Source organism: Campylobacter sp. CNRCH_2014_0184h (assembly GCF_025772985.1).
Lineage (GTDB): Bacteria > Campylobacterota > Campylobacteria > Campylobacterales > Campylobacteraceae > Campylobacter_D.
Genome location: NZ_JAKMTB010000004.1, coordinates 115,344 through 160,562, shown reverse-complemented (window position 1 = coordinate 160,562; position 45,219 = coordinate 115,344). Strand labels below are relative to the sequence as shown.

At 30.9% G+C, this 45,219-nt stretch carries 48 protein-coding genes and 2 tRNA genes (1 of these 50 cut by a window edge); 19 read left to right on the top strand and 31 right to left on the bottom strand.

What is annotated here, in order from left to right; all coding sequences use genetic code 11:
• Nucleotides 1-383: 383 nt before the first annotated feature.
• The 6 genes from L8X36_RS05645 to L8X36_RS05620 all read left to right on the top strand — a co-directional run bounded on the left by L8X36_RS05645 (nucleotide 384) and on the right by L8X36_RS05620 (nucleotide 9,963).
• Nucleotides 384-1,796 (top strand): aspartate ammonia-lyase, encoded by a 1,413-nt coding sequence (locus tag L8X36_RS05645; protein ID WP_263664325.1) that lies wholly within the window; start codon nucleotides 384-386, stop codon nucleotides 1,794-1,796.
• 18 nt (nucleotides 1,797-1,814) lie between these two features.
• Nucleotides 1,815-3,149 carry an anaerobic C4-dicarboxylate transporter gene (locus tag L8X36_RS05640; protein ID WP_263664326.1) on the top strand — a complete coding sequence of 445 codons (1,335 nt, stop codon included), beginning with the start codon at nucleotides 1,815-1,817 and terminating at the stop codon, nucleotides 3,147-3,149.
• A gap of 93 nt (nucleotides 3,150-3,242) precedes the next feature.
• Nucleotides 3,243-4,586 carry a TrkH family potassium uptake protein gene (locus L8X36_RS05635; RefSeq protein ID WP_263682957.1) on the top strand — a complete coding sequence of 448 codons (1,344 nt, stop codon included), beginning with the start codon at nucleotides 3,243-3,245 and terminating at the stop codon, nucleotides 4,584-4,586.
• Nucleotides 4,583-5,224, top strand: coding sequence for a potassium channel family protein (locus L8X36_RS05630; RefSeq protein ID WP_263664328.1), 642 nt, complete (start codon nucleotides 4,583-4,585; stop codon nucleotides 5,222-5,224). Before L8X36_RS05635 ends, L8X36_RS05630 begins: the two co-directional genes overlap by 4 nt.
• 635 nt (nucleotides 5,225-5,859) lie before the next feature.
• Complete coding sequence (locus L8X36_RS05625; protein ID WP_263682956.1) at nucleotides 5,860-9,687, top strand: inverse autotransporter beta domain-containing protein; 3,828 nt, start codon at nucleotides 5,860-5,862, stop codon at nucleotides 9,685-9,687.
• A gap of 3 nt (nucleotides 9,688-9,690) precedes the next feature.
• A complete protein-coding gene (locus tag L8X36_RS05620; RefSeq protein WP_263682955.1) occupies nucleotides 9,691-9,963 on the top strand; it encodes a hypothetical protein in 273 nt (90 codons plus the stop codon).
• An 8-nt stretch (nucleotides 9,964-9,971) separates the two neighbouring features.
• On the opposite strand, the gene L8X36_RS05615 is transcribed toward L8X36_RS05620, so the two are convergent.
• Nucleotides 9,972-10,048 (bottom strand) — tRNA-Met (locus L8X36_RS05615).
• A 116-nt stretch (nucleotides 10,049-10,164) separates the two neighbouring features.
• On the opposite strand from L8X36_RS05615, the gene L8X36_RS05610 reads away from it, so the two are divergent.
• Nucleotides 10,165-10,815 carry a putative metalloprotease CJM1_0395 family protein gene (locus tag L8X36_RS05610; RefSeq protein WP_263682953.1) on the top strand — a complete coding sequence of 217 codons (651 nt, stop codon included), beginning with the start codon at nucleotides 10,165-10,167 and terminating at the stop codon, nucleotides 10,813-10,815.
• Here L8X36_RS05610 and L8X36_RS05605 read toward each other — a convergent pair.
• Nucleotides 10,816-10,903: transfer RNA gene (locus tag L8X36_RS05605), tRNA-Ser, on the bottom strand.
• A 171-nt stretch (nucleotides 10,904-11,074) separates the two neighbouring features.
• On the opposite strand from L8X36_RS05605, the gene L8X36_RS05600 reads away from it, so the two are divergent.
• Nucleotides 11,075-11,944 (top strand): hypothetical protein, encoded by an 870-nt coding sequence (locus L8X36_RS05600; RefSeq protein WP_263682952.1) that lies wholly within the window; start codon nucleotides 11,075-11,077, stop codon nucleotides 11,942-11,944.
• Here the strand turns inward: L8X36_RS05600 and L8X36_RS05595 are convergent.
• A complete protein-coding gene (locus tag L8X36_RS05595; RefSeq protein WP_263682951.1) occupies nucleotides 11,928-12,785 on the bottom strand; it encodes a radical SAM/SPASM domain-containing protein in 858 nt (285 codons plus the stop codon). The two genes, L8X36_RS05600 and L8X36_RS05595, sit on opposite strands and share 17 nt — an antisense overlap.
• A complete protein-coding gene (gene mutY / locus L8X36_RS05590) occupies nucleotides 12,775-13,818 on the bottom strand; it encodes an A/G-specific adenine glycosylase (protein ID WP_263682961.1) in 1,044 nt (347 codons plus the stop codon). The genes L8X36_RS05595 and mutY overlap by 11 nt, the downstream gene beginning before the upstream one ends.
• Before the next feature lie 75 nt (nucleotides 13,819-13,893).
• Between mutY and L8X36_RS05585 the strand changes: the two genes are divergently transcribed.
• The 7 genes from L8X36_RS05585 (at nucleotide 13,894) to L8X36_RS05555 (ending at nucleotide 18,780) form a co-directional block, all read left to right on the top strand.
• Nucleotides 13,894-14,646, top strand: a complete 753-nt coding sequence (locus L8X36_RS05585; RefSeq protein ID WP_263682950.1) for an SIMPL domain-containing protein — start codon at nucleotides 13,894-13,896, stop codon at nucleotides 14,644-14,646.
• A gap of 62 nt (nucleotides 14,647-14,708) precedes the next feature.
• Nucleotides 14,709-15,125: a DUF1104 domain-containing protein gene (locus L8X36_RS05580; RefSeq protein WP_263682948.1), complete on the top strand. Its 417-nt coding sequence runs from the start codon at nucleotides 14,709-14,711 to the stop codon at nucleotides 15,123-15,125.
• 1 nt (nucleotide 15,126) lies between these two features.
• Nucleotides 15,127-15,801: a response regulator transcription factor gene (locus tag L8X36_RS05575; RefSeq protein ID WP_263682946.1), complete on the top strand. Its 675-nt coding sequence runs from the start codon at nucleotides 15,127-15,129 to the stop codon at nucleotides 15,799-15,801.
• 1 nt (nucleotide 15,802) lies between these two features.
• Nucleotides 15,803-17,110, top strand: coding sequence for a sensor histidine kinase (locus L8X36_RS05570; protein WP_263682944.1), 1,308 nt, complete (start codon nucleotides 15,803-15,805; stop codon nucleotides 17,108-17,110).
• An 8-nt stretch (nucleotides 17,111-17,118) separates the two neighbouring features.
• Nucleotides 17,119-17,808 carry a uracil-DNA glycosylase gene (ung, locus tag L8X36_RS05565; RefSeq protein ID WP_263682943.1) on the top strand — a complete coding sequence of 230 codons (690 nt, stop codon included), beginning with the start codon at nucleotides 17,119-17,121 and terminating at the stop codon, nucleotides 17,806-17,808.
• Nucleotides 17,809-17,856: 48 nt separating this feature from the next.
• Complete coding sequence (locus L8X36_RS05560) at nucleotides 17,857-18,114, top strand: zf-TFIIB domain-containing protein (RefSeq protein WP_263682942.1); 258 nt, start codon at nucleotides 17,857-17,859, stop codon at nucleotides 18,112-18,114.
• Between the two features lie 126 nt (nucleotides 18,115-18,240).
• On the top strand, nucleotides 18,241-18,780 hold the full coding sequence (locus L8X36_RS05555) for a superoxide dismutase family protein (protein WP_263682940.1): 540 nt from the start codon (nucleotides 18,241-18,243) through the stop codon (nucleotides 18,778-18,780).
• A gap of 31 nt (nucleotides 18,781-18,811) precedes the next feature.
• Here the strand turns inward: L8X36_RS05555 and L8X36_RS05550 are convergent, their stop codons facing one another.
• From L8X36_RS05550 to L8X36_RS05495, 12 genes are read right to left on the bottom strand one after another with little or no spacing between them, the layout of a single operon-like run.
• Entirely contained in the window at nucleotides 18,812-19,333 is a 522-nt protein-coding gene (locus tag L8X36_RS05550) for a flagellar FLiS export co-chaperone (RefSeq protein WP_263682939.1), read from the bottom strand.
• Nucleotides 19,334-19,376: 43 nt separating this feature from the next.
• Nucleotides 19,377-19,970: a hypothetical protein gene (locus L8X36_RS05545; protein WP_263682937.1), complete on the bottom strand. Its 594-nt coding sequence runs from the start codon at nucleotides 19,968-19,970 to the stop codon at nucleotides 19,377-19,379.
• Nucleotide 19,971: 1 nt separating this feature from the next.
• Nucleotides 19,972-20,799, bottom strand: coding sequence for an MlaD family protein (locus tag L8X36_RS05540; RefSeq protein ID WP_263682935.1), 828 nt, complete (start codon nucleotides 20,797-20,799; stop codon nucleotides 19,972-19,974).
• Nucleotides 20,799-21,521: an ABC transporter ATP-binding protein gene (locus L8X36_RS05535; RefSeq protein WP_263682934.1), complete on the bottom strand. Its 723-nt coding sequence runs from the start codon at nucleotides 21,519-21,521 to the stop codon at nucleotides 20,799-20,801. Before L8X36_RS05535 ends, L8X36_RS05540 begins: the two co-directional genes overlap by 1 nt.
• Nucleotides 21,518-22,618: an MlaE family lipid ABC transporter permease subunit gene (locus L8X36_RS05530; protein WP_412175674.1), complete on the bottom strand. Its 1,101-nt coding sequence runs from the start codon at nucleotides 22,616-22,618 to the stop codon at nucleotides 21,518-21,520. The genes L8X36_RS05535 and L8X36_RS05530 overlap by 4 nt, the downstream gene beginning before the upstream one ends.
• 1 nt (nucleotide 22,619) lies before the next feature.
• The gene (tkt, locus tag L8X36_RS05525) at nucleotides 22,620-24,524 is read right to left on the bottom strand and encodes a transketolase (protein ID WP_263682930.1); all 1,905 of its coding nucleotides are present in this window, start codon (nucleotides 24,522-24,524) and stop codon (nucleotides 22,620-22,622) included.
• A 3-nt stretch (nucleotides 24,525-24,527) separates the two neighbouring features.
• Complete coding sequence (locus L8X36_RS05520) at nucleotides 24,528-25,373, bottom strand: polyprenyl synthetase family protein (protein WP_263682959.1); 846 nt, start codon at nucleotides 25,371-25,373, stop codon at nucleotides 24,528-24,530.
• Entirely contained in the window at nucleotides 25,373-26,452 is a 1,080-nt protein-coding gene (locus tag L8X36_RS05515; protein WP_263682928.1) for a PDZ domain-containing protein, read from the bottom strand. Before L8X36_RS05515 ends, L8X36_RS05520 begins: the two co-directional genes overlap by 1 nt.
• Nucleotides 26,449-26,754, bottom strand: a complete 306-nt coding sequence (locus tag L8X36_RS05510; RefSeq protein WP_039667857.1) for a YbaB/EbfC family nucleoid-associated protein — start codon at nucleotides 26,752-26,754, stop codon at nucleotides 26,449-26,451. The genes L8X36_RS05515 and L8X36_RS05510 overlap by 4 nt, the downstream gene beginning before the upstream one ends.
• Complete coding sequence (locus tag L8X36_RS05505; RefSeq protein ID WP_263682926.1) at nucleotides 26,755-28,038, bottom strand: UDP-N-acetylmuramoyl-L-alanyl-D-glutamate--2,6-diaminopimelate ligase; 1,284 nt, start codon at nucleotides 28,036-28,038, stop codon at nucleotides 26,755-26,757.
• Nucleotides 28,022-28,561, bottom strand: a complete 540-nt coding sequence (locus L8X36_RS05500) for a histidine kinase (protein ID WP_263663742.1) — start codon at nucleotides 28,559-28,561, stop codon at nucleotides 28,022-28,024. Before L8X36_RS05500 ends, L8X36_RS05505 begins: the two co-directional genes overlap by 17 nt.
• Nucleotides 28,548-28,817 carry a NifU family protein gene (locus L8X36_RS05495; RefSeq protein ID WP_041570315.1) on the bottom strand — a complete coding sequence of 90 codons (270 nt, stop codon included), beginning with the start codon at nucleotides 28,815-28,817 and terminating at the stop codon, nucleotides 28,548-28,550. Before L8X36_RS05495 ends, L8X36_RS05500 begins: the two co-directional genes overlap by 14 nt.
• Before the next feature lie 123 nt (nucleotides 28,818-28,940).
• Between L8X36_RS05495 and L8X36_RS05490 the strand changes: the two genes are divergently transcribed.
• Complete coding sequence (locus L8X36_RS05490) at nucleotides 28,941-30,182, top strand: multidrug effflux MFS transporter (RefSeq protein ID WP_263682924.1); 1,242 nt, start codon at nucleotides 28,941-28,943, stop codon at nucleotides 30,180-30,182.
• Between the two features lie 128 nt (nucleotides 30,183-30,310).
• Nucleotides 30,311-30,892 carry a zeta toxin family protein gene (locus L8X36_RS05485; RefSeq protein WP_263682922.1) on the top strand — a complete coding sequence of 194 codons (582 nt, stop codon included), beginning with the start codon at nucleotides 30,311-30,313 and terminating at the stop codon, nucleotides 30,890-30,892.
• A gap of 166 nt (nucleotides 30,893-31,058) precedes the next feature.
• On the opposite strand, the gene flgE is transcribed toward L8X36_RS05485, so the two are convergent.
• From flgE to infA, 15 genes are all read right to left on the bottom strand, one after another.
• Nucleotides 31,059-33,443, bottom strand: coding sequence for a flagellar hook protein FlgE (flgE, locus tag L8X36_RS05480; protein ID WP_263682920.1), 2,385 nt, complete (start codon nucleotides 33,441-33,443; stop codon nucleotides 31,059-31,061).
• Between the two features lie 224 nt (nucleotides 33,444-33,667).
• Entirely contained in the window at nucleotides 33,668-34,294 is a 627-nt protein-coding gene (gene hisIE / locus L8X36_RS05475; RefSeq protein ID WP_263682918.1) for a bifunctional phosphoribosyl-AMP cyclohydrolase/phosphoribosyl-ATP diphosphatase HisIE, read from the bottom strand.
• A 10-nt stretch (nucleotides 34,295-34,304) separates the two neighbouring features.
• A complete protein-coding gene (gene hisF / locus L8X36_RS05470) occupies nucleotides 34,305-35,072 on the bottom strand; it encodes an imidazole glycerol phosphate synthase subunit HisF (RefSeq protein WP_263682916.1) in 768 nt (255 codons plus the stop codon).
• Nucleotides 35,054-35,788, bottom strand: coding sequence for a 1-(5-phosphoribosyl)-5-[(5-phosphoribosylamino)methylideneamino]imidazole-4-carboxamide isomerase (gene hisA / locus L8X36_RS05465; protein WP_263682915.1), 735 nt, complete (start codon nucleotides 35,786-35,788; stop codon nucleotides 35,054-35,056). The genes hisF and hisA overlap by 19 nt, the downstream gene beginning before the upstream one ends.
• A gap of 6 nt (nucleotides 35,789-35,794) precedes the next feature.
• A complete protein-coding gene (gene hisH / locus L8X36_RS05460; RefSeq protein ID WP_263682913.1) occupies nucleotides 35,795-36,376 on the bottom strand; it encodes an imidazole glycerol phosphate synthase subunit HisH in 582 nt (193 codons plus the stop codon).
• Nucleotides 36,373-37,440: a bifunctional histidinol-phosphatase/imidazoleglycerol-phosphate dehydratase HisB gene (gene hisB / locus L8X36_RS05455; protein ID WP_263682911.1), complete on the bottom strand. Its 1,068-nt coding sequence runs from the start codon at nucleotides 37,438-37,440 to the stop codon at nucleotides 36,373-36,375. The genes hisH and hisB overlap by 4 nt, the downstream gene beginning before the upstream one ends.
• Complete coding sequence (gene hisD, locus L8X36_RS05450; RefSeq protein ID WP_263682909.1) at nucleotides 37,437-38,717, bottom strand: histidinol dehydrogenase; 1,281 nt, start codon at nucleotides 38,715-38,717, stop codon at nucleotides 37,437-37,439. The genes hisB and hisD overlap by 4 nt, the downstream gene beginning before the upstream one ends.
• A 9-nt stretch (nucleotides 38,718-38,726) precedes the next feature.
• Nucleotides 38,727-39,626: an ATP phosphoribosyltransferase gene (hisG, locus tag L8X36_RS05445; protein WP_039667846.1), complete on the bottom strand. Its 900-nt coding sequence runs from the start codon at nucleotides 39,624-39,626 to the stop codon at nucleotides 38,727-38,729.
• A gap of 118 nt (nucleotides 39,627-39,744) precedes the next feature.
• The gene (gene rplQ / locus L8X36_RS05440) at nucleotides 39,745-40,098 is read right to left on the bottom strand and encodes a 50S ribosomal protein L17 (protein WP_012660847.1); all 354 of its coding nucleotides are present in this window, start codon (nucleotides 40,096-40,098) and stop codon (nucleotides 39,745-39,747) included.
• A gap of 3 nt (nucleotides 40,099-40,101) precedes the next feature.
• Entirely contained in the window at nucleotides 40,102-41,115 is a 1,014-nt protein-coding gene (locus tag L8X36_RS05435) for a DNA-directed RNA polymerase subunit alpha (RefSeq protein ID WP_263663730.1), read from the bottom strand.
• A 14-nt stretch (nucleotides 41,116-41,129) separates the two neighbouring features.
• Nucleotides 41,130-41,756, bottom strand: coding sequence for a 30S ribosomal protein S4 (gene rpsD / locus L8X36_RS05430; RefSeq protein WP_039617184.1), 627 nt, complete (start codon nucleotides 41,754-41,756; stop codon nucleotides 41,130-41,132).
• A 30-nt stretch (nucleotides 41,757-41,786) separates the two neighbouring features.
• Complete coding sequence (rpsK, locus tag L8X36_RS05425; protein WP_012660844.1) at nucleotides 41,787-42,179, bottom strand: 30S ribosomal protein S11; 393 nt, start codon at nucleotides 42,177-42,179, stop codon at nucleotides 41,787-41,789.
• Nucleotides 42,180-42,188: 9 nt separating this feature from the next.
• On the bottom strand, nucleotides 42,189-42,554 hold the full coding sequence (rpsM, locus tag L8X36_RS05420) for a 30S ribosomal protein S13 (protein ID WP_012660843.1): 366 nt from the start codon (nucleotides 42,552-42,554) through the stop codon (nucleotides 42,189-42,191).
• Between the two features lie 3 nt (nucleotides 42,555-42,557).
• Nucleotides 42,558-42,671 carry a 50S ribosomal protein L36 gene (gene rpmJ / locus L8X36_RS05415; protein ID WP_002781429.1) on the bottom strand — a complete coding sequence of 38 codons (114 nt, stop codon included), beginning with the start codon at nucleotides 42,669-42,671 and terminating at the stop codon, nucleotides 42,558-42,560.
• A gap of 174 nt (nucleotides 42,672-42,845) precedes the next feature.
• Complete coding sequence (gene infA, locus L8X36_RS05410; protein ID WP_012660842.1) at nucleotides 42,846-43,064, bottom strand: translation initiation factor IF-1; 219 nt, start codon at nucleotides 43,062-43,064, stop codon at nucleotides 42,846-42,848.
• A 132-nt stretch (nucleotides 43,065-43,196) separates the two neighbouring features.
• Between infA and L8X36_RS05405 the strand changes: the two genes are divergently transcribed.
• The gene (locus tag L8X36_RS05405; RefSeq protein WP_263682907.1) at nucleotides 43,197-44,486 is read left to right on the top strand and encodes an MFS transporter; all 1,290 of its coding nucleotides are present in this window, start codon (nucleotides 43,197-43,199) and stop codon (nucleotides 44,484-44,486) included.
• 54 nt (nucleotides 44,487-44,540) lie between these two features.
• Nucleotides 44,541-45,219, top strand: the 5' portion of a protein-coding gene (locus L8X36_RS05400; RefSeq protein WP_412175673.1) for a cytochrome-c peroxidase. 245 nt of this gene lie beyond the right edge of the window; only the first 679 of its 924 coding nucleotides appear in the window; the start codon lies at nucleotides 44,541-44,543; its stop codon lies off the right edge, out of view.

Sequence of the window (45,219 nt, the reverse complement as noted above, 5' to 3'; positions counted from 1 at the left end):
CTTAATGGGTTTAGTTTGATATAAAGGTGGGTTGATTACTAAGCTAATTAGCTTAGTAAGACTTTCAAATTTAATTTCTTCAAATTTAATCTATCAATTTCATAATCTTTTTGTCTTTTGTGGAATTTTAAAATTATACAAAAAGTAAATATAAATTTTTAAAAAATAAACAATAAAAGCAATAATAAACACTACAAACATCAAATACCTACCAAAAAAGCATTATATTTATAAAATGAATATCAATATTCTAATTTATTTTATATATTTTTATTGATTTTTGATAAATTCAGAAAAATTTATGAAACTTTTATAAAAAATTGTTATATAATACTCATTAAGTTTATAAACAAAACTTAAATAAAACCCACAAGGAGTACATCATGGGAACAAGAAAAGAACACGACTTTATTGGCGAGTTGGAAATTTCTGACGAGGTTTATTATGGAGTGCAAACTTTTAGAGCACTAGAAAACTTCCATATGAGTGGCAGAAGATTACAAGATTATCCTTATTTTGTAAAAGCTTTCGCTCAAGTTAAAAAAGCAGCTGCTCTTGCTAACAAAGAAGTTGGGGTTCTTGATGCTGACAAAGCTGATGCTATTGCTAAAGCTTGCGATAGATTGATTGCTGGTGAATTTTTAGATCAATTCGTAGTAGATATGATCCAAGGTGGTGCTGGTACTAGTACAAACATGAACACCAACGAAGTTATCACTAATATCGCTCTTGAAAGTATGGGACACAAAAAAGGTGAGTACCAATATCTTCATCCAAATGATCATACAAACTTAGGTCAATCTACAAATGATACTTATCCAAGTTCAATCAAAGTAGCTACCTATGCAAAACTTACTGATCTTTTAAAAGCTATGGAACTTTTAAAAACTGAATTAGAAGCTAAAGCTAAAGAATACAAAGATATCATTAAAATGGGCAGAACAGAGCTTGAAGATGCAGTTCCTACTACTTTAGGAAATACTTTCAACGCTTTTGCTAGCTATATTAAAAGTGATATTGAAAAAATCACAGCAGCTCGTGAGTCAATGAGTTATTTAAATCTTGGTGCAACAGCTATTGGTACAGGAATTAACTGCCACCCTGATTACAAATTTGTGGTTGAGAAAAAATTAAAAGAAATTACTGGTGTTGAATTTAAACCAGCTGAAGATTTTATCGCTGCTACTCAAGATACAGCTGACTTTGTACACGTAAGTGGCGCGTTAAAAACTGCAGCAGTGAGATTATCTAAAATTGCAAACGACTTAAGATTAATGAATTCAGGCCCAAGATGTGGTTTAGGTGAAATTAATCTACCAAAAATGCAACCAGGTAGCTCTATCATGCCAGGTAAAGTAAATCCAGTAATTTGTGAAGCAGTAGGTGAAGCTTGCTATGAAGTTATAGGAAATGATGTTACTATTATGCTTTGCTCTGAAAGAGGAGAATTTGAACTTAATGCATTTGAACCAGGTATTGCTTATGGATTATTTAACTCTATAGTATTACTTGAAAATGCAATGAAATCTCTAGCTGAAAAAGCTGTAAGAGGCTTAACAGCAAATCCTGAAGCATGCAAACAATCTGTACTTAACTCAATCGGTATTGTTACAGCATTTAATCCTGTTTTAGGATATGAAAAATCTGCAAGTATTGCTAAAGAGGCTTTAGAAACTGGTAAAGCAGTTGGCGATATTTGTCTTGAAAGAGGATATCTTCCAAAAGAAGAAATTGAAAGAATTTTAACACCAGAAAATATGTTAAATCCTCACATGACAGAGAAAAGAAAAGCTTAATAACTTAGGAGTTTAATCATGGATATTATGATTATTTTACAACTTGTTGTCTTTCTTGGGGCAATATTCATAGGTATCCGCCTCGGTGGCATAGCAATAGGCTATGCCGGAGGTCTGGGTGTTGTTATTTTAGGTCTTGTTTTAGGTATGAAACCAGGTAATATTCCTTGGGATGTTATCTTAATCATTGCTGCGGCAATTGCTGCGATTTCTGCTATGCAACAAGCAGGTGGTTTGGATTATATGGTAAAAGTTACCGAAAGAATTTTACGTAAACATCCAAGATTTATCAATTACCTTGCACCAGCTTGCGGTTGGTTACTTACTATTTTGGCAGGTACTGGTAATGCGGTATTTTCATTAATGCCTGTTGTTATTGATGTTGCAAAATCACAAAACATCAAACCATCAGCTCCACTTTCATTAATGGTTGTTGCTTCACAAATTGGTATTACAGCTTCTCCAGTTAGTGCTGCTGTTGTTTATATGACTGGTGTATTAGAGCCACTTGGTTGGAATTACCCTGCATTAATTGGTATTTGGATTGTAACTACTTTTGCTGCTTGTATGATTACAGCTTTCATTGTAAGCTTAATCACTCCAATGGATCTTAGTAAAGACCCTGTATATCAAGAACGCTTAAAAGCTGGTCTTGTAAAAAGCGCTTCTGATGTTTTACAAAGCGAAGACAAACCAGGTGCAAAACTTTCAGTTGCTATTTTCTTATTCACAGTATTAGCGGTTGTTCTTTATGCTACAGCAATTTCAAATAATATCAAATGGATTGATCCAGTAGTTATCCCAAGAGATGCTGCAATTATGAGTTTCTTATTAACAGCTGCAACTTTAATCACAATCTTTTGTAAAGTTGAACCTGCAAAAATTTTAGATACAAGTGTATTTAAATCAGGTATGACAGCTTGTGTATGTGTATTTGGTGTTGCTTGGCTTGGAAATACTTTCGTTGCAGGTCATGAGGCAGGTATTAAAGAAGTAGCAGGTGAATGGGTTAAACAAACTCCAGCTATGCTTGCAGTTGCATTCTTCTTTGCTAGTATGCTTTTATACTCTCAAGCAGCTACTGCAAAAGCTATTGTTCCAGTTATCATTGCTGCATTAGGAATTTCAGCTACAAATCCTGCGGATTCTTATATGCTAGTTGCTTGTTTTGCTGCTGTTTCAGCACTTTTCGTTCTTCCAACTTACCCTACTTTATTAGGTGCAGTTCAAATGGATGACACAGGCACAACAAGAATAGGAAAATTCATATTTAACCACGCATTCTTTATCCCTGGTGTATTAGCTATAGTTATAGCTGTTGCTCTAGGTTTCTTAGCAGTAGGAATGCTTTAATACTTCAACTTTCCACTTAAAATGTGGAAAGTTCTCTTTTTACTTATTAACCAATTTTAAGTAGAATGTTTTTTTTAATTTTAAAGAATCAAAATGACAAAATTAACTTTAGATAGAAAAAATATAAGAATTTTATTTATAGGTTATATCCTAGTTGCACTTTTTGGCACCTTTATTCTAATGCTTCCTATTATGCACACTAAGCCCATATCTTTTCTAGATGCATTTTTTACTAGTGCTTCAGCTGTAAGCATGACAGGACTTATTGTATTAAATACCTCATTAGATTTTAGCTTTTATGGACAACTTGTTATTTTATTGCTTATTCAAATAGGTGGCTTAGGTTATATGAGTATAGCTATGGCTTTATATATTTTAGTGCGCAAAAAGATGAGTTTTGGAGAAAAAAATCTTTTAAGAGAATCCTTGATCTATCCTGAAGCTGATGGCCTTGTAGGATTTTTAAAAAAGGTTTTATTTTTTGTATTTGCTATTGAGCTTTTAGGTGCTTTATTGTTATTTTTAAGATTTAAGCTTGATATGAATTTAAGTGAAGCTCTATGGGCTAGTGTTTTTCACTCTATTTCTGCTTTTAATAATGCAGGATTTAGTATATTTGAAAGTGGCCTAATGCCTTATAGAGATGATTTTTGGATTAATTTTGTTATCACCTCTTTAATTATCATTGGAGGTTTGGGGTATTTTGTATTATTAGAATTATACTTTTTTTCTAAAAAACGTTTTGCAAGCTTAAGTTTACATACAAAACTTGTTTTAATTTCTACTGTTATATTGATTGTTTTTGCAAGCTTAGTAGTCTTTTTATTTGAATACCATAATCCAAAAAGCATAGGAGAATTTTCACTTTTTGATAAAATTATGAGTGCATATTTTACAGCGGTAAATTACCGAACGGCAGGGTTTAATACTCTTGATCTTAGCACCTTTAAAGATGCAAGCTTGTTTTTTGGATCTTTATTTATGATTGTAGGTGGTGCACCTGGTGGAACAGCTGGGGGTATTAAGGTAACTACAATTGCTGTATTGTTAATCTATGCTTATTGGAGCATTAAAGATAGTAATGCAAGAATTTTCAACTTTGAAATTCCTACAGAAACTATCAATAAGGCTTTTATTATAACAGTAAGTTCTATTGTATATATCATCACTTGTGTGTTAGTTTTATCCTTAATTGAAGATGATAAAAGCTTTTTGCCCTTGCTTTTTGAAACAAGCTCAGCGTTTGCCACAGTAGGAGTTTCAGTAGGAGATGGTGGGACTTTATCACTTAGTGCACTTTTTAACTCTGAAAGTAAATTACTTATCATATTGTTAATGCTTAGTGGTAGAGTGGGTGTGCTTGCATTTTTATTTAGTATATTTTTCAAAGAAAAAGAAAAATATTTGAATTATCCAAAAGGAAAGATAATATTATGAAAAAAGAAACTTATGGTATTATAGGACTTGGAAGGTTTGGCTCAGTTTTAGCAAAAGAGCTTATTGATCAAGGTAAAAGAGTTATTGTTTCTGATATTGATGAAGAAGCGGTTAAGGAATTACAAGATCATGCAGATTTTGCTTATATTTTAGATTCTACTCATACTATAGCCTTAAAAGAAGCAGGTTATGCAAATGCAGATGTTGTTATACTTAGCATAGGTGAAAATTTAGAATCAAGCATACTCACTTTCATGGCTTTAAAAGAAATAGGAGTAAAAAATATCATTGCCAAGGCAAACTCTTCAACACACGGGCAAATTCTTTCAAAACTTGGGGTTAATAAAGTCATCTATCCTGAAAAAGAATCGGCAAAGCGTTTGGCTAAAATTCTTATCACTAATCCAAATTTTGAGATCATAGATCTTTCAGCCAATACTATCAAAGTAGCAAAACTTTTAGTGGATGAAAACTTAGCAGGAAAAACTTTGCAATCTATTGGTCAAAACTTAAAAGTCATTGCACACAAACAGCATGATACTTGGAGTATTATGCCAAATTTAGAAACTACCGCTTATTTGAATGATATACTAATGCTACTTGGCACTCAAGAAGAATTAAATCAATATGAATATTAATAAAAATTTAAAGCTTATTTTTAAGCTTTAAATTTACACTTAAACCACCCTTCATTTTCCATTAAACATTCCATATATTATTTTACCTATTACCTAATTTATAAAAACACATAAACTATAATTAAATATATTTTTTTAATAAGTTATTTTAAGATTATAACAACTATTATCAAATTTATATAAAAACTCTATATTATAATTATTTAAAGAATATAATAAGATATTTATACTCTTTATTTATTACCATATATAAGCTTAGTATTTATACTTTATATACCAAATATAATAAGTGCAATTTATAATCTTTATATAAATACTATTTTTTCATATCTACAAACATATTAAACAATACAATAAAGTATAAATATAAAAACTATAAAAGTCTACTTATCCATTATCTTAAAAAAGTAAATAAAAGTAATTTTTTGTTTTATGTAAATAATAATAAATCTATATGTATTTTTTTAATAAAAAATAAAAGTAATTTTGATTATAGTTTATAAATAATTATTATATTTGATAGTTTTTTGGCTATTTTTTAATCTTTTTATAACTTTTTTATCACTTTTGTATTTTTTGTGTTATCATATTCTCATCACAGATAAAAATTAAATGTAGGTTATGGGGGGGGGGATATGAAAAAAACACTTTTACTTGTTTTACTCATTCACACTTTTCTTTTTTCTCAAATAATGATTTTAAAAAATCAAGATAAAATCATTGTAGACAACAATCAAACTCTTGCGGTTAATAGCTTAAGTCAAGCTAAAGATCATAACAATATTGATCTAAAAGTTAAAAAGCTATTAGAAGAAAAACCAAAGAAAGATTCTAATCTTAGTAAAGAAGATGAAGAATTATCTAATAAGGTTATTAATGTTATTCAAACTATTGGTGATGCTTATAATGCAGAAGATAGTAAAGAAAGAGAAGAAATCGTTAGAGATTTAGCAAGCAATTATTTAAGCTTACAAGCTAATACTTTAATCCAAGAATATTTACATGCTCTTAATCACTCCATTAATAGTGAGTTTAATCTAAACTATAATGATAGAGGTGGTTTAAGTGGTAATGCTAAAGTTCTTTTACCTATTATGAGTGAAGATAATCCAAAAATATCTTATTTTTTACAAAGCGGTATAGGTGGATATGATAATAATAGAATCATAGGTCATTTTGGTGGTGGTATAAGATATTATCCTAATGCGTTAGCATTAAATAATTCAGGCAATATCATGCTAGGATTAAATTTAGTTTATGATCATGATTTTAGTAGAGAGCATAAAAGAATGTCTTTGGGCTTTGAAAGTATGCTAGATACATTAGCTTTCCATGCTAATATTTATCAAAGACTCAGTGATTGGATTAATAGTTATGATTTTGATAAAGATTATATATTAGAGCGCCCTGCTAATGGTTGGGATATGGGTGTTAAATATGCTTTTCCTTCTATGAGCAATGTAGCTGTTTTTGCTAATATGAGTAAGTGGTATGGAGAAAAAGTAGCTCCATTTGGCAATGTAAGCTGCTTTGAAGATTTAGAAAAAAATCCTTTAGTGTATGAAGGAGGTATTATTTATTCACCTTATCCAGCATTAACTTTTTCGCTAAGCCATAAAAGAAGTAATGAAAGTGATAAACAAGGTACAAATATAGCTATGAATTTTAATATACCTTTAGACAAAGATGCCCTCAAACATGCTTTTGATCCTAAATTTGCAGGTATAAATAATACCATTGAAGGCTCTAGAACCAATTTTATAGATAGAGATTATTCTATGGTGCTTGAGTATAAAGCTATTAACAATGCTTATCATATTTCTTATTGTGGAAATTTAGGGGATAATACTCATTGTATTATGCTAAAAAATGGTTTTAACCAAGCAGTTAAAAATGTTGCTATGAGTGTAACTCCTGAACAAAAAAGTGTAATCTTAAAGAATGGAAATCATTATATTACTGATGGTAATGGAAAGGTTTTTGTAAAAATAATCCATGCTTATGGAGTCCATCAAACCAATTTAATTGCTAAAGCAGGGAATGCTCAAGAAAGTTTTCCTATTACTATTATAGCTCCAAAAGGAGACTTTAGAATATTTGCCAAACCTTCTAATATACAAAGACATGAAAAATCTCTAATCACATTTGCAGGAAGTGATTTAGCAAGTGATTTAGACATAAATTGGAAATTAATTGGCAAAGGAAGTTTGGAAAAAACTCCAAATTCAGATAAAACTGATAAAGATGGAAATTCAAATATCATCTATAAACCTGATGCAAATATGAAAGATAAAGAAAAAGCAACAATCATTGCTAATGTATTAGGAGTTACTTTAAAAACCTTTGTTCAAATAGCAATTTATGGAGATAATGATATTATCTTAGATAAAACCACTATAGGCAATAAAGAAAAAGCTCATGCAAGTTATAAAAACTTAAAAGCTAATTCTACAAAAGTTAAATGGAGCATACAAGGAGATAATGCTTTATTTATTGATAAAGATAAAACCACTAAAGAGCTTAATTTAATAGTTGATGAAAAGGGTGAGAGCAATGTAGAAATCATAGGACTTAGCGGAAATGAAAAAGTAAAAATCATTGCTAAGAATATGAGCGATGAGTTAGTAAAAGAAAAAAGTAAAGATTTAGAGATTAAAAATTATACAGCTACTATGGAACTTCCTACTGGAAAAGATCCTGTGACTCATCAAGACTTTGAAAAAGGAATGATTGATTATAAAAGCAACTTTGAAGTAAAACTTAAAGGTTTAATGCCAAAAACAAAAGTTTTATGGAAAGCTAAAGATATACAAAGCAATAAGACTTTAAGAATTAGTAGCGATAAAGAAAGCACAGCCGATGATAAAGGTGAGAGTAAGATAGTATTTGAAGGAATAAAAGATTTTAATATTAAAAGATTACAAATCATTGCTACTTATAATCAAAGCACAGCTAGTACTCAAGAAGTAAGTGGAGAGATTAAACTCCACCAATACACCCCAAGCATTAGTTTTAGTAAAGATAAAATCCATGCTTATGAAAGTGAAAACATCAAAGCTTTAAAAGATCCTAAACTTGATCATGTAGAAGTAACTTTAAAAGGTGGCAAGCCTAATGAAAAAATAGAATGGAGTTTAAGTGGAGATGCTACTTTAGGTAGTCAAGAAGCAACATTTAATGCTAGTGGTGAGGCTAAAGCAACTATTACTTCTAAAGCTCCATTTAAAGCTAATCCTATCATTAGTGTAAATACTATGGGTAAAGATTTAAGTAAAGAATTGCCTTATGAATCTAAAACCTATACTCCTAAAATAGAATATCCGAGCTTTAAAGCTCAAGCAAAAACTATAGATTATATAGATGATTTTAGCATTAAAGTAAGTGGCTTATTACCAAATTCCACTATTGATAAAATTACTGGAAGCAATGGAGTAAAAGCTAAAAAAGACAGCTTTAATGTTAATGAAAATGGTGAAGCTGTTTTAGAATTTAATGGTATTGGTGATTTTAGTGTTAAAGAACTTACTATTAAGTTTAGTTATACTAAACAAGGTAGCGTTAAAGAGGAACTTAATTTAGATAAAATCAAACTTTATCAATATAATCTACAAATACAGTCAAATCGAAATTGGTTTTACAATAAACTCAATGAACAATCTGAAATAAAAATTACTGGAGGACGATTAAATTCTGAAATCACATGGAACATCCAAGGAGATGGGACAATAATCAATAAAGATAGCAAATTCAATTCTCAGGGTGAAGCTAAAGCAACTATTACTTCTAAAGATCCATTTGAAAATGAAATAACAATAAATGCTTCGACATTAGGAAAAAAAATGGATCAAAAAATTTCCTATAAATGGGAAAAATTTTTCTTGCCAAAAATTATATTTCCTTATGGTTTGTTATATCCATATGAAGTTTATTATGTGAAACATTTTCCGGTAACAATAACTCATTTAAAGCCGGGATTTATTAAAGTTATACTGCCAGATGGAGTTAAAAGCGAAAAAGATCTTAGCAGATTATATACCAATGGAGAAACAACTATAAATCTATATGTTGATGACCCACATCTTAGATATTTTAGAATAGAACTTGAATGTGAATATAGAGAAAGTACAAGCGAATTAAAAAAATTTAAATCTGATGACGTTAAAGTACTGTTCCCAGAAGTTTATTTAGATAGAAAAAATTGGAGAGTAGGATACAATCCTATGACTCTTTTTTCACAATTTTCTTTAAAATTTAAAGATGAAGACATAAAAAATTCTCCAGATTGCAGGATAACTTCGTATGAATTAAAAAAATATATGACTAGGGTATCAAGTGGAGGTATAGGATTTAGTTCCATTACCTTTGTTAATAATGACGATGCGGGAAGCTATGATGAAGGTAAAATTAACTTCTCTTGTTTTGATGGGGAACGAAATTTTGGATTTACTGTAGAAGGAATATAAAATTTGCCATTTTACAATTTTATGCAATTTCTATCTCTGTTAGCTCAACTTTCAGAGGTAGAAATTAAAACTCTTATGGAATATAAAGATTTATTATTAAAAGCATTATCATCTTTAAATGAATCAAAAACATTTGATATAAAAGAATGCACACGACTTATTAACACTCTTGAAGAAACTTTTTTAGATAAGCTTCAAATAGAAGAAAGCAAAAAGAAAGAAATTTGCAAAAATATCATCAAAATACTAAAAAATCATTGGAAAATGTTTTTTTGAAAGCTAGATGGTGTCAAGGGGGAGACTTGAACTCCCGACCTCCGGCTTATGAGACCAGCGCTCTAGCCAGCTGAGCTACCCTGACATAAAAAGAAGTTAAAATTATACTTTATTTTGCTTAACATTTTATAAAACATTTATTTTATAAATTTTTCAACTTTTTTGTGATAAAAATATGAAATTATATTAGAAAGGATTTTTATGCAAATAAGCTCAAGTTATAACAATGCTTTTTATACACAAAATCCTTATCAAAAAAAAGACAAAGAAGAAATCAAAGAAAACATTTCTGAAAAAGAAAATCCACAGCAAACAAAAGAAAATAAAAACAATCAAGAAAAAGAAGAAAAAACTCAAAAAGTCAACGGTAAAGACTTAAGCGCTGAAGAGGTAAAACAAGTACAAGAACTTGAAAAAATCGACAGAGAAGTAAGAGCTCATGAAGCAGCCCACCAAGCAGCTGGTGGAGCTTTAGCCGGTGCTGCGAGCTTTGGCTATACAAGAGGTCCTGATAATAAAATGTATGCAGTCGAAGGGGAAGTACCTATAAGAATGCAAAAAGGTAATACTCCTGAAGAAACTATAGCAAATGCAATGCAAGTAATTGCTGCAGCTATGGCACCAGCTGATCCTAGCCCACAAGATTACAAAGTAGCAGCTAATGCTATGCAAATGCAAAATGACGCACGCGCTGAACAAGCTAAAATAAAGGCAGAAGAGTTAAAAGCACAAAATGAAAAAAGCGAAAATGAGAATGAGGAAAAAACAAATTCAAATTCCAAAGCTATAAAATCATACACACAAAATGTATCACAAGATTACATAGGAAGTCAGTATAACAAAAGCGCATAGTGGCAGAGAGGAAGGGATTCGAACCCTCGGTGAGTTGCCCCACACACGCGTTCCAGGCGTGCTCCTTCGACCGCTCGGACACCTCTCTAAAATTAAAAATTATAACTTATTTTTTTAAATTTATAATAAAAATTTTATAGACTTTCTGGGTATTTAATCTTGAGTATAAAATTTGCAGTCAAGATATGATTAAACTTTATAATGTTAAAATAAAAATAAAATATTTATTTTATTATTTAAAAACAAAAAGAGAATAGTTATGATAAAAAAACTACTTATACTTTTTTTAAGTCTTGTTTGTACTTATCAAGCACAGGCTGTTTTAAACAAAGAAAGTCTTGGAGAAGGCTTTGGAAGTACAAGAAGCGAAGCGATTAAAAATGCTATTAATGATGCCTTGGGAAAAACAGAAGGTTTAAAACAAGTCAAATTGAAAAAATTTGAGTTTAATTTTAATGGAAATTTTAATATAGGTTATGATGAAGAACTTGACTTTGTTAGTAATGGTGTTTTTAATAGTTATGATATAAAGTCTCTAACTCAAACAAATCAAAGTGAATTTCACGCAAAAGTTTTAATCTATAAAAAACTTTATAGCGACAAAAGTCTTGAAAATAAAAGCTCTCTAATCATCATTAATAGAATCAAAACTGGACTTTCAGCCAAATTTGAACAAGAGCTTTTAAGTGTTTTGCTTCAGAATAAAAAATTTAAAATCTTAGATAAAACAAATCTTGATCTTTATAATCAGGAAAAATTTTTACTTTCCAAAAATTCAAGCGATGAAGAACTTGTAAAGCTTTATAAGACTTTAGAAGCTGATTTTTTACTCATTTTAAACCCAAAAATAAAACAAATACAAAATGAAAACAACACTCAATCTTATGATGTTATCATTGATTATCGTTTAATTGAATTTGCTACAAATGAAAACAAATCTTCTAATACTTTAGAGTTTAAAATGAGCTCTACAAGTAGTTCAAGCAGACAAAAAGCTCTTAGAGGTATTGCTACAAAAATTACTGAAGATATTTTTAAACATTCTAAAGACAATCAAGAAGAAACAAAACAAGACTTGGATACAAATCATCAAATCAATGATGAAGATGAAATTAATTTAGGTTTTTAGCCTCTAAAAACTCACACCTTTTGCAAAGATCAGCTTTTAAAATTCCTTGCTTAAAACCTTCTTTTAGTTCTATATATAAAGAGGAATTTAAAAGCTCATTAAGATCTTTTTCAAAGCAATTTCCAAGTTTTATATCCCCTTTAGTATCCAAACAACAAGGCACTAAAGTCCCATCACTTAAAATAGCAATTTGCCCATTTAAAGCATGACAATATCCATTCTCTCTAATAATCTCATCTTTCAAAGAAGGCCATTTAAAAAGTCTAGCTTGGTGCAAGATAACATACCTTTCTAAGCGATTTTTAGCTTTTTGCTTTTGAATTTTTATTTTAAAAATTTGCTCTAAAAAATCATAAATTTTCTCATTTTCTAAAGGCGGGTTGAAATTTTTATCTAAATTCCAAAGTCTTAGGTTGATAAAAGAATTATTTTTATTTTCCAAGTGTAAAAAAATAAGTTTTAAAATAGGTTCAAAATATTCTCTTAAACTCATTTTACTTTGAGATAAAAAAGCACCTAGGGAAATATTGATTTGTCGCACGTTTTTAGAGCCTAAAATGAGTTTTATCTTCTCATCATCAAAATAAAACCCACTTGTAGTAAGCTCTATTTGCATATTAAATTTCAAAGCTATTTTTAGATACTCTGTTAAATTTAAAATCCTTAAAGGATCTCCAAGCACGTGAAAAGTAAAAAGCTTGGCATGATTATGCACGCTTTTGCAAATTTTTTCAAAATTTTCAAGGCTCATTTGTTTTCTTTGGGCTTTTTGGCTAGGACAAAAATCACATTTTAACCCACAAATATCACTTAATTCTATATAAATTTTCTCAAAATACATAATCACTCTTTTTAAAAAGTTCAAGTGTTTTTAGAGCAAGTTTTGAAAGAGCAAGATGCTCTAAGTCTTTATAAGAAAATGCTTTTGCTTTTAAATCTTCAAAATCATCATCTTTTAAAAAATACACCTTAGCATTGATTTTGTATTTGGTATAAGAATGTTTAAATTCTCCTATAAATTTTGCTTTTTTTTGATTTTTATATTCTAAAAAATTATACATATTAAAATACAATTTTTCCTCACTTTTAACAAGTAAGAATTGCTCATTTTTTTGCACTATAAGTATTTTTAAAACAATGTTTTCATATTGAATTTTTTTAGATGAGTTAAATTTTTCATGTTCATTTTTTCCAGCACAAAAACACTTTAAAGGACAAATTTCACATTTTGCATTTTTAGGCAAGCAAACCAAAGCCCCTATATCTAGCAAAGCTTGATTATGATCAAATGCATTATCATGGTTTAAAAACTTTTTTGCTTTTTGCGCTAAAATCTTAGAGTTTGGATTTTGTAAGCCATAAAATCTACTCAAAACTCTTTTAATATTTGCATCCACAAAAGACTTAGCTTGTAAAAAGCCAAAACAAGCTATAGCTCCGGCTGTATATTCTCCAATACCAGGAAGTTTTTGAAGCTCTTTAATCTCAAATGGTAATTTTGCATCAAATTCTTGCACGCAAATTTTCGCGCATTTGTACATATTTCTAGCTCTAGTATAATACCCAAGTCCTTGCCAAGCTTTTAAAACCTCATCTTCACTTGCCATAGAAAGTACTTTTAAAGAAGGAAATTTAGCTAAAAACTGAAAATAATAATTTTGCAAAACACTTTTTACCTGAGTTTGCTGAAGCATAATCTCACTAACATAAACAGCATAAGCAATATCAATATTTTTTAGTTTTTTTAAATCATCCTCGCTACCATATTTTCTATACTCTTCGTGTAAAATACGCCAAGGAAGGTTTTTCCTGCCATTTTGTTCATACCATTTTAAAATACTTTTATGAATTTTTTGCATTAAGACTTTCTTTATTTTTAAAAAAATTATACAATCTATTCTTAAAGGCTTTATGTTAAAATAAAAAATATTTTTTAAAAAGGAGCAAAAATGAAAAGTTTTTTAAAAGGCTTAGGCTTAGGACTACTTTGTTTGGTATTATTCGTACTAGGAGTAGTTTTTAACACTGAATTTTTAGGCTTAAAAAATCACGATAAACAAAATATAGAATTTTCAAGAAGCATAGAAGTATCTAATGAAATCATGCCAAATATCTTTAATGCTACTTTAAATTTTAGTGCTAGCGAAGAACTTAGTAAAAAAACCATTGTTTCTAGTGAAGAAAAAAATCATATTGCTAAAACATTTAAAGAAATCTCAGATCGTATTGCTAAAGAAAATTATTGCAAAGGTGGAAGTTATACTTTAGAACCAAGTTATAATTACTATCAAGGAGTAAAAACGCTAAATGGATATAGATTGCACTCTAATTTTGCTTGTCAAATCCCGCAAAACAAAAATAAAGACTATGAAAATCTTATAAAAGATATAGAAAGTATTAGCACTACTAATACTTTAATTTCTTTTAACACCAAAGCTTTGCAAGCTGGTTTTGATGAGGCTATTTTAGAAGCAAATAAAGAAGATTTATATGATCTTGCATTTAAAAAAGCTTTTGAAAAGGCTCAATATTATTCTAAAACTTTGGCAAAAACTTGCGTGATAAAAAACATTCATTTTGATAGTTGCAACATCAAACACAATGCTCCAAGTTTAGCAGCTAGTGCAGATAGTGTTGTATTGCCTATTATTAAAAGTGAAAAACAAAATTTAAGAGCTAATGTGCTTTTTATTTGTCAATAAATTTCATTTTGGCTTTATTTTGAGCTTTTATAATTTCTCATCATTAATTTAAAGGAGAAACAATGAAAAAAATTGTAAGTTTATTTATCGTGGGTTCTTTGGCTGCTTCATTTGCCCTAGGAGCTGATTTTTCTAAAAAAAGTAATGATGAGATTTTAAATCTTGCAAAAAGTGTAAAAGCGCAAGATCAAGCTGATTTGGTTATTGAGATGAAAAAAAGAATGAATGAAATGAAATACAAAGATGCAAAAGATTTTCATCAACAATTTAGAGCTAATTTACACGAAAACATCTCTAAACTTTCTACTCAAGAAAGAAACCAAAGAAGAGTTATCGTTCAAGAAGATATGCAAAAACTAACCGATGAAATGAGTGGTAAAGAAATAAGAGAGTTAAATTTGCATCATTACAACAATGCCCATTCCCATAAAAATCATCATGGTTTAAGATCACACCATGCAAATTGTCCGATGAGATAAAATGGCAGCAAAAATTCTGCTCTTAGAAGATGATTTAAGTTTAAATGAAATTATAAACGAAGCCTTAAGTGATGAGGGCTTTAAAGTCTCTTGTGTGTATGATGCACAAGAGGCACTAGAAAAAGCCTATGAAGAAAATTTTGATCTTTGGATTTTTGATGTTAAAGTTCCAAAAGGCAACGGCTTTGAAGTTTTAAAAGAATTAAGAGAAAGTGGTAAAAATACTCCTGCTATATTTTTAACTTCTTTATCTATGCTTGATGATGTAAAACAAGGATTTTTATCAGGTTGTGATGATTATGTTAAAAAACCTTTTGACATAGATGAATTAATTATCCGTGTAAAAAATATCATTAAAAGAAATTTTAGCCACCAAAAAGAAGATCTAATTTTGCTTAGCTCTTCAAAAAACATTTCTTTTGATCCGCTTAATAAAACTCTTTATCAAGATAAAACAATCATCAATCTTACTAACAAAGAAAAAGAGCTCTTAGCCTTGCTTTTAAAAAAACGCCCACACTTTGTAAGTATAGAAACCATTTTTGATGAAATTTGGAGTTTGGATGAAGAGCCAGCAATTATGAGCCTTAGAGTTTATGTAAAAAATTTAAGAAAAATTCTTGGCAAAGACCTTATTATCAATCAAAGAAACATAGGCTATGCCATAAGGCTATAAAATGAAAAGTGAAAATTTTAATAATACTATTTTTAAAATTCTAGCCCTTTATATCATCACAAGTGGTGTATTTCTAACGATTTTTTTTATCACTTTTTATCAAAAAGAAGCAAACTACATACGATTAAATCAAATAACACATTCATACACTCACTATAATTATATTTTGCAAAATATCATCGAAGCAAGACACGATAGAACATATTTAAATCAAGAAGATTTTTCCTATATATCCAAAAGACTCAACACTCAATTTGCCATTATCGTAAACAACCAAGTTATTTTTAGCAATTTAACTTTCGATGCTTTAAAAATATTAACACAACTTAAAAAAAATGATTTTATTTACAATGAAAACAAAAGATTATTTATAGATTTTTCAAGGATTAGAAATCTCAACACCTATATAGACACAAGTAATCTAAAAAAACCAAAACACCATTCTCATTTCTTAAGACATAAAAATATTCATATCATTATAGAAACTGATGATCTTGGTTTTAAAAAAGAACAATACCGCAAAGATAATTATAATAATCTAGACATCAATGATTTTTCCCATGAGCTTTGGAAATTAAAATTAAAAACTATTTTTTATACTCTTATATGTATTTTGTTGCTTGCTGTGGTTGCTTATATACTCATTTTGCTTGTCTTTAAAAATATCAAAGAACAATTTAAAGCACTTAATGATTTTATCAAAGATACCACGCATGAAATTAACACACCTTTAAGTGTGATTTTAGCTAGTATTAAAAAATTTGATGATACAAATTTAAATCCAAATAACATAAAAAAACTAAATCATATCAAACTAGCAAGTAAAAATTTAAACCACATCTATCAAAATCTCATAGCCTTGAATTTTTTCTTGCAAAAAGAAAATACAAAAGAAGATATCAACTTAAAAGAGCTTTTGGAACAAAGGTTAGAATACTTTGAAACTTTAATCACGCAAAAAAATCTCATCATTGAAAAAAATCTTTTAGAGCAAAACTTTTATGCTAATAAAGAAGAAATGCAAATTTTAATCGATAATCTTTTAAGCAATGCCATAAAATACACCAATGCTCATAAAAAAATCTATATTTGCTTAAAAGAAAAAACACTTAGTATTAAAGATGAGGGTCAAGGAATGAGCGCTAAAGAAATAGCTCAAATTTTTACACGCTACAAACGCTTTAATCAAGATCAAGGTGGTTTTGGCATAGGTTTAAACTTAGTCAAGCAAATAGCTGATAAAAACAATATCAACATTAAAGTTTTAAGTAAAGAAAATGAGGGAAGTGAGTTTATACTTTCTTGGTAAGGATAAAAATGGATATTTGTTTAGAAAAAATAAAAATAGAACAAACTTGGAAAGAATTCTTAAAAGATGAGTTTTTAAAACCTTATTTTTTAGAGATAAAAACTCATTATATCAATGCCTTAAGCGAAGGAAAAACTATATATCCACCAGCAAATTTAATCTTTAATGCATTTAACCTAGCCCCTTTGCAGGATTTAAAAATCATACTTTTAGGACAAGATCCTTATCACAACCCAAATCAAGCTATGGGTTTAAGCTTTAGTGTGCCAATAGGAGTTAGAATTCCTCCATCTTTACTTAATATCTACAAAGAATTACAAGATGATTTAAACATTCCTATAGCAAGGCATGGAGATCTTAGCAAATGGGCTAAACAAGGAATTTTACTTTTAAACTCTATCTTAAGTGTAGAAGCAAACAAACCTGCTTCACACGCACATTTTGGCTGGCAAAAATTTACCGATGCAGTTATATCAAAACTTAGCGATGAAAAAGAGGGATTAGTGTTTTTGCTTTGGGGAAATTATGCTAAAAATAAAAAAGTTTTAATCAACCCTCAAAAACACTTTATCCTAGAAGCAGCACATCCTTCACCTTTAGCAAGGAATGCTTTTTTAGGGTGCAAACATTTTTCAAAAAGTAATGAAATTTTATTAAAACTTGGCAAAAGTCCTATTGATTGGGACTTAAACTCATAATTTACTTTAAACCTATATACTTTAGGAAAATTTTTATAAAGGATAAATATGAATTGCCCAGTTTGTGCAAATACAGCTTTATTAATGAGTGAAAGAAATGGAGTTGAGATTGATTATTGTCCAAAATGCCGTGGTGTTTGGCTTGATCGTGGTGAACTTGATAAAATCATAGAAAGAAGTACATCTCAAAGCGCGCCACAACAATCTCATCAACAAAACTATAACCAACAAGCAAACTATCATCATAACAATGGTTATAAATACAAGAAAAAAGAAAGTTGGCTTGGAGAATTATTTGACTTTTAAGCCAAAAGGCTTAAAAGTTTTACTTAAACCATCATTTTTACTTCTATATTATTTTTATTTATCAAAAAATACTTTTTATTAATAATATATGCTACAATAAAATAATTTTTAACAAAAGGAGAGAAAATGAGAAAAATAATTCTAGGATCTTTACTAGCATCAAGTTTTTTAATTGGGGCAAATTTGGAAAATTTTGATCCAAAAGCACAAAAAGATCATTTAGTTATCAAAATGGAAATTCTTGATAAAAATGCCAACAAAAACGCAGGTGAAGTAGTAGCAGTACAAACTCCTTATGGAGTAGCGTTTTACCCAAATCTTCAAGGTTTAGAAAGTGGAATTCATGGTTTTCATGTTCATGCAAACGCTGATTGTGGAGCAACTGATAAGGGTTTAGGTATGAAAGCTGGTGGTCACTGGGATCCTGAAAAAACTGACGCACACTCAAGCCCATGGGATGATAAAGGCCACAGAGGTGATTTACCACCACTTTATGTAGAAAAAGATGGCAAAGCAATTAATCCTGTATTAGCACCAAAAATCAAAACTCTTAATGAGCTTAAAAATCACTCTTTAATGATACATTTTGGAGGAGATAATCATAGCGATCATCCTGCAGCACTTGGCGGTGGTGGCGCTAGAATGGCTTGTGGAGTTATTAAATAAAACACATACTAAAGGCTTTTTGCCTTTAGTATTATTTAAAAAGCTTAGTAAAATCTAAATCATTCATAAAATCATAGCTTGATCCGCCAAAACTTTGACTAGGACTATAAGTAGCAATAGCCACTGCAAGCTCGCTAAGCATAGAAGCTATTTCTTCTCTTTTATCTATTATATAAGCTTTCATACCCTCATAATCACTAGTTTCTAAAATTTTTAAAGGGTTGTAAATTTCAAAAGCAAAAGTCTTTGAGCCTACATTTACATTATAATTATTATCAAATAAAGCATTTCCTAAAAACGAGCAATTATCTACTATTTTTAAACTTTCACTTGCGATTAATACTTTATCTTGCACATCTTCATAATTTTTATCTTCTAAAAGTTTTGAAATTTTTTTCAACGAAGAATCTAAAATTTGCAAAGCACCAACAAAATCATTTGCATCGGTAATATCTTCGCTAAATTTTTGTGTTTGATGCTTTAAATTTGCACCATCTATATTTAAACCTACTTGTCCTAAATGCTTTTGTAAGATTTCTAATTCATCTCTCATAATACACCTTCCTTGTTATTGCTATAACTAAGGAAAGCATTTTTTATTCCAAATTTTGATCTATCCAAACTCTAAAATCTTTAGCAAAAAGTAAAAAAACCTCATCGTAGTTTTGGATTAAATTTTGGGGATTATTATCATTTAATTCTTTTTCGTAGTAAAAATACTTACTTGCTATAAGTTTTTTAGTGTTTATTTGCACCAAATTTAAATTAATGCCTAATTTTATTTTAGAATGCACCTCATCACTAAAATCTTGCTCTAAAATATCTACTTTACTTTCTAAAACATAATCAGCACTAGCTAGACTATCTTGATTTAAAACCGCTTTAAATACTCCTAAATCTTGCAAATGAAATTCCAAAAAAGTTTTAATCATCAAAGCAGGATTTTCTTTCCAAAAATGATAAACATAAGCATTAACAATATGATTTTTTTTATAAAAAATTTCATTAGTATAAGATAAGCCCTTAGGTAAAGAAACCATGATGGTAGAATTTTTTACTTTATTTTGACTTTGCTCTAGCTTTTCTAAATTAATGCTAAAATATTTATTTGCAGGCAAAGTTTGATTTGGACTAATCAAAGAACAAGCACTGAAAAAAATAGCTATTAAACTAATATATAAAAATTTCATTTTATTCTCCTGGAGCATATTGAATAACTTTATCTTTATAAATCACATCTGAAGGATTTTGCTTTAAATTTTTTAATAATTGTGTAAAATCTAAAAACAAAACTCTTAAAATATCTAGATTTTCATTTAAAAGCATTCTACTTTTATTAAGCTCATTAAGTTGGCCATTAGCATTATTTAAAAAATTTGAAAAATCATCTGAACTTTTACCAAGTTTAGAGCTTGTTTTATTTAAATTTTCCAAAAATACTGGTGTTTTAGTATTTAAATACGCAGAAAACTCAGATGTATTTTGTAAAATACGCTCTATGTTTTTTAAATTTTTATCACTTAAGAGACTTTCTAGTTTTATTTTTGAACTGGTAATTAATTCTAATAAATTTGAAGTTTGTTTATCTATGCTTGCAAAAAAACTTTCTTTTGATTTTATAATAGGATATACATCACCATCTGCTTTTAAAACACTAGCTTCCTCGCTACCTCCTGCAAGCTGAATAAACTTAAATCCTGTTATACCTTGAATTTGTAAGCTTGCATAAGTATCTGTTTTAACCGCTAAATCAGAATCAAGCTTGACTAAGATTTTAACTCTTAGTTGATTACTTGAACTATCTATGCTAATATTTTCAACACTTCCAACATCCACTCCTAAAAATTTAACCGGAGCTTTGACACTAAGCCCTGCAACTGATTCTTCCATATAAATTTCATAATATTTAAAAGATTTTTCATCTTTTAAATTTCCATACCACACTATAAAAAACAAACTGATAAAAAATAACACACAAACAAAAATTCCGATCAAAATATAATTTGCTTTATTTTCCATTATTGCATAAACCTCTCATAAAGTCTTGGATTTTGCTCTTGCAAAGCCTCAACATTTCCCAAAAAACCAACTTTTTTATTCTCTATAATCAAAAAGCGATTTAATACATTTTTCATACTTTCTTTATCATGAGTAATTAAAATCACACATAATTTAAAGCTTTGTTTTAAACTCAAAAGCAACTCATCAAATTCTCTCGAACTATAAGGATCAAGCCCCGAAGTTGGCTCATCTAAAAAAAGCAATTTAGAATCAAGCGCCAAAGCTCTAGCTATGGCCACTCTTTTTTTCATACCCCCACTTAATTCACTTGGATAAAGCTTAGCTACACTCTCATCAAGCCCCACCATCTTAAGCTTCATCATGGCTATTTCTTTGATATCATTTTTATTAAGCTTTGTATATTCAACTAAAGGTATGCTAATGTTTTCAAGTATATTAAAAAAGCTAAATAATGCTCCATATTGAAAAACAACACCCCATTGTTTTTGCAAAAATAAAGCATCTTCATCGCTTATATTTTTTAATCTCTTGCCTAAAATTTCATATTCACCCTTATCAAAATGCTCAAGCATTAACATTTGTCTTAAAAGCACAGATTTACCACTACCACTACCACCTAAAATACCAAAAATTTCATTATCTTGCACTTCAAAACTAATATCTTCATGCACACATTTACTTCCAAAATAAGTGCTGATATTTTTTGCCTTTATAATCAAAATCCAGCCTTTGTTAAAAATACAGAAAAAATCGCATCAAAAGCTATCACCCAAAAAATAGCATTTACAACACTTTTTGTCGTATAAACACCTATACTTTCAGTGGTTTTTTGCACAAAAAATCCTCTAAAACAAGCAATAGAAGCAATCAAAAATCCAAAAATAGGTGCCTTTATAAGCCCTATGATGATATGTTTAAGCTCCACTGCTTCTTTAAAACGACTCATAAACTCACTTGCACTAATTTCTAAACTAAACCAAGCAACTACAATTCCACCTATAATGCTTAAAATATCCGCCACTATTACCACTAAAGGCATAGCAAGTGCTAAGGCTAAAACTCTAGGTAAAATGATAAATTCACTTTCTTTAAAACCCATAGTTTTCATCGCATCAATTTCATCAGTGAGCTTCATCACTCCAATTTGAGCTGTATAAGAACTTGCACTCCTACCAGCTATAACAATAGCACTAATTAACGGTGCAAGCTCTCTAGTAGCAGAAATTCCCATTAAATCGACAATGTAAATATTAGCTCCAAATTGTGCAAGTTGATACGCAGCTTGATAAGCAAGCACCACACCCACAAGTAATGAGGTTAGCATAATAATAGGCAAAGCATTAATAGCACTATTTTCTACATGATATAAAAATGCCTTAAAGCGAAGTTTTTTAGGGTTTAAAAGTGTTTTAAAACAAGTATAAATGATAAGCCCTATGAAATTTAAAAACTGCACCAAAAGTGTAAAAGATTCAATAACCTTTTTTCCTAAATTTTCAAAAAAATCTTTGATTGTTTTTTTATTTTCATGAGTATTATGAAAACTTTTATAGTGTTTTTGACAAAGTTCAAAAAGCTTAGCATGCTCACTTTTAAGATTTACTCTACTAAACTCAAAACCTTTTTGCTTAAGTTCATTTTCTAAAGCTAGAAAATACCTAATCCCAGCAGTATCTATAAAATCTAAATTTGTAAAATCAAAAATAATATTTTTTTGAGTAGGAAAATCTAATTTTTCTAATTTTCCTACGCTAGTTTTATCCCATATACCAAAGACGCTAAAAATGCATTCTTGATTTTTAACATCTTTGATGATTTTATTTTTCATTACATAAACTTAAAACATATGAGCTTAATTTTTCCTCACTAAATCCAAAATGCTCAAATACATCTTTATCTTTACCACTCTCACCAAAACTTTCTATACCATAAAGCTCATCACAAATTCTATAAAGTTCATTTGAATTTGCAGCTTCCACGCCTATAACCTTACCTTGTAAAATTCTTTCTTTATAAGATTTTTCTTGAGCGATGAATAACTCATAACAAGGCATAGAAACTACATTAGCAATCACACCTTTTTCTTTTAAAATCTTAGCTACTTTTAAACACAATGATACTTCACTACCACTTGCTAAAAGTGTAAATTGCGCATTTGCGTTTTCTTCTAATAAATAAGCCCCATTTTCCACATCTCCAAAAACAGGCTCACTTAAAGCGCTTAATTTTTGACGCGATAAAACAAAAACACTTGGCATATTAGTTTTAAGTGCAATCTGCCATGCTTTGACATTTTCAACCCCATCAGCTACTCTAAATGTCAATGAATTTGGCATAGCTCTAAAAGTGCTAAGTTGTTCTATAGGTTGGTGCGTTGGGCCATCTTCGCCAACCCCTATACTATCATGAGTAAAAATGAAAAAATGTTTAACTCTCATCAAAGCTGCTATTCTTGCAGCAGGTTTTAAATACTCGCTAAATATAAAAAAGGTAGCACAATAAGGCAAAAACAAACCATATCTAGCAAAAGCATTTGATATAGCAGCCATTGCATGCTCTCTTATACCATAGTGGATATTTTTTCCATTTGGAAAATCCCCCATATCTTTTAGTTCAGTTTTATTTGATGGACCTAAATCTGCACTACCACCTAAAAATCCCGGTAAAGCTTTAGCAATAGCATTTAAAATCATACCATTGCTATCTCTAGTAGCTAGATCTTTTCCTTTAAAATCAGGAAATTGTATTTTTGAAAAATCAGGCTCTAAAAGCTCTTTTAGCAATGCTTGTTTTTCTGCATTTAAATTTTGCACTTTTTGATTCCACTTAGCTTGTGCTAAATCTCCAAGCTCTATTGCGGCATTAAAGCGAATTTTAACTTCTTCTGGAATTTCAAAAGTTTTTTGTGGATCAAAACCTAAAGCCTCTTTTGCTTTTTTAATAAGCTCTTCACCCAAAGGCGCTCCGTGAGAATGATGACTTCCTTCAAGCTCCAAAGCTCCTTTAGCTATGGTAGTATGAGCGATAATTAAACAAGGTTTTTTACTTTCTTTAGCTGTTTTTAATGCTAAATCAATTTGCTCAAAATCATGCCCATCTATCTCAAGTACTTCAAAATTTTGCGCTCTAAAACGCTCTTTTACATTTTCATTAAAGGCAATAGCCACATCACCTTCGATTGAAATATTATTACTATCATAAATGATGATTAAATTATCAAGTTTATGAAGTCCTGCTAAAGAACAAGCCTCATAAGAAATTCCTTCTTGTAAATCCCCATCACCACACAAACAATATACTTTGTGATTGATAATATCCTCGCCCAAAAGCAAACTTGCTTTTTTAGCTGCCATAGCAAAACCAACCGCATTTGCAATGCCTTGTCCTAAAGGTCCTGTAGCAATTTCAACACCTGGGGTAAAAATTTCAGGATGGCCCGGGGTTTTAGAGTGTAATTGACGGAAGTTTTTTAAATCTTCTAAACTTACATCATAACCACTCAAATGTAAAAAGCTATAAAGTAAAGCACTAGCATGACCGCCTGAAAAAACTAATCTATCGCGGTTTAGCCATGTAGGATCTTTTGGATTATGTACTAAATGAGTACTTAAAACACTCATAATATCTGCTAAGCCCATAGGTGCACCTGGATGGCCTGAATTTGCCTTTTGTATCATATCTGCACATAAAAATCTTATAGTGTTGGCTTGTTTTTGTAACATTGTTTAACCTTTTAAATATTTATCAATCAAAATTTGAAGCTCATTAGCAAGCTTAGAATCTAAATTTTTCATTTTTTCTTCGCATAAAGCTATTTTATCATCTTTTGCCTTTTTAGCACCTTCTAAACCCAAAAGTTTTACAAAAGAATTTTTATGCAAATCATTATGGGTTGGCTTTCCTGCTTCTTGGGCATCTAAAGTCGCATCGATAATGTCATCTTTGATTTGAAAAACTAATCCTATCAAAAGCCCTATTTCATAAATTTGCTCACATTCTTTTTCATCTAACTCACAAATTTCACAGCCCATTTTTAAAGCTGCTGCAATCAATCTTGCAGTTTTATGAATATGCAAAAACTCAACTTGCTCTAAATTTAAAGGTATATCTTCAAAATAACAATCAATCGCCTGACCGATAATCATACCACCAAGCCCTGCATTAAAAGCTAAAGTTTCTATGAGTTTTAATCTAACATTTTCTTTTAAATCAAGTTTGGAAAGTAGCAAAAAAGCTTGAGTATTTAAAGCATCGCCCACTAAAATAGCTGTGGTTTCATCATATTTTTTATGTAAAGTTTGCTTTCCTCTGCGCAAAGAGGCATTATCCATAGCAGGCAAATCATCATGTATTAAAGAGTAAGTGTGGATAAATTCCAAAGCCAAAGCCGCATTTAAAGCCTTTTCAAACAAAGCAGGATTTTTAGCATTCACTATCCCTAAAAGCAGTTGGGCTCTAAAATGCTTCCCACCAGCTTCTAACATCCATTTTAAAGCCTCATTGAAAAATGGATGAAAGCTTTGAGTTTTTGGAAAATTTTGCTCTAAATGCTGTTTGAATTTTTCTAAAATCACTTATTTAGCCTTATAAAAAAGTCAAAGTATCCTTTATTAAAATGCTCAAAATCATTATTTTTCGCTGAAGGGATATTGCTTGCTTGTCTTGAAACTAAAACATCAAAAGTATTAGCTTGAGTTAATATGGTTTGAAGCTCATTGAAATTGTTGATTTTTTGATTATTAATTCTTAAAATTTTATCCCCTTTTAAAAATCCAGCCATTTGCGCTTTAGAATTTGGAGTTACCTCTGTAATATTCATTTTCATATCTACGCGCAATCCTAGATTGCTATAAAAAGAAGTTGGCTTAGCTTGAACTACTTTTTTAGGTTTAGCAAATATACCCAAATCTTTATCAAAAACTGTCGTAGAAATATTGACATCTTTATTATCCCTTAGCATATTAAAATACAAAGTTGCACCACGATCAGCAAATAAAATTTTCTCATTTAATTTTCTTATATCATCATAAACTTGTCCATCTACACTCACAAGCTCATCATTAAGTAAAAATTGTCCATTTTTACGTACATTTTTAACATAAATTTTGCCATCACGCATATCAAAATCCACACCTATATCACCCCAATAAACATCAGGATATTTTGCAAAGTGTTTTAGATAGCGATTACCTATAAGTTTGCCATCTTCTAAGCTTATACCAAGCATTTTACAACATGGTGAGTTAAGCTCTCCGATTTTAGAAGTAAAATCAAGTTGATCACGCTCTGTTAAACTTTGTCCAAAATACTTTAAATGTCCTATATAGCTTTGATTATTATCTAAAATTCCCACCCAGCTATTGCGTGTTAATTCTTCTTCATTTCCCATAGGCGCTGGGATTAAACTAAAATCAGTTTTTACTAAATATAAATTTAAATAAGGATCATATTTAGTATAGCTGTTTAATTTTGCATTTTTAGTTTTAACTACTGCTAGGGTGTTTTCATTTAAAGCAAAAGCAGGTAAGCCTTCATAAATTAACATACTAGCTTTATTTTTTTCATAACAACCCAAAAAATCATTAAAAGTCGGTCTTGGCACAGCAAAAAGTACACCAGTTATACCCAAAATACAAAGTAAAATTCTCATAGCATTCCCATTCCGCTAAATAAATTACTAGCCATTGATTTTTTATTTTGTTCTACCATTTTCATCACATCATTAATCGCTGCAATTAATAAAATTTGCATAGATTCTTTATCTTCAAGTAAAGAATCATCAATATTTATATCGATGATTTCACCTTTTCCATTAGCACTAACTTTTACTAAACCACCGCCACTTTTTGCGCTAAATTCTTTTTTTAAAGCTTCTTGCTCTAATTCATTTGCTTTTTCTTGAGCCTTAGTTAAAAGCTCACCCATTTTAGAAAAATCCATATTTTCAAACATTTATTTTCCTTCTTTTAATATCTCTAATACCACTTCTTTATCATTAAAAGGATATTTTACTCCTTTAATCTCTTGATAAGTTTCATCGCCCTTACCCAAAATCACTACAAAATCATTTTTCGTTTTAAGCTCTAATGCTTTTTTTATCGCTTCTTTTCTATCGCATTCTATAAAAACGCTCTCATCTTTTTCTATACCACTTAAAATATCATTAATGATATCCATAGGCTCTTCTGAGCGTGGATTATCACTTGTGATGATGAGTTTTTTGGCATAATGTTTGGCAATTTTAGCCATTAATGGACGCTTAGTTTTATCCCTATCTCCCCCTGCTCCAAAAACCACAATCAAATCACGATATTTTAAAGCATCTAAAACTTTTTCTATGCCATCAGGCGTATGAGCAAAATCTACAATCACATCTTTTGCAACTACTTGCATTCTACCCTCAATGCCACCAAAATTACTAATGGCCTTTTCAAGTTCTTTTAAATTTGGCTTGACAAGTTCATTCACACAAGCACTTGCAGCCAAAAGATTATAAAGATTAAAAAGCCCTACCAAAGAAGAATCAATCATAAAAGTTTCTTTGCCAAAATTTACCACAGCTTCAATGCCATTTTTTAAAGCATAAGCTTTGATATGATAATAACTTGGATTTTCTACTCCATAAGTAAAAGCACCTTTGACATTAAAATTTATAGCTTTTGCGTCTTTATTAATAAATTTCATACACTCATCGGTAAAAAAACTTTCTTTTGCCGCTTGATAGTTTTGAAAGCTTCCATGAAAATCTAAATGATCTTGAGTGATATTAGTAAAAATTTTAGCCTTAAACTCAAGCCCTTCAATGCGGTTTTGTACCAAAGCATGTGAGCTTACTTCCATAATTAAAAATTCACATTTTTCCTTACTTGCTAAAGATAAAAGCTCTAAAGTTTGCAAAATAGGAGCAGTGGTTAAGCCTTTTGGAGAGATATTTTTATCATTTATAAAACTACCCCTAGTTCCCATCAAGGCACATTTATAACCTAAATCAAGCAAGATAGAGTAAATAGCCCCTGCAGTAGTTGTCTTGCCATTTGTGCCTGTAATGCCTATGATTTTTATATTTTCATCTATATTTAAAAGTTTCTTACACTCAGCTATATTTATAATTTTTGCTTGTTTTTCTAAAGCTTGATGGATAAATTTTTCATTTTGAGCAGTTTTTAAGAAAAAACAATCTTTTTCGCATTCATTAGAATTATCACAAATGAAAGTATTTTCAATCTTTACTATCATAATTTAATTCCTTGATTTTCTCACTAAGCTTGATAAATCTATAATTAGAATAAAAATGCACCGAAACATCTTCCATATAAGCTACAAGCATATCTTTATAACCATGCTCTAAAAGTTTTTCTAAAAAATCCACAAAATCTTCTTTATCATTAATGATAAGTTTATTCGATATTATAACATTTTCCAAAGCTTGTTTAAACCCAACTTTTGCTTCGCTAAGTAAAAAATCTTGATAACTCAACCCCTCAAAGTCTTCACTTTCTTCTTCATACTGCACACTTTGACTAAGACTAATGAGTTTTTCAATATCTTTATCTACTTTAGTATTTTTATAATTTTGCATAAAAAACTCAAAAAACACAAAGGCTTCTTCAGGGCTTTTTAACGCCAAATCGCAAATATTAATAAAAGTTAAAAGTCTTTTATTTTTACGCTTTTCATAAGCAAGAGAAAAATACATCTTAGCGTTTTTAAAATCTTTTTTATAAAAGCATTCTATGGCTATTTTTTTATAATTTTGCAAATTCGCTTTCCCCGCCTGCTAAATTTACTATAGTTATATCTGGGTGTATGTCGATTTTAAGCTGTTTTTCTAAACCATATTTCAAAGTCGTTCCGCTTGAAGGACAACCATGACAAGCTCCGGTTAATTTCACATAAACCACGCCATTTTTAACCCCTAAAAAATCAAGTCCACCACCATCATTTTCTAAAATATGCATAGTTTTAGCCAAACTTGCTTTTACAGGTTCGATTAATTCCTCATCACTAAAAGGCATATTCATAACTTTTCCTTGATTGTTTTTTAATTTAATTTTATCTTATTTGCCTTTAAAAAATGTAAATTATTGTTTATTTTAGACTTTTTGCTATACAATGGCAAAAATATTTTAGGATTTTGTATGCAAAAACGCACTCAAATAAAAGGTTTTGAAAAACTCAAACTCATTTTCATACTAGGCTTTTTATCTGCCATAGCACCACTTTCAACTGATATGTATTTACCTGCTTTAAATGAGGTAGAAAAAAGTTTTCAAACCAATTCTTTTTATACTCAACTTTCTCTTGCAAGTTTTTTTATAGCCTTTTCTTTGGGTCAGCTTTTTTATGGGCCATTAAGTGATGTATATGGCAGAAAAAAACCTTTATATATAGGACTTTTTCTTTTTATTTCTTCAAGCATTGCTTGTGTTTTAGTTGATTCCATTCATGCTTTTATAGCTTTGCGTTTTTTTGAAGCTTTGGGAGGTTGTGTGGGTGTAGTTGTAGCAAGAGCTATAGTAAATGATGTTTTTGAGCTTAAAGAAGCAGCAGGAGTTTATGCTTTGATGATGGTTTTTACTTCTTTAGCACCTATGCTTTCCCCTACTTTTGGTGGGATTTTGCTTGAGTTTTTTTCTTGGCGTAGTATATTTTTGACATTATTTATCTTAGGTTTTATTTTATTTTTACTTGTTATTCTTGCTCTAAAAGAAAGCAACCTCAACACCCAAGGTAAAAAATTTAATCACAAAGAAGTTGCAAAAAGTTACAAAAAAATCTTAAAAGATCGTCGTTTTGTGGTGTATTTGCTTTGTGGGAATTTAATCTTTGCAGGATTTTTTGCTTATTTAACCGGCTCATCTTTTGTTTTTACGCGTGTTTTTGAACTCAGCCCTCAACAATACGCAGCCCTTTTTGGAGCTCATGCTTTAAGTTTTGTTGTATGTGCTAATATAAACGCAAGGATAGTTCTTAAACTCTCGCCTTATTATGTTTTGCCAAGAGCGCTTATGATGATTACTTTTTTAACCTTTTTACTCATTTTAGGGGCAACTTTTGATCTAGGTTTTTGGACTTTTGAAATTCCTTTGTGTTTTATCATAGCAAGTTTGGGTTTTATCCTGCCAAATACCACCACTTTAGCTATGGCAAGATCAAAACAAAATGCAGGTAGTGCTTCAGCACTCTTAGGGGCAGCGCAATTTGCTATGGCGGGAATAATGGCATTTTTAGTAAGTCTTTTAAATGCTAATACACCTATATTTTTATCGCTTATTTTAGGAACTTGTGCATTTTTATCTTTGATTTCTTATCTGAGTTTGATTAATAAAAGAAAGTTAAGTAAAATCAAAAAGAAGTTAAGCGTGATTTCTCACGCTTAATTAAGCAATATTTTTGAAAAGATTCACTGACTATATCGAACCTTTTTCAAAAAACTTTATATTTATTTTCAAAACACTTATAAACAATTTATGTTAAAATTTCTCATCAATCAATAAAGGCTTTATTAATGAAAAAAATAGCTACTATTTTTGCAGGTGTTAATGGATCTGGAAAAACTACCTTGTATTATAATGAACTTGAAAAAAACAAAGACTTTGGACTTAGAATCAACATCGATGAAATCGTAAGTAGCTTTGGGGATTGGAAAAATCAAGAAGATCAATTTAGAGCTTCAAGGATAGCCATTAAAATGCGTGAAAACTATATCAAAAAAGCTTATGACTTTAACCAAGAAACCACACTTTGTGGCACTAGCATTTTATCTTTATTCAAAAAACTACAGAAAAATTCCTATACTATAAATCTTTGCTACATCGGACTAGACTCTCCAAGCACAGCAAAACAAAGAGTTAAAATTCGCGTTGCTAAAGGTGGACATGATATAAAAGAAGAACTTATAGAAAAAAGATACTATGAATCTTTACAAAATTTTAACACCATTGCTAAATTTTGTAATCACATTACTATTTTTGATAATACCCAAAATTATAAAAAACTCTTAGAATTTAAAAACAATAAGCTAGAAGTATTTGAAACTACCAAATGGCTAGAACCATTAATGATAAATTTTAAAAATCAAAGTTTATAAATTTTTATTTTAACTTGTCGATATGCAAATCATGCTACTCACTCCTTAAGGCAAGAAAGAAGTGAGTTAGCAATAGATTGAAGGCTTCAAGGTCATCAAGTATTACAAGGCTACCTTGATAACCTTGTAAAGCTTGATCCCAAGGTTTTAAAACCTTGGGTTAAAATTATTGTTTTAATTGAAGCAAAGTATTTAAAAGCTGATCACTTGTGGTAATCGTTTTTGAGTTTGCTTGATAACCCCTTTGGATTACGATAAGCTCAGTTAATGCACGACTTAAATCCACATTTGACATTTCTATAGCTGAGCCTTTTAAGCCCCCTCTACCACCTTCACCAGCATGGCCTATAGTAGGTGTTCCTGAGTTTGCTGTTGCTTTGAAAAGGTTATTACCCATTTCTTCAAGACCCATGTTATTTGGGAAAGTAGCTAGAGCAACCTTAGCTAGAGCTAGAGTTTTACCATTTGTAAATTCTCCATAGATATAACCATTCTCATCAGTTCTTAATGCATCTGGCTTTAAGTTACCCCCTGTGTAACCATCTGTTTCTTGTTTAGTGGTAGCTGAGTCTTTATCATAGCTTGTTAAACCATCAAAACCACCTGTTGTACCAAAGTCAAGTTTTATAACTTGATCAGGTTTTGAGCCGTTATTTCCAGTGAAGTTTAATACATTTGGCGTATAGCTTTGAAGTGAACCATCATTGCCAAATCTTAAATTTCCTACTACTATGTTTCCTGGGGCTCCATCACCACTGAAATTAATCTCTGCAGGCTCAGGCACTGAGATGATTATAGACCATTCAGCTCCACCATCTGCTGTTTTAGCTTGTTTGGTAAATTGCACAGTTAGCTCATGTCTAGTTCCTAATGAATCAAAGATTTCTATACTCGCAGTATGTGCTGAAAGATACATATCTTGAGAATATTTTTCATTATTACCTGCATTGAAATTTCCATCTAAGGCGCTAAACATCGCTGTAAATTTATCATTAGTAGCGATTTTATTAGTTTCATTAGAATAACCTGTAACTTTAAAGGTCATATCTTTTGCACCATCTTGAGCTGGATTAGTAATTTTAAACCTACCATCACTTTCCACTACCACTTCTACACCAACATTTGCATCATCTGCTGTTCTATTACCACTACCATCATAATCTACCGCATATCTAGCATCTCTTTGCAAAAGCTCTCTTAAATCTTCAGTAGTATGAAAAACTCTCTGGCCATTCATTGACGGCCATGTTCCTTCTTGACCTGGAACTGGATTTGCTCCTATATCAACACTATTTGAACTATAAATATATTCATGAGCAGTTATTACACTAATAGGCCCTGCATTTCCGCCTAGCAAATCATTTCCAGCCTGTACTGGCCATTCTGTAGGTGTTCCAGTATTATTACCCCAAGTAATAGTTTCACCAGCTGTATTTGTTGGTCCCATTTGTATATTTAGATTTTTAGATTTTGCTGTTGTTCCTGTGCTATTATCATTTGTAAATGTCATTTTACCATCTACTATAGAAGCCACTACACCAGTTTCTGCCGTCTTAGCATTGATAGCATTAATAAAAGTATCTTTACCAACACCTGTAGCTTCTATACGAACACCATTTATAGTTATATCTAATTTGGCAGGTTGTTGAGTTCCATTTACATCAGTAAAACCCCAAAAAGAATACTGGGTTCCATTTACTGCCTTTCCTGCTTCAGTTGGCAAATCAGGCTGCAATGCTTGGTTGGATTGCCATTTAGCATCAGCATAACTTACCCATATACCTTGTCCATCTCTTAAATTTAAACCCTCACCTTGAGCGTTAAACACTACACCCATATCTACACCTTTTTCGGTTACTTGGGCTCCACTTTTTGAAGTAGTGTAAAACTCAGTGTGTCCAGTATCATTTTCATCTATAGGCTTACCTATATCATCTCTTCTACCATGAGTAGAATCTAGTGCATAAATAGGTCTTTTTGCAGAAGCATTCATACCTAAAGTATTACCACTATCTAAATTTGCTGTAAGTTTTACTGAAGAGCTTGGTCTAGCAGGCATACTCATACCAGGTGGGATTACGATATCACCTACTGAAGTTGAAGAGTCAATTTGACCTGTTTCTTGATTATAATTCCAACCTTGAACAGTATAGCCGTTATTATCTACGAAATTTCCTACTGCATCTGTTTTAAAGTCCCCTGCACGGGTATAATACTGAGTAGTACCACCATCATTTGAAACGATGAAAAATCCATCACCATTGATAGCCATATCGGTATTTTTATCTGTAGTTTGGATATTACCTTGAGAGTGAATTCTAGTAGTAGAATTTACACCAGAACCAAGTCCTACTTGCATAGGGTTTTTACCACCTAGGTTACCATCTGGAGCTGTAGCTATCTTAGAAGTTTGACTCATAAGCGTTGAGAAATCCGCACGAGAATATTTAAAACCAAATGTATTAACATTGGCTATGTTATTACCTTCTACATCCATTGCGTATTGGTGTGCTTGGAGTCCAGAAACCCCAGCCCAAAGAGATCTCATCATAATTAAATCCTTTAAAAAATATTGCTTTGTGAATATCTCACAATCTTCTATTGCTTATGCAGATATAAAGCAATAAGTGTTCCAAAAATACAAATAAAATGAAATTAAAAAGTAGAAAATAAATCAAAAATTAGATTTTAATGTGTAAAGTTTTTTTAAAATTACTCGATATAGTCAGTGAATCTTTTCAAAAATATTGCTTAATTAAGCGTGAGAAATCACGCTTAACTTTTATTTCTTTCTTTTAATTTAGCAATCACATCATTTAAACTCAAATCCGCATCAGCTAATAAAACATCTAAATGATAAAGTAAATCAGCTGCTTCATTTATCAACTCATCTTTGTCTTTAATAGTAGCAGCCAAAGCGGTTTCAACGCCTTCTTCGCCTACTTTTTGTGCTATGCGTTTAGTGCCTTTTGAAAAAAGTTCAGCTGTGTAAGAAGAACTTGTACAAGTGTTTTTACGTGAATTAATCAGTCTTTCAAGACGCGATAAAAACACAAAATCAGCCTTTTTAGAAAGCGTTTCAAAACAAGAAGTATCACCCGTGTGACAAGTAGCCCCACTAGGTTTAACTAAAATCAAGATACAATCTCTATCGCAATCAAGCCCCATATCTATAATATGCAAAAAATTCCCACTTTGTTCGCCTTTCATCCACAAACGCTCTTTAGTGCGTGAGTAAAACACAACCTTTTGGTGCTTAAAACTCTCTCTTAGAGCTTGTTCATTCATAAAACCTTGCATTAAAACTTCACAAGAATGATAATCTTGAATGATCACAGGAACAAGGTTATTAACCTTTTGCCAGTTAATGCTTTTTATGAATTCTTCTTCATTTATCTTCATAGCTTTTCCTTTAAATACGAATTTGTATGCCTTGATCTTTTAAAAATAGTTTTAATTCTTTAATATCTATAAGTTTTTTATGAAATACTGAAGCTGCTAAAGCTCCATCAACACCAAGTTTAAAAGCATCTAAAAAATGCTCTTTAGCTCCTGCACCACCACTTGCCACTAAAGGCACAGGACAAATCTGTCTAACTTTAGCAAGTTGATCTAGATCATAGCCCTTTCTCATGCCATCTTGATTCATCATATTTAGCACGATTTCACCCGCTCCTAGCTCGCATACTTGCTTTACCCATTCTAGTGTTTTTTTACCACTATGATGAGATTTACTCTCATCTCCGGTGTATTTATAGACTAAAAGCTCGTTGTTTTCATCTTTAAAAGTATCTATGCCTACGACTACACATTGCACTCCAAAGCTTTTTGCAAGGCGTGAGATTAAATCAGGATCATTTAAAGCAGGGGAATTAATAGAAATTTTATCAGCACCATTTGCTAAAAGCTCTTTTGCGTCATCTTCACTTTTTATGCCCCCTGCAACGCAAAATGGTATAGAGATATTTTGTGCTACTTTGCTTACCCAATTTCTATCAATGCGCTCATTTTTAGCTGAAGCGGTTATATCATAAAATACAAGCTCATCAATGCCATTTTGTGAGTAGAATTTAGCAAGCTCGATGATATCGCCCATATCTTCGTGGTTTTTAAACTGCACCCCTTTAACTACTCTACCATCTTTTACATCCAAACATGCGATTATGCGTTTTGCAAGCATTCTTGAGCCTCCTTTATGCTAAATTCTTTATCAAGTAAGGCTTTACCTACGATGATACCACTTACTATGCCATTTAACTTTTTAAAATCTTCTAAACTTGCCACACCTCCGCTTGCTTGGGTTTGTAAATGTGGGAATTTCTCATGCAAAGTTTTATATAAAGTGATATTTGCTCCACTCATCGTGCCATCTTTAGAAATATCTGTACATAAAATATGCTTTACATTTTTATAAAAATTTAAAAGATCAAATAATTTATCATCGCTTGTTTTACTCCACGCATCAACAGCCACAAAAAACTCATCTTTAACGCAAATACTATCAAGCGCTAAGACTATACTTTCTACACCAAATTCACTCAAAAGCTCTTGTGTAAAGGCTTTATTTTTAACCGCTAAAGAGCCTATAACTACGCGTTTAACACCACTATCAAACAAAGCTTTAATCTCATCTTTAGTGCGAATTCCTCCGCCTACTTGAAGATTTACTTTGATTTTAGAAGCTAGGTTTTCTATGAGTTTTAGTTGTCTTTTACTAGGATCTTTTGCACCGCTTAAATCCACTAAGTGAAGCCAAGCAATGCCTTGAGCCTCATACTCTTGAAATTTAGCCAAAGGATCAAAGCTGTATTCTTGCTTTTTAGTGTAATCTCCTTTATAAAGCCTTACTACTTTACCATCTATTAAGTCTAATGCTGGAATGATTTGAGTTTGCATTTTTACCTACATATTTATGAAATTTTTTAATAACACTTCACCCGCTTCGCCACTTCTTTCAGGGTGAAACTGCACGCCATAAAAATTGTCTTTATTTAAACTTGCACTAAATTTGGTAGAGTACTCACACTCTGCGATGGTGTATTCATTTAAGCCCACACAATAACTATGCACAAAATAAAAATAAGCTCCATCTAAGCCTTTAAAAAGTTCATGTGAGCTAAAGACTTGATTCCACCCCATATGCGGGAAAGTAAAATTTGCTTTTTCTTGGAATTTTTGCGTATCAAAAGGCATAATGCCAAGTGTTTTTTGGTGTAATTCTTCTGAAAATTTACCCAGAATTTGCATACCAAGACAAATACCTAAAAGTGGTTTTGTGGTAGTTTGGATAAAATTTTCTAAATTAAGTGCTTTTAGATTAGCCATTGCTTTAGCTGCTGTGCCAACCCCAGGAAGCAAAAGCTTATCTACTTGCGAGAGTTCTTTTAAATCATGCGTGATAATACTTTTTTGTCCTAAACGCTCGAGTGCAAAAGCAAGCGAAGCTAAATTCGCACAACCTGTATCTATAATAGCTAGTTTCATATCACTCCTTTAGAGCTTGCTAGGTTTTCATTTTCTATTTTTATAGCCATTTTTAAAGCTCTTGCAAAAGCTTTAAAAAGTCCTTCGGCTTTGTGATGATCGTTTTTGCCTTTAACTTTTAAATGCAAACTCGCACCCATAGCATAACTTAATGAGTAGAAAAAATGCTCTATCATTTCTGTACTTAATTCTCCAAGTTTTTCTTTTTTAAATTTAGCCTTATAAACTAAATGCGGTCTATTGCAAAAGTCAATCGCACAACTTGCCAAGCACTCATCCATAGGTAAAACAAAGCCATATCTTGCAATGCCTATTTTTTGATCTAGTGCGCTTTTAATAGCCTCACCCAAAGCAAGTGCGACATCTTCTACGCTATGATGTTCATCAACTTCTAAATCCCCTTTGCATTTTATCTCTAAAGATATATTTGCATGCGTAGCAATTTGCTCTAACATATGATCAAAAAATGCGATATTTGTTTTGATATTAGCTTTTGCTTTTTCATTAAAAGCTATTTTAACTTGAATTTGAGTTTCTTTGGTATTACGCTCTATGCAGGCACTGCGGTAATTTTGCAAGATAAAATCAGCGATTTGTTCCCAGTTAAAATCGTTTTTATCATATTTTAAACCTTGAATTCCAAGATTTTGTGCCAAAAGCATATCGCTGTCTCTATCGCCTATAACAAAACTTTTATTTTTATCATAAAGTTTATTTTTGATATAGTTTTCAAGCATGGCAGTTTTTGGCTTCCTACAGGCACAATTTTCATACTCAAAATGTGGGCATATAAAGATATCTTCAAATTCTATACCACAACTTTGAAAAACACTTAGCATTTTTTCATGAGCCTTGTCAAAATTTTCCCTAGGAAAAGAATTTGTGCCTAGGCCATCTTGATTACTCACCATAACAAATTTAAAACCAAAATTTTTTAACTTTAAAAGTGCATTGATAGCACCTTTTTCAAACTCAAGTTTTTCCAAAGAATCGATTTGAAAATCATCTTTTGGCTCATCAATGAGCGTACCATCTCTATCGATAAATAAAATTTTTGCACTCATTTTAGACTTTCTAATCTTAAACTCACGGCATTTTTATGCCCATCAAGTCCTTCAGCTGCTGCTAAAATTTCCACCACAGGCCCAAGTTTTTTAAAGCCTTCTTTACTAAGTTCTTGTACAGTCATTCTTTTCATAAAATCAGCAAGCCCTAATGAAGAATAAGACTTAGTAAAACCATAAGTTGGTAATACATGATTTGTTCCACTTGCATAATCTCCCATAGATTCTGGAGAATACTCACCTAAAAATACTGAACCTGCATGCATAATATCATCAAGCAAGCTAGATGGATCTTGTGTATGAATGATCAAATGCTCAGGTGCATAGTCATTTGAAATACTTATGGCATGTTTTATATCTTTTGCAAGAATGATTTTAGAGTGTGCTAAAGATTTTGAAGCAATTTCTTTACGCGAGAGTTTTTCAAGCTGTAAAGCAACTTCACTATCTACTTCTTTGGCTAGTTTTTCACTTGTACAAACTAAAATCGCTTGAGAATCTACTCCATGCTCAGCTTGTGAGAGTAAATCTGAAGCTATAAATTTAGCATTAGCAAATTCATCTGCTAAAACTAATACCTCTGAAGGTCCTGCTTGCATATCAATAGCTACTCCATGATTATTAACTTGCTTTTTGGCTTCAGTTACAAAAGCATTTCCGGGACCAAAAATTTTATCTACTTTTTGCACACTTTGCGTTCCATAAGCAAGCGCTGCTATAGCTCCTGCTCCGCCTATTTGATACACTGCATCAACTTTGCAAAGTTTTGCTACAAAAGCAATGGCAGGGTGTAGTGGTGCTGGGGAAGCTAAGGCTATGAATTTGCATTTTGCAATTTTAGCTGGGATAGCTAGCATGAGTGCAGTTGAAAAAAGTGGTGCTAAACCTCCTGGTATATAAAGCCCTACTTTTTCAATAGCTCTTGTTAGCACCTTGCAAGTTACCCCTTCAAAGGTTTGAACTTCTATGGTTTTATTTTCTTGAGCTTTGTGGAATTTATAGATATTTTCATAAGCTATTTTAATAGCTTGTTTTAACTCATCATCAATTTGCTCTGCTAAATTACTAAGCTCTTCATCGCTTAGTTTAATGGAATTTAACTCTACTTTATCAAATTTTACAGCCATTTGTTTTAAAGCTTCATCGCCATTTATTTTGACATCTTCAATGATTTGTTCTACTATGGTTTTAACCTGTGCATTAGCACTTATAGCAGGACGCTTGAGTGCTAATTCTTGTTCGCTTTGGTTTAATTTTTCAAAATCAAGTATTTGCATTTTTATCCTTTAAGAAAGCATTTTTTCAATAGGTAAAACTAAAATCGCACTTGCGCCTTCTTTTTTCAAAGCTTCCATAGTTTCCCAAAATAAATTTTCTTGACTTACCATATGTAGCGCCACTCTAGCTTTATCATTTTCTAAAGGTAAAATCGTAGGTTTTTCAACACCTGGTAATAAAGCTGTGATTTTTTCCAGCTTTTCAATAGGAGCATGCAACATGATGTATTTTGACTCTCTTGCTTGCATAACTCCATTAATCCTAATGAGTAATTTATCGATTAATTCTTGTTTATGTGAAGCTAAACTTTCTTTTCTTTGGATTATGCAAGCTTTTGACTTATAAATCACCATAACTTCTTTAAGCCCATTTGCTTTCAAAGTAGCACCACTTGAAACTAAATCACAAATTCCATCAGCTAAATTTGCACTTGGCGCTACTTCAACTGAGCCTGTTAGCATACAAGTTTTATAAGGAATGTTATTTTCTTCCATAAAACGCTTTAAAAGCTGTGGATAAGAAGTTGCTATGCGTAAATTTTTAAAACTTTCTATACCTTTATACTCGCTATTTTCTGGCAATGCTAAAGACAAACGGCACCCACCAAAATCAAGCTTTTTAAGCATTATAAAATCTGCATTTTCGTTTTTTGATTTTCTTTCTAACTCATTTTCTTCTAAAACATTTTCTCCAACTATGCCAAGATCTACTACTCCATCAAAAATTAATCCTGGTATATCATCATCTCTTACTCTAAGTAGATCAATAGGTAAATTTGTAGAAAAAGCAATTAAACTTTGATCGTGTATGCGAAGTTTTACACCTATAGACTCAAGCAAGGCAATAGAATCTTTACTCAAACGACCTGATTTTTGTATAGCTATGCGTAATCTTGAATTTTCTTGCATTTTTTTCCTTTTTTGTAGTTAAAAAGATTAATAGTAGCAAAAAATGGATAAAAATACAAAAAATAGTAAGTAAATAAATAAAAATTAAGAAGTTTTTAGCCTTTAAAAAGGCTAAAAATTAAGCTACGAATTCGATGAAAGCCATTTCTGCAGCATCGCCACGGCGGATTCTTGTTTTGATAATTCTTGTATAACCACCGTTTCTATCTGCAAATTTAGGTGCGATTTCTGTTACAAGTTTATTTGTAGCTTCTTTATCTTGCAAGCTAGCAAAAACTGCTCTATGAGCATTGAAATCACCTTTTCTTGCACGAGTAATTAATCTTTCAACATAACCTCTTAATTCTTTTGCTTTAGGTAATGTTGTTTCTATTTTACCTGCTTTAATAATAGCAATGGTAAGGTTTTTTAATAAGGCTGCACGGTGAGTAGAAGTGCGACCTAACTTTCTATATCCATGTCTATGTCTCATTGATTATCCTTCATTTTGTGCTTTTAATTCTGTAATTTTTCTTTTTAGCGTTTCTTTTGCACTATCACTGAGTTTTGAATTTCCTATAGGAAAACCTATAGATTCCATCACACTTTTAATCTCATCCAAAGATTTTTTACCTAGATTTTTTAAATCTGCAAGTTCGCCTACACTCATTAAAGCAAGCTCACCGATATAAACCACATTTGCTTTTTCTAGGCAATTAAAGCTTCTTGCGCTTAAATTTAACTCAGTTATATTTTGAAGTAATTTTACGTGTTCTACTTCATTATTTTGTGTTTGGCTTCTTACAACGCTTTGAGCATTAGTGATTTTATCAAACACCGATAATTGTTTATACATTGCTTCTAAAGCATTTTTAAAAGCATCACTTGGTGAAATTTGACCATCAGTTGTGATTGTAAAAACAACTTTTTCATAATCTGGGTTATCTTCAAAAAGCACTTTTTCTATATCATAAACTGCATGTTTTACCGGAGTAAAGAATGCATCAAGTGCTATAAATTCAGGATCTAAGAAATTTTGCACTTCTTCAGAAGGTACATAACCTATACCTTTTTCAATGATTAAGGTAAATTCTAAATCTGCATCTTCATTGATCGTTGCAAGATAGCTATCTGCGTTCACAACCTCAACAACATCGTTATCTAAGTCTTTTCCGCAAATTTCTTTTGGTCCTTTAAAACTAAAAGTTATAACTTCTTTTTCAGAATCTGTTTTTAGTTTAAATCTTAATTTTTTTAGATTGATAATAAACAATGCTACATCTTCAAGCATACCACGCATACTATCAAATTCATGTGCTACGCCTTTGATTTTAACTCCTGTTGGAGCAAAACCTACTGTGCTTGAATAAAGCAAACGACGCAAAGGATGCGCCAAAGTAATAGCATAGCCAATTTCAAAAGGCCATGCACTTACTTTTGCTACTGTATCACTGATATTTTCAATACTAAACTCTGTCGGTGTATAAGCAGAAGTTGTAATATGTCTCATATCAAAAACCTTTATTATTTAGAGTACAACTCAACGATATATCTTTCCTCAACTGGAATGATAACTTCTTCTCTTTCAGGTTTTCTTGTAAAAATTCCAAATCTTTTATCTTTTTCTACATCAACCCAAGCAACTATACCAGTTTGAGCAGTAAGTTCGATCGCTCTTGAAATTTGAGGATTGTTTTTGCTTTTTTCAATCACTTCAATTTTTTGACCTGCCTCTACTCTATAACTAGGAATATCCACTCTTTTACCATTTACTAAAATATGTCCATGAGTTACAAGTTGTCTAGCAAAACGGCGTGTTGTAGCAAAACCCATTCTATAAACAACATTATCAAGTCTTTGTTCTAAAAGCTGGATTAAAAGCGCACCGGTGTTGCCATCTTTTCTAGCAGCTTCGCTAAATAATCTTCTAAATTGTTTTTCACTAACACCATACATAAACTTAGCTTTTTGTTTTTCTCTTAATTGAAGTCCGTATTCGCTGATTTTAGCTTTTCTTTGTCCATGCTGACCTGGTGCGTAAGGGCGTTTATCTAAAGCACTTTTACCTGCTAATCTTCTTTCGCCTTTCATTGCCAAGCTTACGCCAAGTCGTCTTTCTAATTTCTCTACTGGTCCTCTATATCTTGCCATTATAATTCTCCTAAATCTTATATCTTATTCTTAGACACGACGACGTTTTGGTGGTCTACAACCATTATGAGCTAATGGGGTAATATCTTTTAAGAAAGTTACTTTAATACCTTCCATAGCACCTACACTCTTAACCGCTGTCTCACGACCACTTCCTGGTCCTTGTACTTTAATACCTACTTCTTTAATACCATGTTCTTTTGCTTTATTTAAAGCATCTTCTACTGCTTGTTGTGCTGCATAAGGAGTTGATTTTTTAGAACCTTTAAATCCTAAACCACCTGCACTACTCCAAGCGATAGCATTTCCCATTTCATCAGTTACAGTAACCATAGTATTATTAAATGTTGCACTGATATAAACTATACCTTTAGCTATATTTTTTTTAACTACTTTTTTCTTAACTACTTTTCTTTTTGCCATTTTCTATCCTTATGATTTTGCACCAACGGTTTTTCTCTTACCTTTTCTAGTTCTGGCATTTGTTTTTGTTTTTTGACCACGAACCGGTAAGCCTTTTCTATGTCTTAAGCCTCTAAAGCTTCCTAGATCCATTAATGCTTTGATATCCATAGCAACTTGTTTTCTAAGATCACCCTCAACCATATAGTTTTCTTGAATTTCTTTACGGATAGCTGCTGCTTCATCTTCACTTAGTTCATGAACTCTTTTATCATAAGAAATTCCTGTTTTATCTAAGATTTTTCTTGAAGTATGCAAACCTATACCATAAATATAAGTCAAACCATATTCAATTCTTTTTTTCTTTGGTAAATCCACACCTGCAATACGAGCCATAAATTATCCTTGTCTTTGTTTGTGTTTTGGATTTTCGCAAATAATGCGAACTACGCCTTTACGACGAACTACTTTGCATTTGTCACACATCTTTTTAACAGATGGTCTAACTTTCATGCTTTACTCCTGTTATTGTAAATTCCACTTTTTTTACAACTGCACCAGGTTTTTAGAGCAACCAACTATTTTCAAAATAAGTGGTGATTTTGAAAATACTTCTTCATACAGTTTTATTGCAATTTCTGCAAAAGTGCTAATTATACTTTACTTTTGCTTTTAAACAACTTAGACTTATTTGTATCTAAATGTAATACGACCCTTATCAAGGCTATAAGGTGTTAGCTCTACTTTAACTCTATCGCCAGGCATAATCCTAATATAATGCATACGCATCTTACCTGCAATATGACAAAGTATCACATGTTTATTATCTAATTCAACTTTAAAAGTTGCATTAGGTAAAGCTTCGATTACATTACCATCAATTTCGATAATATCATCTTTTGCCAATGCTTTTCTCCTTTCTACAAAATACAAAGCTATTATTTTATCACAATTTTTCTTTTTAAATTTTTAATATTTTTTACAAACTACGGCATTTTTTATTATAATTATCAAAACACTATAAAAGAAAGTATTTAAATGCTAAAAAGTTTAAAAAGAAAAGATTATAAAACACTTTCCTTATCTTCTTTGGGAGGAGCTTTAGAATTTTATGATTTTGTGATTTTTGTCTTTTTTGCTAATTATATTTCAAGAAATTTTTTTCCAAGCGATATGAGTGATTTTTGGAAACTTTTAAATACTTATGGAACCTTTGCAGCAGGATATTTAGCTAGACCACTTGGTGGTATAGTTATGGCGCATTTTGGTGATAAATTTGGCCGTAAAAAAATGTTTATGCTAAGCATATTACTCATGGTGCTTCCAACTTTTTCTTTAGCTTTTATACCTACTTTTGAAAGCATAGGTTATCTAGCTCCGGTATTTTTACTACTTGTTAGAATAGCTCAAGGTGTAGCTATAGGCGGGGAACTACCTGGTGCTTGGGTATTTGTAAAAGAACATGCGCCTGATGGGAAAGATGGTTTTTGTGTTAGCGCTATTAATGCTTCTATGGCTTTTGGAATTCTTTTAGGATGTGCTGTTGCATTGGTAATTAATCATTGTTTTGAGCAAGAATCAATTTATGATTATGCTTGGCGTATTCCTTTTGCTATTGGTGGATTTTTTGGCATTATTTCTATATATCTTAGAAAATTTCTAGAAGAAACACCTATTTTTCAAAAAATGCATCAAGAAAATAATTTAGAAAAATTTCCGCTAAAGACACTTTTTAAAGAAAAAAATATTTTTTTAAACATCATCGCCTCTATGCTTTTAACATGGATGCTTACAGCTTGCGTGATCATACTTATTTTACTTATGCCAAATTTTATACCTGAGGTTTTAGTTCTTGATAAAACAGATGCTATTTTAATACAAATGATTGCGATAATAATTTTATCTTGTGGAACTTTGCTTGCTGGAATTTGGGTAGATAAATTTGGCTTTTTAATCACTAGTTTGATATTTACAATAGGTTTTAGTCTTTCTTGTTTTTTTTATTTTTATTTTTTCTATGCTCAAATTTTACATTTAAGTATATATTTTTATTTTATTGCATGTTTTTTTGGTGGTATTAATGCCTTAGCGCCTATTTTAATGTGTAAAATTTTTAAACCAAGTATTCGCTTTAGTGGAATTTCTTTTTCTTATAATATAGCTTATGCTATAGCGGGTGGTTTTACGCCTCAGCTTGTATTTATGTTGCATTCTTTAGCTATAAGACCTGAGAATCCTTTTGTTTATGGAATTTTTATTTATATTTTATTTTTATCATTTATAACACTTCTAACTACTGTATTTACTTATAAAAGATTAAGATTTTAGTGCTATAATTAATAAAAATTATTAACTAAAAATTTATAAAAATAAAGGAAAATGATTATGAAAACTTTTATTATTTTAATATTTTCTTTACTACCACTTTTAGCACTTGAAATGATTACCCCTTTGCCTGAAAGTGTTCCTTATGATAAAGAAAAAGCTATCTTAGGCAAAAAGCTTTACATGGATACAAGTTTATCAAAAGATAAAAAAGTATCTTGTAATACTTGTCATGATATTACAAAATTTGGAGTTGATAATAAAACCTTTTCAACAGGTATTAATGGCATAATAGACGAACCATTTCATACACCTACAAATTTCAATGCTGTTTTTAATCTATCTCAATTTTGGAGAGGCAATGCAAAAGACTTACAAGATCAAGCCAAGCATCCTTTATTAAATCCCAAAGAAATGGGTTTAAAAGATGAAAGCGAAGTAGTACAAATTGTAAAAGCTAACCCAATTTATGAAAAAGAGTTTAAAAAACTTTATGGAGAAATTAACTTTGAAAATATAACACACGCTTTAGCTGAGTTTCAAAAAACCTTACTCACTCCAAATTCTCCTTTTGATCGCTACTTAAAAGGTGATAAAAACGCAATAAGCGAGCAAGCAAAAAGAGGTTATAATGCTTTTTTGTCAAATGGTTGTATAGCATGCCATCAAGGTCAAAATATAGGTGGCAATATGTATCAAAAAATGGGAGTATTTGTACCTTATGATAATGGAACAA

Excerpts from the sequence above, each read along its gene's own strand:
- L8X36_RS05645 (WP_263664325.1), top strand. The coding sequence starts at position 384 with ATGGGAACAAGAAAAGAACACGACTTTATTGGCGAGTTGGAAATTTCT.
- L8X36_RS05640 (WP_263664326.1), top strand. The coding sequence starts at position 1,815 with ATGGATATTATGATTATTTTACAACTTGTTGTCTTTCTTGGGGCAATA.
- L8X36_RS05635 (WP_263682957.1), top strand. The coding sequence starts at position 3,243 with ATGACAAAATTAACTTTAGATAGAAAAAATATAAGAATTTTATTTATA.
- L8X36_RS05630 (WP_263664328.1), top strand. The coding sequence starts at position 4,583 with ATGAAAAAAGAAACTTATGGTATTATAGGACTTGGAAGGTTTGGCTCA.
- L8X36_RS05625 (WP_263682956.1), top strand. The coding sequence starts at position 5,860 with ATGAAAAAAACACTTTTACTTGTTTTACTCATTCACACTTTTCTTTTT.
- L8X36_RS05610 (WP_263682953.1), top strand. The coding sequence starts at position 10,165 with ATGCAAATAAGCTCAAGTTATAACAATGCTTTTTATACACAAAATCCT.
- L8X36_RS05600 (WP_263682952.1), top strand. The coding sequence starts at position 11,075 with ATGATAAAAAAACTACTTATACTTTTTTTAAGTCTTGTTTGTACTTAT.
- L8X36_RS05595 (WP_263682951.1), bottom strand. The coding sequence starts at position 12,785 with ATGTATTTTGAGAAAATTTATATAGAATTAAGTGATATTTGTGGGTTA.
- L8X36_RS05585 (WP_263682950.1), top strand. The coding sequence starts at position 13,894 with ATGAAAAGTTTTTTAAAAGGCTTAGGCTTAGGACTACTTTGTTTGGTA.
- L8X36_RS05580 (WP_263682948.1), top strand. The coding sequence starts at position 14,709 with ATGAAAAAAATTGTAAGTTTATTTATCGTGGGTTCTTTGGCTGCTTCA.
- L8X36_RS05575 (WP_263682946.1), top strand. The coding sequence starts at position 15,127 with ATGGCAGCAAAAATTCTGCTCTTAGAAGATGATTTAAGTTTAAATGAA.
- L8X36_RS05570 (WP_263682944.1), top strand. The coding sequence starts at position 15,803 with ATGAAAAGTGAAAATTTTAATAATACTATTTTTAAAATTCTAGCCCTT.
- ung (WP_263682943.1), top strand. The coding sequence starts at position 17,119 with ATGGATATTTGTTTAGAAAAAATAAAAATAGAACAAACTTGGAAAGAA.
- L8X36_RS05560 (WP_263682942.1), top strand. The coding sequence starts at position 17,857 with ATGAATTGCCCAGTTTGTGCAAATACAGCTTTATTAATGAGTGAAAGA.
- L8X36_RS05555 (WP_263682940.1), top strand. The coding sequence starts at position 18,241 with ATGAGAAAAATAATTCTAGGATCTTTACTAGCATCAAGTTTTTTAATT.
- L8X36_RS05550 (WP_263682939.1), bottom strand. The coding sequence starts at position 19,333 with ATGAGAGATGAATTAGAAATCTTACAAAAGCATTTAGGACAAGTAGGT.
- L8X36_RS05545 (WP_263682937.1), bottom strand. The coding sequence starts at position 19,970 with ATGAAATTTTTATATATTAGTTTAATAGCTATTTTTTTCAGTGCTTGT.
- L8X36_RS05540 (WP_263682935.1), bottom strand. The coding sequence starts at position 20,799 with ATGGAAAATAAAGCAAATTATATTTTGATCGGAATTTTTGTTTGTGTG.
- tkt (WP_263682930.1), bottom strand. The coding sequence starts at position 24,524 with ATGTTACAAAAACAAGCCAACACTATAAGATTTTTATGTGCAGATATG.
- L8X36_RS05515 (WP_263682928.1), bottom strand. The coding sequence starts at position 26,452 with ATGAGAATTTTACTTTGTATTTTGGGTATAACTGGTGTACTTTTTGCT.
- L8X36_RS05510 (WP_039667857.1), bottom strand. The coding sequence starts at position 26,754 with ATGTTTGAAAATATGGATTTTTCTAAAATGGGTGAGCTTTTAACTAAG.
- L8X36_RS05505 (WP_263682926.1), bottom strand. The coding sequence starts at position 28,038 with ATGATAGTAAAGATTGAAAATACTTTCATTTGTGATAATTCTAATGAA.
- L8X36_RS05495 (WP_041570315.1), bottom strand. The coding sequence starts at position 28,817 with ATGCCTTTTAGTGATGAGGAATTAATCGAACCTGTAAAAGCAAGTTTG.
- L8X36_RS05490 (WP_263682924.1), top strand. The coding sequence starts at position 28,941 with ATGCAAAAACGCACTCAAATAAAAGGTTTTGAAAAACTCAAACTCATT.
- L8X36_RS05485 (WP_263682922.1), top strand. The coding sequence starts at position 30,311 with ATGAAAAAAATAGCTACTATTTTTGCAGGTGTTAATGGATCTGGAAAA.
- flgE (WP_263682920.1), bottom strand. The coding sequence starts at position 33,443 with ATGATGAGATCTCTTTGGGCTGGGGTTTCTGGACTCCAAGCACACCAA.
- hisIE (WP_263682918.1), bottom strand. The coding sequence starts at position 34,294 with ATGAAGATAAATGAAGAAGAATTCATAAAAAGCATTAACTGGCAAAAG.
- hisF (WP_263682916.1), bottom strand. The coding sequence starts at position 35,072 with ATGCTTGCAAAACGCATAATCGCATGTTTGGATGTAAAAGATGGTAGA.
- hisA (WP_263682915.1), bottom strand. The coding sequence starts at position 35,788 with ATGCAAACTCAAATCATTCCAGCATTAGACTTAATAGATGGTAAAGTA.
- hisH (WP_263682913.1), bottom strand. The coding sequence starts at position 36,376 with ATGAAACTAGCTATTATAGATACAGGTTGTGCGAATTTAGCTTCGCTT.
- hisB (WP_263682911.1), bottom strand. The coding sequence starts at position 37,440 with ATGAGTGCAAAAATTTTATTTATCGATAGAGATGGTACGCTCATTGAT.
- hisD (WP_263682909.1), bottom strand. The coding sequence starts at position 38,717 with ATGCAAATACTTGATTTTGAAAAATTAAACCAAAGCGAACAAGAATTA.
- hisG (WP_039667846.1), bottom strand. The coding sequence starts at position 39,626 with ATGCAAGAAAATTCAAGATTACGCATAGCTATACAAAAATCAGGTCGT.
- rplQ (WP_012660847.1), bottom strand. The coding sequence starts at position 40,098 with ATGAGACATAGACATGGATATAGAAAGTTAGGTCGCACTTCTACTCAC.
- L8X36_RS05435 (WP_263663730.1), bottom strand. The coding sequence starts at position 41,115 with ATGAGACATATTACAACTTCTGCTTATACACCGACAGAGTTTAGTATT.
- rpsD (WP_039617184.1), bottom strand. The coding sequence starts at position 41,756 with ATGGCAAGATATAGAGGACCAGTAGAGAAATTAGAAAGACGACTTGGC.
- rpsK (WP_012660844.1), bottom strand. The coding sequence starts at position 42,179 with ATGGCAAAAAGAAAAGTAGTTAAGAAAAAAGTAGTTAAAAAAAATATA.
- rpsM (WP_012660843.1), bottom strand. The coding sequence starts at position 42,554 with ATGGCTCGTATTGCAGGTGTGGATTTACCAAAGAAAAAAAGAATTGAA.
- rpmJ (WP_002781429.1), bottom strand. The coding sequence starts at position 42,671 with ATGAAAGTTAGACCATCTGTTAAAAAGATGTGTGACAAATGCAAAGTA.
- L8X36_RS05405 (WP_263682907.1), top strand. The coding sequence starts at position 43,197 with ATGCTAAAAAGTTTAAAAAGAAAAGATTATAAAACACTTTCCTTATCT.